Raw genomic sequence first — 57671 nt, 5'->3', positions numbered from 1 at the left:
TCATGGAAACGGCAGACTTAATGCGGTGAGCGTATGTATGAAAAAAATGCTGGGGATTGAGTATGTTCTCCATACATATACAGAGCATGCTATGGAGGAAAAAGCTACTTCAAAAGCTGTTTCGTATGTTGGAATAAAGGACAATAACGGTAAAAATTTCTGGGGTGTGGGAATAGCTACAGATATAATTGATTCTTCACTGAAAGCACTGGTTAGTGCTGTAAATAATATGATTGAAGATTGATTTTCGTCTATTTTTCACAATTAAAGGGTTGACATTGTTAAAAAATCATTGTATAATATGTAATATCAGTAAGGATTTATTTTTAAAAGGAGATATTAAAAATGAATATAAAGAAAAAATTGTTGGCAATTACTCTTGTTTGTGCAATTGCATCCTCTTTTGCAGCATGTTCTGATAAAACAAATCAAAATGGAAGCGGAAGTCAAGGAAAAGTAAAAGCTGATGTTCAGGCAACATTGTCATCTGAAGAAATTCAGTCATTAGAAAAACAGGATCTTACTATTACACCGTTTAATGAGTCTTCTGATAATCAGGAGGATCCTGTAGAGAATAGTAATTCGAATGACTCATCAGAGAACAATGTAAATAATAATTCACAGGCCGGAAATAACTCAAATAACGACGGTAATAACAATAGCAACAGTAATAACAACAATAACAATAATAATAATTCATCAGTAAATGATAATTCTACACCATCAATTGATGCGTCCAGCCTTTTGAATACAACTGATGTTGTAATAATGCCGGGTGATGATGATAGTAATAATGATAACGTTAGTGATGGTAATAACAGCAATGCTATTAAAGGTAAAAAGTCAGTAATGCAGGCATGGTGGCTTGATCTTTCAAGACAACAGAATTATGTCTTTGACGGTGAATTTATTACAGCTGATTTTAAAATAAAAGAAGGAACACCTAACGGTACATATCCAATTACAATTGAATGGCTGGACTTTTCATGTTGGGAAGGTAAAAGTGTTGCATTTAACGGTACTGACGGGGCAGTAGTAGTAGGTTCTGAAGCTGCGGCTAATTCTTTCAGAAACGACGGTTCTCCTGAAATTATGGCTGAAAATGTCAGTGGTAAACCTGGAGACACAGTAACTGTTAGATTCCAGATGAAAAACAATCCTGGTATTGTAGCGTGTGTATTCAGATTCGGGTTTGACAGTGATGCTCTGGAGTATGTAGGCGGCGGAGAAGGCGCTGATTTTGAAGGAACATTTAATTAATCAAATATTTAAAGCAGCAGTTCAATACTGCTGCTTTTATATTACAAATATAAAGAGCAGTATTAACTGCTCTTTATGTATAATTTTATTCTGATTGATTTGTGTCAGTAATGGCAGTTGATTCAGTTGTAACGCCATTTTGTGCTTTAAGTAAATCACGTATTTCAGTAAGCAATTCTTCTTCCTTTGTAGGCTTGGGCGCAGGTTTTTCAGCTTTTTTATAAAACAGATTGATAATTTTGACAATTGCAAATACGCATATTGCTGTAAGGAGAAAAGTAATTATTGCCTGAATAAAATTACCAATATTGATAAATGGTTCATTTCCCCATGGAATAGTAATACCAAAATCTTTGAAATTTATACCGGCAAGAATCATGCCAATAATAGGCATTAGCATGTCGTCAACCAATGAAGATACAATTGAAGTAAATGCACCTCCGACAATAACACCCACAGCAAGGTCAATTACATTTCCCTTGGAAATAAATTGTTTAAATTCATTTAGAATGGTTGAAATTCCGGATTTATTTTTTTTATCCACAACAAAAACCTCCTGAAAAATAATTAACAAATTTATTATAACATATTTTTTTGTCAATTTCAATAGAAATATTATAAAAAATATCAATTATTAAATATTTTTGCCGAAAGAAATGTGATGGATTGCTGAAAATAAAAGAAAAGGTATTTATTTTTGGGAGAAAATATGGTATAATGAAAAAAACATGATTATTATGAAAGGGCAGTTATATATGGGAACAACAAAACAGGAAGGAAAAAATATTTATATAATTAAGCGGCTCATAGATATTGGATTGGCTGTAATTTTAGCTTCTGCTGCAATATTTGGTATTAGAACTATTACAAAGGATTTTAAAGATATTGATACTAAAAACAAAAATGATGAATCTATTGTAAGTACTTCTGATAAAAATAAACCCTCTGATGCTTCCGGAATTTATGTTTCAGAAATAACTGATAATGAAAAGATTTATTCAGGTTCTTTGATTGTTGTCAATGATGAAACAGAATATAAGGGCAATGAGGATGATCTTGTAAGTATATATGATATAAGAGAAAAGGCTAATGCTGATTATTACACTGTATTGGATAAAGATGTAAAGGTAAGAAAAGAAGCGGCAGAAGCTCTTAATAATATGCTTAAAGCATTTAATGAGGAAACAGGTCATAAGGACATTCAGGTTGACAGCGGTTATCGTTCTGTAAAGTATCAACAGGAAATTTATGATAGTACTGAGGATAAAGACACTGTTGCAAAGCCTGGATTCAGTGATTATCATACCGGATATTCGGTAGATTTAAATGTTGTGGATGAAGAGGGTAATAGTCTTGATTTTGACGGTACTGGGGACTACAAGTGGTTTGCTGAGAATGGTTATAAATACGGTTATGTTGTAAGATTTCCTGAGGATAAAACCCAGCAGACAGGTCTTGATTATCGTCCATGGCATTTTAGGTATGTAGGTATTCCTCATGCTTATTATATGACACAGAATAATCTGTGCCTTGAAGAATATGTTGAAAAGCTAAAGACATATAATTATAATGATTCCCACCTTGAATTGGAAAATTTTGACGGCAAGAAATATGAAGTTTATTATTATCCAAAAGATACTAATGGTTCGGCTGATCCTGAGGTAACAGAACTTGATTTTACTATGCTTGCTGTTCCGTCAGAAAAGGAGTATACAATAACCGGAAATAATACCGATGGATTTATAGTAACCACTTTAATAGATAATTCTGAATCTGTATCAGAAAATTCAGATTCAAAGGAATCAAAAGCTGATTCTGAAAGTTCAGCATCAGAATAATAAGAGAAAAGTCCGTATCTATGGTAAGATACGGACCTTTTTTGTATAATACTTTATTAATTTGATTTTTTAATTAACCTTTTCTAAGTACCAGTAATCGTATGACGAGGATAATACTGATGTGGAATTTTTAAACGTTAAACCTCTTGTTAATGAGATCATTGGAATTAGCACTACTGAACCGTTATCCTGCATTACAACCTTCCATGTTTGTGCAGTATCGTATCCTGTGCGAGGGTATAGTTTAACCAGATTATCCTCTAAATCATAATTATTGTTGACGTCCCAATATAATGTAGAAGTAGAGCCGACAGGAGATATAAAATAATAATTATCTCCATAAGATGTAAAATTCCATGTTGCTCCTGTATTACCAAGGTTAAGCGTATTTCCGGAATATCCTAAATATTTATTGCTGCTGTTTTTTATTTTATACTTTCCTTCAAATAATTCCTTGCCGCCGTTTACTTTTTCAACTATCCATTTTTGATTGTTATTATCGTTAAGCGTTGTTAAAGAAAAGCCGTCATTATATGTTAGACCACGTGTAGTGCTGACTGAAGGAACAATATAGTAAGAACCGTCAGAATTATACCTTAGCTGCCATGTCTGGGCTGTAGGATAGCCTGTCCAGATATGAAGTCCTACCAGTCTGCCTTCCGTATTACTATTATTATTTACATCAAAATATAAAGACAGATTGGAAGATGGTGAAATTTTATAAAAACCATCTTTATAATATCTTAATTTCCATTTCTGATTATCAGAAGCAGCAAATCCTGATAAAGACATAGTATTGTCATTTGCCGTTAAATACTTATTTTCTGATACGTTTTTAATATAATATTCGCCTTCATATGCATTTACCTTTGTCAATACCCAACTATTATAGGAATTAACATTGCTGACACCCATTGATGATCCGTATAATCTTATGTAATATGAACTGTAACCCGGAATGATACACTGGAATTTATATGTACCGTCTGAGTTTAAAATAGGTTTAAAGGTTTGAGCAGTGTTATATCCTGTGCTGTACCATAGATTTAAGCATGTAGGAGAAACATAAAGGTTACCGATATCAAATCTTCTATAATCCGAATTTGATATAATAGCAACATTGCCATGTTTAAAGTCATAAACCAGATTCCATTGGAATTTTATATCATTTGTATAAGCTGTAGTATAAGAAAGTGAGCCGTTATTATTGATAAAGTACGTATTATTATTATTCAGCTTAAGAGTATATGTTCCTAAAAACATTTTTTCGGGATTGAGTTTCCATAGTTTCGGAAACATACCAACATTTCTTGAATCACTTATATCATAAACTTCTCCTCTTAGAACAGCTTTATAAAAGTTTGTTAATCTTACTTCTATACCTGTAGTCTGATAAACCGGCCATCTGTAATAATTATTTGAATAATTACTGCTGCTTGCATAAGCTGTAATATTATCTTCAGAATGTGTACTGATATCTTCAGATGAATGTCCGAATATATCTTCATAATCACAATAGTAACAATCGTGATCATCGTTTTCAGATAAAGCTGAATATGATGCGGCTGATGCTTCTGTATAATTTTCCATATAACCGTGAGTATTTGGGTATGAAATTCCTAAATCCCTGTATGATTCAAGTGTGTGCAGCCATTCGTGAATAGCTACGTTTGTAGTTGTTAAATAAGGATATGATGTATTGGTACCTTTGTTTACATTATTTTGGTCATTAGATGTACAGATTGTAACGTAAGTATAACCATATCCTGTTTCTCCGTTAAATTGTCCCTTACTTGTTACACCAAGTGTAAATTCGCTTACTGCTCCGCATACTAAAACAGCGTTATAATACCCATAAGGTGCAAGGTCGGCAAGATAATCTTTGATATCTTCATACATAACGTATGAACCGGTACAGTTAATAGTGTCAGTGATATACTTTTTATCAGCAATAATATTTACATTATATTTTGAAAATGATTCTACAGAATCCTCAAAATTTTTGACGGCTTCATTAAAAATTGTATCTTCAACGGATGTTGTATTATAAGTTTTTGTACTTGTTTTAATACTTTTACATTCAATAAATAAAACCTTGTAATCTGATGGAATGCTTGAGTTAGTATAACTGCCGGCTGAATATTCGCTTAATGCAGCGGATTTTAAGTTATCAATTTGTGTACATTCAGAAACAATATCATTTCCGCTGTCGGCAATATCTGCATTTACCGTAATAGAACCGGAAATCAGTGAAGAAGTTAATACACTTAGTGTCATAATGCTTAGAGTACGTTTAAATAATTTTTTCATAAATAAAACCCCTTTCGTTTAATTAATCACTTTAACATAAAACCAGTTTCCATAATTAACCGCTTGTGCAGTCAGTAACAATGATGGAATTGCGCTTTTGATTGAAACTAACGGTGTACTGAACATGACCACACCCGCTGCTAAAGCAGCAATAATTTTTTCTTGTTCATATTATGTCCTCCTTAAAATATATAATAAATAAAAAAAATATTAAATGTTAAATATAATTATACAGTATAACGAAAATATTTACAATAGTTTCCAGCTAATTATTGGAAATTATTTCATTTTTCTACTATTTGCAATAAAATTTATTAAGTTTTTTGTGCATATTTAAGTATGTTTTTTTATTTCATTTAAATTTAAAATATGATGCTGCTAATACATATATTTCTTTTTTAATCGACATTGTAATAATAAAGCACAGTCTATCAGTAAAATGAATAAGACTGTGCGTTTATTTTGTTATTTTAAATATTCTTCGGCAATATTCCACGGTATTGTTGACGTAATAGTTCCAAAAGCATAGCCGGTTAACTCACTATGAGCAAAAATAACGGTAAATCCATCGGGGGTTAAATACCACTCATTATTTTTTAGTTTTTTTGTTATATCATCTCTGCTTCTGCCAAAACTTTGATTAATAGACTCAAGGTCGTTTGAAATGTACTTTTCTGCAAAATTAACAAATTTATTATTGAATATATCGTCAATGGTCAATAGTTCGCCTGTTTCAAGAGAAAATGTATGGGCTGTATAAGCATGAATAGGGTGTGCAGCAGTAGCAGCCATATTTAAATTAAAATCATAAAAACTAATATATTTTTCATCATAGTACTTCAATTCAGAACAGCAATCAATACCATTCCATGTTATGCCATATTCATCATAATTATCAAATAATTTTTCAGTACTAAAAAAAGGTGTGTTACCCTGTAAAACTGAATCTTTAAAATCAATATAGGCATTATTGATTTTTTCGTTAACTTCTTTATTTTCAGTTGAAATCTGCGGATATTTTACAGTCACAGGAGCTAATAAGGCACCGTCGTCAGCATAAATTTCATTTTCGTCTTTGCAAAACTGAACAAAATCACATGTAATTTCTTCTGTACTAGGTCTGTGACCAGCGGCGGGATCAGTTTTCTTTGCAGTTGTTGCTGTTTTTTTTTCTGTGACTAATGAAACTGTCTCCTCTGTGGAAACAGTTTCATAAACTTTATTTTCAGAGGAGACAGTTATATTTGTATTTTCCGTACAGCCGCATAAAAACAGTACAGTAAAAAGAAGGCAGAAACATATTTTATTTTTCATTTGTCTCCTTTTTAACAACGTCAATTCCCAGTACGTCAAGACTTTCCTTATCAACAGGAGACGGGCATTCGGACATAAGTTCGCTTGCGTTTTGTACTTTCGGAAATGCGGTAACGTCTCTCAGACTTTCAGCATGGAGCATTACCATTGCAAGTCTGTCCAGACCAATACCAAGACCGCCGTGAGGAGGCGCACCGTACTTATAAGCTTCAACAAGGAAACCAAATTTAGCTTCGATTTCTTCATCTGTAAGACCTAAAGCCTGAAACATTTTCTGCTGAAGTTCATAGTCGGTGATACGTATTGAACCGGAGGAAAGCTCTGTACCGTTGAGTACTAAGTCGAATGCCTTTGCATAAACCTTTTCCGGAGCAGATTCAAGGTACTGAATACACTCGTCATTGGGCATTGTGAAAGGGTGGTGCATAGCGACATAGCTGTTGGTTTCTTCATCATATTCAAAGAATGGAAATTCTGTAATCCAAAGGAAATTGAATTTATCTTCCGGAATAATGTCAAGCTTTTTAGCCACATGAAGTCTCAGAGCGCCAAGTACAGGCAGAGTAACCTTGTTTTTATCGGCAATGATAAGAGCAGTATCGCCTTTTTCACAGCCGATTTTTGCAAGAATAGCATTCAGTTCTTCTTCACTGAAAAATTTAGCAAAGGAGCATGACGGTTTTTCGTCAACCCATCTTACGTAAGCAAGACCTTTGGCGCCGATTCCTCTTACCATTTCAGTGAGCTTGTCAATTTCCTTTCTTGTAAGGACGGACGCTGAATTTTTAGCGACAATGGCTCTGACGCTTCCTCCGTTTTTAACGGCGTCAGCAAACACGCCGAATCCGCAGTCAGAAACTAAATCAGAGAAGTCCTGAATTTCCATGTCAAAGCGTGTATCAGGCTTGTCCGAACCATAACGTTCCATTGCTTCATTATAGCTTAAGCGTGGCAGGGGAGTACAGATTTCCATATCAAGTACGCTTTTAAATAGGTATGATATAAATCCCTCAGTCATGGAAAGTATGTCTTCAACGTCTACAAATGACATTTCAAGGTCTATTTGGGTAAATTCCGGCTGACGGTCTGCTCTTAAGTCTTCATCACGGAAACATCTTGCAAGCTGAATGTATCTGTCCATACCTGCAACCATAAGGAGCTGTTTGTATATCTGAGGGGACTGAGGAAGCGCATAGAATTTACCGTTATGAACTCTTGAAGGTATAAGATAATCTCTTGCGCCTTCTGGAGTTGATTTCATCATCATAGGAGTTTCAATTTCGGTAAAGTCATTTGCATAGAAGTATTCTCTTGCTGCCTTGGCAATTTTATGACGCATTATCAGATTCTGCTGCAATGGCTGTCTTCTAAGGTCAAGGTAACGATATTTTAATCTTAATTCCTCATTTACTTTTGTTTCATTTGTGATTTCAAACGGAGGAGTCTGAGCCTTTGCCAGTATACGCAGGTCTGAAACGATAATTTCTATTTCTCCCGTTTTGATTTCTTTATTAACACTGGCACGCTTTGCAGTAACGCCTTTTGCCATAAGAACAAATTCGCTTCTGCATGAAGCGGCTTTTTCAAATATAGTTTTGTCCGTAGTATCGTTAAAAGCAAGCTGTACGATTCCGGTTTTGTCTCTTAAGTCAATAAAAATAAGATTTCCCAGATCGCGAATCTTCTGAACAAATCCGCCTACTGTAACGTCTATTCCCTCCTGTATTACTTCTCCGCAGTAGTGAGTACGCTTTAAGCCATTCATATTATCAGCCATAATGATCTCCATTCTGCTGTACACAACGCAACATAATAAGCTTTGATACAGCAAACTAATTTTTATTTATCTGATTCTTTACCGGAATTTTCAGTTATAAGTATTTTTATTCTATTAATAAATATGTAGACTATGAGAGCCATAGAAATTGTAAGAGGAACTGCAAATATTATTTTAGTAACAGCAGGGAAGTAACTTGATTTAAGTATTAAAACAGTATATATAGCTATTGCAGTAAATAGTAAAGCTGATAATCCGGCAAGCAGAATATTTTTTAGTAATTTATTCATTATATATTTTCAAGTACCTCTCCGAACATTTCTCCGATTGCGATATCGGAAAAATGTTCACCAAAAGAAGAGTCAAGCATAATTTCGGTTTCTTCACCGGTTTTCATATTTTTAAGCTTTGCTTTATTTTCATTGAGTTCATTTTCTCCAAGAACCATTGTAAATGCTGCGCCCAGCTTATCAGAATATTTCATTTGCGCTTTGAGGCCTCTTCCTACGGTATCGTATTCAACCCACAGACCTGAGCTTCTCAGCTCTGCTGCAAGCTTCATAGAATAAGGTACTGCGGATTCGTCCATAGGTGCAATGTAAAGACTGCATCCCATGTCCTCAGCAAAAGATATTCCCTGATTTTCCATAGTAAGGATCAGACGTTCCAGTCCCATAGCAAAACCTAAAGCGGGAGTTTTTTGCCCTCCCATCTGTTCAATAAGACCGTCATAGCGTCCGCCGCCGCAGATAGTTCCCTGTGCGCCGATGTCTGTTGTGACAAATTCAAATACGGTTTTTGTGTAGTAATCAAGACCTCTTACTATTTTCGGGTCAACCGTATATTTAATATCCAGATTATCAAGATAAAATTTTAATTTTTCAAAGTGATCGGAGCATTCTTCACAAAGATAATCAAGAATCAAAGGAGCGTCTTTGGCAATTTCGGAGCACACAGGACTCTTACAGTCCAGAATTCGCATAGGATTTTTTTCCAGTCTTGAAAGACATGTATCACAAAGCTTGTCTTTTTTATTTTCAAAATAAGCTTTAAGAGCTTTATGATATTCCGCTCTGCATTTAGGACAGCCGATAGAATTGATTCTTAGTTCAACATTTTTTATTTCAAGCATATTGATAATATCGTTTGCCATTGAAATAATGTCGGCGTCAGCGGACGGCAAAGAGCTTCCAGCCATTTCAACGCCGAACTGATGAAATTCTCTCAGACGTCCCGCTTGAGGACGTTCATGACGAAAACAGGAAAGTATGTAAAAAACCTTTTGTGGCATAGCCTCGTTTAAAAGACCGTTTTGCATCATAGCTCTGATTGTTCCGGCAGTGCCTTCCGGACGGAGAGTAAATTTTGTTTCCTTTGCAATAACTGTGTACATTTCTTTTTGAACTACATCAGTCGTTTCACCTACGGAACGCTGAAATAATTCAGTATTTTCAAAGGTAGGAATACGGATTTCCTTAAAGCCATACATAGAAGCAACGTCTTTTGCGATATTTTCTACAGTATGCCATTTATTTATATTTTTGGGGATCACATCTTCAGTACCGTTTGGTCTTTTTATATTTAACGCCATAAAAATCTCCAATCTGCCGCAAAAGTATTTTTAAAGAAATTACGTGCGGCTGACGTATATTTCAGGTTCATACTATTATTTGACATGACAGCATTATTTAAATCGTCCCCGAAGGAACGATTTAATTGTTTTTATATATTGGGACTGCCGATTTCACGCCAGTCAAGATCTCCTCGTTCAAGAGAAAGTATAAGAGCTTCAGCTGTTGCAATGTTAGTTGCTACCGGCACATTGTGAACATCGCACAATCTCAGAAGATTAATATCATTAGGTTCATTAGCCTTAGGATTGATCGGATCTCTGAAGAAAAGCAGTACGTCAATTTCATTGCATGAGATCCTTGCGCCGATTTGCTGACCTCCGCCTTGAGTTCCGCCGAGATAACGGACTATTTCCAGTCCGGTGGCTTCGCTTACTAGTTTACCGGTAGTTCCTGTTGCACATAAATTGTATTTTGACAGTATACCGCAGTAAGCGGTGCAAAATTGAACCATAAGTTCTTTTTTTGAATCGTGGGCTATTAAAGCTATTGTCATTTCAGGGTCCTTTCTATTACACATTAAGTAATACACAATAAAAATTTTGCGCAATTAAATTTACAGTACAGTTTACCGTAATATCATTAGTAAATAATTTCTGGAATCAGCAGATAAAAATGAAATAATTCAGCGTATACTGTGTTATAAAACTTGACATTTATATAAACTGTCTGATTTTTTGTTTACTAATTCATAATATATTATACCATAAAACGAGCAATTGTCAAAGAAAAATTTGTACCATTTATTAAAATCGTTTAAGTTGAATGATTTAAGATGTTAGCATTTGTGTATTTTGACGAAATATAAAAAAGCAGGAAATTTTTCCTGCTTTTAATTATTCTTCAATTTGTGTGGTTATTACAGTAGTCGTTGTTTCGGATGCAGTAACTGTATTTCCGTTTTCATCTGTAACGGAAGTAGAAGCAGTAGTTTTAGGAGTTAAGAAATTGATATTATCAGAACCGTTTGCGCTGCCGTTTTCAGGGAAGTTTTTATAGTATGCCTGAATAATGCTTCTTATCATATATTTGGAGTATTCGCCGCCTTCAACGATTCCTGCAAATGCGATTTGAGGATTATCTGCCGGTGCAAATCCAATGAAAGCGGTATCTGTCAGTTCCTCACCGTTTCGCCAGTTCTGAGGAGTACCTGTTTTTATTGCAACATCAAAGCCTAAGTTTGACAGAGAATATTCAGCCGGAAAGTTATTGCCCGAAGCCAGAATCATACCTTGAGTAATAAAATCATAGACGTAATCATAGTTAAGATTTATTTGTTCTGCAATTTCAGGTTCATGATCCTTGACCTTTTCAGTCATCGAGTAGTCATAAATACTGTCTACAAGATGAGGCGTATATCTGACGCCTTTATTTGCAATTGTTGATGCCTGAACTGCCATCTGGAGCGGCGTTACCTGCATTTCTGACTGTCCGATACCTGCCTGCAAAACTTGACCGACGGTCCAGTCGAGACCGATTTCATCAAATCTTTCAGGGGTAGCAAACGCTCCTGCGTAGTCGCCGGTTTCCAAACCTGTGTGCTGACCGAAGCCGTACATTGAAGCGTATTCAGAAAGCTTGTCAATGCCAAGTCGGCGGCTTAGCTCATAAAAATAAATATTACATGAAACTCTGAGAGCTTCAGAGACTGCAATATCGTTATGATATCCTGTACATCCGTATGTTTGATCGTAGAAAGTCATTCTTTGAGCACAGTTAAATGTGCTGTATCCGGTAACGATTCCTTCGTTAAGTCCGGCGGTAGCGGTTATAGTTTTGAATGTAGAACCTGGTCTGTAAAGACCGCAGGTTGCTCTGTTGAAAAGAGGATTATCTTCATCATCAGAAAGTTCATCGTATTTTGATTTATAATCATTGAGATCAAATGTAGGTGCAGTTGCCATGGCAAGCACTGCATTGTCTTTTACGTCAAGAACTACTATGGAGCCGCATTTTACGTCTTTATATTCGTTGCTTGAACTTCTCAGGTAAGCTGTAAAATTTTCGAGGATTTCCTGTACATCCCGTTGATAATCACTGTTTATCGTAAGCTTTACGGTATTGCCGCCTTTGGGTTCTTCGGTTATATTGGAAGAAACAACCGAACCGTTTGTTACAGTAATTGTTTTTGTGCCGTCTTTTCCCTTTAATGTATCTTCCATTGCCTTTTCGATACCGTCTTTACCGACTGAATCGTTCATGGCATATCCTTTTTCTTTAAGTTCATCGTATTCTTCAGCAAAAATAGGACCGACAGTACCAATTTCGTGAGGAATTACGTCTCCCTGTGAAATTATACGAACAGCGTCTTCAACAACGTCAATTCCTTTGAGCTTTACGCCGAGTTCTTTGAGTTGTGTTACTACGTCTACAGGAATGTCTTCACAGAGAGTAAATGTATTGCCAAGTGAAAAGTCTCTCAGTAGCATTTCGTAGCGTATGCCAGCTATTATACGCTGGTCTTGTTCAGTATAATCTTTATCTGATATTTCGTAGTCGTCAAGAAGCTTATCAATGCAGTTTTCAGCCGTAGCGTAAACATTTACGCCTACAAGACTTTTAAGTTTTTCAATATCGCTGTCCCGATCCTTTTTAAATTCGTAAGGTTTACTGTCCGAAATTGGAATAGTTTCATTCCATTCCAGTTTATTTTCTTTGAGTATTTCAACGGTCTGAATTATAATTTCATTTGCTTCTTTATTATCGGACGGAAACAGAGAAGCATCAATTATAACGTTGAATCCGACTTTATTTTCAATTATGGGATTGCCTTTGCTGTCAACAATTTGTCCTCTTGTGGCCTTTATTGTCTGAGTATACAGGGATGTGTATTCAGATTCCTGAAGATAGGCGTCTCCGTTGACGATCTGAATTGTCATAAGCTTTATGCAGCCGAGAGCTACAGCAATTACTACCAGAATTGCCAGAAAGGCAGTTCTGAGTCTATCAAGTATTTCTTTCATTGTTATCCTTTCCTTTACAATATTCCGTTATACTTTCATAGCTTCTTCGATTGTCTTTGCTTTTTTCGGATAAAATCTTCTGACAATTGGTTTTACAATAAGATAAACTATCGGAGAAATAATGATTGTGTATAAAATACACGGAATTGAGATTTTTGAAAAAACATACCCCGAACCTTCATAATCCCACATTGCATAGTAAAAGAAATAGTCAAGCAGCTGATAGACTGTTGTATAAACAGCTGTCAGTGTTATGACGTTAATTACATTCTGGAACAGCAGATGTCTGAACAGAATTGTTGTAGTAACACAAAAAATGATAAACGTTACACTGCTGTAACCAAAAAAACGTCCGCTTGCTTCATCAAAAAGAAGTCCGCAGATTCCTCCCAGAAAGGCGGCAGGATATTCCCCTTCATTCATACATATACATACGCACAGAGGAATGAAATATATAGGTTTGACACCTTTTCCTATATTTATCAATATTGCCGATACAAATATAAGAAATATGTATAAAGCCCAGCGGATAATGGCATAATATCTGATTTTCTGTATTCTTGTCATTGGTTTGATAGACATTACTCTTCACCGCTTTCAGTTGTTTCTTCTGTATTTTCAGTAGCGTTTGTATTATCAGTACTGTCCGGTTCGGTAGTATCGGTAGTGTTTTCAGTAGTTTCTTCTCCGATATTTCCTGTTGGAATCTGTTTTTCAGCTTCTGTTTTATCGAAATCTGTAATAACCATTACATTATTTATTTTATTAGGATTTACAGCAGGCTCGATTATTGCATAAGCAGTAAGTCCGCTTTCTTCAATACCGGTTTCAGTTACGTTTCCGATCACGTATCCCTGAGGGAACTGTCCGCTGTTGCCGGATGTAATAATAAGATCGCCTTTTTTTATTTTGTTATTTTTATCAAGATAAATCATTTTGCACTTGCCGCTGGAGGCGTAAGTAAGGCTGCCTTCTATAATACCTGTATCACGGCTTTCAACACAAAGTCCTCCAATGGAAAGATCAGGGTGGAGCAGTGTTCTGACCGTTGCGTATGAGTTGGCGACTTCTACGATTACCCCTACTAGTCCTTCAGAGGTAACGACCGGATCATAAAGTTTGATTCCGTCGTTTGAGCCTCGGTCAATGACAAAAGTTCCGTATGGATCATTTGTCATTCTGGAAATTACCGTACATGGCGGCGATAGAACAAAATCTTCATTTTCTTCTTTAATGCCAATAAATTTTCTTAAATCCTCATTTTCAGATTTTATATCTTCATAGTCAATAAGACGGTTGTTTAAATCGGCAATTTGTTCTCGTAGCTTACGGTTTTCTTCAACGTATTCTTCTGAATTTACAAACAGGTCAATAACCAGTGAAACCTTATCGGAAATGACATTGGAGAAACGTTTCACAGGATTAAGGACCGTACCGATCAGCTGAGAGCCTTCAGGGGTTTTGCCGTTCTTTGTTACCGAATACAGCCCAATTCCCAGGAAAAAAGCTGTTATACAGACTATTACCTTAAATTTGAAGCTTTTAAAAAACTGGTTCACTTTATGTTTTCTCCTTTCTGATCTTTCAGGGCGTATATGAAATCTGGTAAGATTATGAAGTTTTCAGATATGCTCTGCTTAAAGGCAGGTTATCCTGCCTTAATAGTAGTGAACGTCGTCAGTTAATGCGTCCTCAAATTTGTCAAGATCCTCAAGTATTTTACCTGTTCCTTCTGCTACGCAGTCGAGAGGATATTCTGCAATATATACGGGCATTCCCGTTTCACGGCTTATTAGCTTATCCAGTCCTCTGAGCAGCGCTCCGCCTCCGGCAAGAGTAATTCCCTGATCGATAATATCTGAGGACAGTTCCGGCGGAGTTTTTTCCAGAGTAGTTTTTATGGCTTCAATAACTCTTGCAAGAGGTTCTGTAAGAGCGTCTCTTATTTCGGTAGAAGTAACAGTTATATTTTCCGGGAGACCGTTTAATAAGTTTCTTCCTTTTATTTCCATTGTTCTTTCGTTTTCGCTTGGATATGCGGAACCTATTTCAATTTTTATATTTTCAGCAGTTCTTTCACCGATCAGTAAATTATATTTCTTTTTGATAAAATTTATTATAGAACGGTCAAATTCATCTCCTGCAACTCTTACTGAACGTGAGGTAACAATTCCACGGAGTGAAATAACGGCTACCTCGCTTGTTCCGCCGCCTATATCGACAATCATACTTCCGGTTGGTTCCGCAACTGGTAGACCTGCCCCTATAGCGGCCGCCATAGGTTCTTCAACAATGAATACTCTTTTAGCTCCGGCATTTTCCGCAGCTTCTTTAACAGCACGTTTTTCTACGGCTGTAACTCCCGACGGAATGCATATTATAACTCTTGCTTTTGTAAAAAATGTACCTCTCAGAGCCTTTCTAATAAATTCCTGGAGCAGGGTAGTGGTTATGTCAAAATCAGCAATAACTCCGTCCTTAAGGGGTCTGACGGCAATAATAGAACCCGGAGTTCTTCCGATTACTTCTTTTGCCTTTTTGCCTACATATTTAGCCTTATCAGTTCGGGTATCCACTGCAACAACAGAAGGCTCGCGTATGATAATGCCTTTGCCTCTCATAAAAACAAGAGTGTTAGCGGTACCCAGATCTATTCCAATGTCCTTTGTAAACATTTTTTGCATTTCTCCTTTATGTTCTTTTTATATAATTATCCGATTTTTACTGCGGTATTAAGCTATAAACTTATTATACCACCAAACAGTACCTTTAACAACAATACCGGCTAGAAAAATTGTGAATTATGTTTATATATTTTTTATATATTTTGCTGACGGTAAAAAAATTTACTTATCAGCCTATCATTTTTGAAAATTTCGGATAAAGAGCAATAGCCAGAATCATGAAAAGAATCTGTGATACACTCATTGAAAAATCAAATCCAAAGGTCAGCTTTATGATAACAAGATTAATTTCACTGGGAGAAATGCTTATGCTTTTGGAATATGCCAGCCAATGCAGTGCGTCTACATGCTCGGCTCCCGAACCGGCAATAGCCCCGACTATTGCTCCTGCAATCAGCAAGGCTATTAAAAGAATTTTATTTTTCATTTTATGTATCCTTTCCGTCTGTTAATTATTGTCCTGTAGAGCCGAAACCGCCTGAGCTTCTTTGTGTTTCGTCCAAACTATCGGCAGTTTCGATTCTCGGAATAATGACCGGAGTCATTATCATTTGTGCTATTCTCATTCCGTTTGTAACAGTAAAGCTTTCATGACTGTTATTTATTAAGGGTATTTTTATTTCGCCTCTGTAATCGCTGTCAACTACGCCTACGCAGTTGGCAAGTGAAATGCCGTGTTTTGATGCAAGTCCCGATCGGGGGTAAATCAAAAGAGCGCATTGATCGGTATCGGGAGCGGCGGCAAGTCCTGTTGGGATAAGCTTAATTTCTCCCGGTGCGATTATAACGTCATTATCCAGACATGCCGACAGATCCATACCGGCGCTGCCGGCGGTTGCCTGTGCAGGAACAACGGCATTTTCATTGAGTTTCTTTATTTTAAGAATATGATTCATAAAAATCTCCTTTATTAAATAACTCCTCTGTAATAGAGTCCTCTTGTGATATTGTCTTTGGATGAATAGCCGAAACGGTATTCATCAATTATTTTTTTTATTTCATCAGGACCTTCATCTGTAAAATAAAGGGTAATGAAACTGATGTTTTTTAAATCCTCCAATCTGTCAGCCAGGTAAAGCGGCTGTGCATTTAAAATTTCCGTATAATTTCCGTGACAAACGATTTTATTAGCACGTCCTGTACGGTCAAATATAATTTTTTTACACTTTTCACATCCGACTTCATTTTTTATGGGACAATTTTTGGTAAGCATAACTGGAAGATATCCATAAGCAATAATTCCAGTAGAAATAGCTTTTCTTAACGAAGATATCTGCTTAAGTTTCATTTCAAATGATAAAACAGTATCTTCAAAATTCATTTTTTTCAAAAAGTTCAGACTGTATGAATTGGCTGTATTGAGACCGAAATCCCCATGCAGCTTAAAGCCGAGTTCCTTTCCGATTTTTATGTAAGCGGGATTGCTGCACATTAAATGTTCTGCGCCTAAACTTTTGCATTTTTTCAGTACACCGAATATTTCCGCTTCATTATATATAAATCTTGGAGGTTCAATAATAATTTTTGAAATATTTTCATATCTGTTATTCAGGAAAACATTTGTTGGAATAATTATACGGTCGGCTTCAAAAACTGCATCAAGCTGATTTTGGTTTGAAATTCGCACACGGATTTCTTTCAGACTTTCAATTTTATTTTCCGGATCAATATCAAGAGGAACGCAGATATATTCAGGTGTGTTTCTTTTTATAGATTTAAGGTTAAGCGCTTCAACGGCATTTCTTCTCAAAGCATTGATAGTTTTTGCGCTGAGAGAAAGACCTTCATCTATATCGACACTAAGATTGCCGAACTTATAAATTGTTCCGCCGAGCTTTGAAAGCTGACGTTCCAGATATATAAAGTCAATAGGTTTTTTTATAGCAGTTTCAGGAATTTCTCCGTAAACTGTTACGGATTCAAAGCTGTCAGAAACAGTAAGCTTAACCGGACTGTCTTTTTTTATTTCAGCATAAAAATCAAGCTTTCCGGATTTCTTTTCGTGACTGTACTTTTTTCTTATATCCGGCAAAATATCTTTGGCAGCAATTACATCTTCTTTTTCACGGCTTCCGAACATATTTGAAAATTTACCGGTGAAATATCCGTCTGTGAATCCGCTTCTGGAGAATATGGATCTGAGAAGCGCCATATCCGGAGTTTGACCGTTCAAGGACTGTCTGCATGCGCATACTGCTGCTGCAACATATTCAGGACGTTTCATCCTTCCTTCGATTTTTAGCGAAAAAACTCCAATATCTGACAATTTTTGAAGATGATTGACCAATGACAGATCCTTCAGAGATAAACCATTGAATTGCGGATTTTTGTATACTGAATATGGAAGACGGCAAGGCTGAGCACAAAATCCCCGATTAGCGCTTCTCTGACCTATTAATGAGGACAAATAGCATTGCCCTGACATGCACATACACAATGCTCCATGAACGAATACTTCTGTTTCAATTTCCGTTGAACATATTTCTTGAATTTGTTTTTCAGTTAGCTCCCGTGAAATGACAACACGTTTGAATCCCAACTCTTTAAGAAGCTGAGCACCTTTGACTGAATGTATAGTCATTTGCGTAGAACCGTGGATATTTGCGTCAGGCACAATATTTCTGATAATTTCCGCCGCACCAAAATCCTGTACAATAAAAGCGTCAATTCCTGCATTTGCGGCATTTTTTATAAATTCGGCAAATTCATTTACCTGATTATCAAAAATAATCGTATTAACGGTAAGATAAATTTTTATGTTGTGAAGATGACATAAATCTGCTGCTTGTTTAAGCTCCGCATTGTCAAAATTTGCGGCATTTTGTCTGGCTGAGAATTGTTTGCCGCCGATGTAAACAGCGTCGGCGCCGCAGTTTACGGCGGCTTTCAGTGATTCAAGACTTCCGGCAGGAGCGAGTATTTCAGTACCTGACATTATATACTGTCTTTAAGCTTTTTAAGCTGCTGATTGCTTTCAAGCTGTTCAATTTTGGCTTTTAATACTTCAATTTCTTTTAAAGCAGCGTCCCGTTCAATGCGTGCTTTTCCTGCCTCGTCTACATATTCCTTTGCCTGCATTCTTATATTGTCAACATTTCCCTGAGCCTTGCTTAAGTCGTCAAGGGTTGAAAGAGCTACCATAACTGCGGCGGAATATGGTGAAATGGAACTGTTTCCCGAACACATATCGTTAAGTCTTTTTTCAAGCATTTTTGCCAGACCGTAAACGTAGCTGGGCGGTTCTTCAGTTTGAAGCATGTATTCTTTGCCGCATATCATAACTTTTAATCTGTTAAGCATTTAAATTTATCCTTTCAGGCGGAAAAATTCCGCAGTAAATTTTCTTCATCTTTTATTATAATATATTTTATCGAAATTGAAAATACCTAAATAAAATTTTTTTAAAATTTTCAGAAATATCTTATTAGTGCGGTAACTTTTCCGAGGATTTTTACATTATCTGAAATAATAGGATTCATATTGTCATTTTCCGGCTGAAGTCTGTAGTGGTTTTCTTCCTTAAAAAATGTTTTTACGGTTGCGCTTTCATCGTCTACGAGCGCAACTACCACTTCGCCGTTTTCAGCATAGTCTGTTTGCTCGACTATAACGATATCTTCATTGAAAATACCAATATTTATCATACTGTCTCCCTTTATTTTTAGTGCGAACAAGGAGTTACTGTAATTTTTATCAGTATTAAAATTAATATACTCGGTAATATTTTCAATTGCAAGTATAGGCTGACCTGCAGCGACGTCTCCCACAAGAGGAACCGATACATTATTCCCGCCTTTTAGCTTAATTGCACGGTTGTGGTTGTCCATTTTTTCCAGATAACCTTCTGAAACCAGTAGGTTTATATATTTATGAACGGTTGAAGTGGATTTTATATCCAAAGCGTTGCAGATTTCCCGGACGGTAGGAGGAAATCCGCTGTTAATTGAATCTTTTATAAATTCGTAAATAGCTTTAGCTTTTTCGTTAAGCATATTATTCCTGACCTTTCAATTTTTTATATATCATTTTTGCAACCTTGTATACGTCTCCGCAGCCCAGCGTAATAACCAGATCGCCGTCATTGGCGTTTTCACATATATAGTCGCAAACCTGACCGAAGTTTTCATATTTTCTTTCATCAGTGTATTCAGCGTTTTCGTCTTGAGGGAAATAAATACAGCAGTCTATTTTTTCAGCAAGATTTCTGGTATAGATATTATAAGTATTCTTTTCTCTGGAACCCATAATATCTGTCAGTACTGCATTATCGGGAATAGAAAGAGCCTTGGCAAAATCGTCAAGCAGTATTGCAGTTCTTGAAAAGGTAAATGGCTGAAACACTGCCCATACTTTGTTATAACCCATGTCCATTGCAGCTTTAAGTGTTACGGAAAGCTCGGTGGGATGATGAGCATAATCGTCAACAATTGTAATTCCTTTTTCTTTGCCGATAAGCTCAAAACGTCTGCCCGCACCTCTGAAGTCGGAGAGTCCTTTTTGTATACTTTCAAATGATACGTTAGCGTAAAAAGCGGCTGCTGCGGCAGCAAGAGAATTTAATATGTTGTGTACTCCGGCAACGTGAAGATTGATTTTTCCCAGAGCTTTACCCTTATACATGAGTGTATATTCAGTTTCCATACCGGAAATTTTTTTTATATCGGCTGCATAATAGTCATTTTTTGAATCCAGACCAAATGTTATAAATTCCTTTCCGGTAATGCCGTCAACAGCTTTAAGCGTATTGGCGTCATCACCGTTGATTATCAGCGCTTTTGTTGCCATTTCACTGAATTTGCGGAAAGACTTTATAATATTTTCAAGGTTTTTAAAGTAGTCAAGATGATCCTCATCAATATTCAGAATTACTGCAACGTCAGGATAAAGTTTTAAAAACGTATCAACAAATTCACATGCTTCGCATACCATTATATCACTTTTTCCCGCACGTCCGCTTCCTCCGATACATGGAAGCTTTCCGCCGATAAATGCGGACAAATCCACTCCGGCGGTAAAAAGAATTTGAGTGATCATAGAGGTTGTGGTAGTTTTTCCGTGAGTACCGGAAACGCATATGGCATTGTCGTACCATCCGGTCACTATGCCTAAAAGCTCGCTTCTTTCCAGTACAGGAGCATTTGATGCTTTAGCTGCAATCAGTTCCGGATTATCTGCCATTATAGCGGCAGTGTGAACTATTAGGTCGGCGCCTTCAATGTTTTCAGCACGTTGTCCCATAAAAACGGGAATCCCCATTTTTCTGACAGCTTCAAGAGTTTCTGTTTCATTGTTGTCAGAACCTGTAAGGTAATATCCCTGAGAATGAAGGATCTGCGCCAGCGGATACATTCCGGAACCTCCGATTCCGATGAAATGTATATGCTTTTTGTCCTTTAAAATATCTTTGTTCATATTATCAAATCCTATCTTTAGCAATTTTATTTCTATATTATATGCATATTTTTTCCGTCTGCGTTCAATAATATCCATATACTAAACCAATAAAAAGTTTTGAATTTAGTGTAAACATTTCAAGGAGGCATAATTTTATGGATATTTCGGATATTAAAATCAGGAAAACAATTACTGAGGGAAGGCTCAGGGCAATTGTTTCAATAACTATCGAGGATACTCTGGCAGTACACGACATTAAAATCGTTCAGGGTGATGAAAGACTTTTTGTGGCAATGCCAAGCCGGAAAGATGAAAGCGGAGTATTCCGAGATATTGTACATCCTATTTCACCGAGTGCAAGACAGTTGATTGAAGATCAGATTTTAGATGCCTATAAACGTCATTTAGCAATATCCGAAGCAGAAGCTCAGGCGGTTTAAATGCTTTTACCTGTCGTATTTACGGCAGGTTATTTTTTTGAAAGATACCATGCCTTTAGAACGCCGATTTGAGTTTTGGAATCGGTAATTTCCCCGTTCATTACCATTTCTACAGCTTTTTCCATAGGGATTTTTTCAACATCGAGAAATTCGTCCTCGTCCAGACGCTGTCTGGAAAATTCAAGTCCCTTAGCTATATAAAGGTGAATAACCTCGCTTACATAGGCGGGAGTAGGAAGTATCTCCCCCAGATATTCATATGATTTGCAGGTACAGCCTGTTTCTTCCAGAAGTTCTCTTTTTCCGCAGTCATAATGTTTTTCGCCGGGTTCGATTTTGCCGGCAGGTATTTCAAGAATAGCCTTGTGGTGCGGATATCGGTACTGTCTTACCATGAGGATCTCGTTATTATCTGTTATAGGAATAACGGTAACTCCTCCGGAATGGTGAACGACGTCTCTGAGTACTTCTTTTCCGTTTTCAAGCAGGGCTGTATCTTTGGTTACCTCAAAAATTCTTCCCTTATATATACTTTCACTATTTACTGTCTTTTCTTCAAGGTGCATTTTTATTCCTCCGTTTTGCAGTTTGCTGATTTTTTATTTAAATACTGTTCTTCCATACTGCATGAATAATCCTTACTGTAATCATAACAGTGTGAAAATCCTGATTCATTATTCTTTTTCTTTCTGAATACGACTATATATGCGCCAAGACATATCAGTCCGATTATTGAAATTACAATGCCGATTTTCAGTCCTGGGGTTTCATACCTGAATTCAATGGTATTTTCTCCGGCGTCTGCCTTTACCGCCATGAATCCATAGCTTACTTTTTCAATGTCGGCAGGTTTTCCGTTTACATAAGCAGTCCAGCCTTTGTCATAAGGTACGCTGAAAAATACCAGCTTCGATTTTTCAAGATTGATTTCAGCGTCAAAGCCGTCTGAATCATATGTGAATTCCGAACATACTTCTTTTCTGCGTTCTATGCAATCTTGAATGTAGGTTGAATCGTTAAGACCGAGAGTTTTTTCGGAAGGCAGTTTAGAAATAATGTCCGAATATTTTTCAGCCTGTTCGTCACTGAGTATTAAAGCACGCAGCAGCAGACGCTCTCTTGTCTGTTCTGAGTGATTGGCAGCAGATTCTTCCGTTATATAATTATCAAAAGTAAATCCCATAGGAAGGTAGTATTTATTTTCATATACGTAAAATCCGTTTTGGGTGTTTTTATATTCAAATCCGGGAAGATCGCAGATATAGGTATATGTTTCTTCTTTGTCTGAGTATACTTTATCAAAGAAATATTTAACAGAGAAAAGTCCTCTTATAGTATATTTTTCAAGAGGGGCTCTTGAAGCCACGTCTCTTGTTACACCGATTTGCGGGTAAAATTCCATTATGCTTCCCGGAACAATACTCTGGAATGCTCTCATTGAAGAATATCCCCAGAACATAGGATAGTTATCGTAATTTTCAGAAATATCGATTCTGAAGTACTGATTTTCTTCTTCATCAAGAGTGATATTTTCTTTTCCGTTAATACCATTGTTGATATAAGTTGACGGATACGATCCAAGAGTAACTCCGAAATATACTACCGACGATGTGCATACTATGCAGCAGACAACCGTTGAAACAAGAGCAGAGATTATATAGGTTCTGCCTTTCTTTTTAAGACGGTCAATAAAGTAAAGCAAGGCAAGTCCTGCAATGGAAATGAAAAGAATTAATGCAAAGTAAGCAGGATAATTTGCAAATTCAAACCATGATACCTCGTCGTCTGTCTTTTTGGGAAGAATGGAAATGACAGCGAGTCCTGCCATTACAATGCCGCAGACTTTTATTCCGCTTCTTAGATCTATTGATTTGTCGTCAAGAGCCTGAGCGGTCATCATTGCCATAATAAGAATAGGCATGTAGAACCATCTTGCATAGTAAGAACTGTTAAATGTATAGAAAGCGCTGTTTAAAATCGGAATAAATGCGCATATCATGCATATTATTACAAGTCTGACAGACCAGTGTTTTTTCTTTGATTTTGAAAAGGCTATTACGCCTGCCATAGAAAACATAGGCAGATAACCGCCGATCGACGCCCATTTTGCTCCGTCAGAGCTGAACAGATTAGGTCGTGCCGGAACGTCGGGAATCATAAAGAAGCTCTGTATGATTCTTAAAATACGTGTTTTGTCACTGTATGCAACCAGATCCAGACCGTAAAGTCTTTCATTTATTCTGTAATTTCCCAGAATTGCCAGAGCGGAAGGAAGAAGCATAAACATGGCTATCATAACGCCGATTACCGCTTCAATTACCAGTCCGAAAAATTTTTTCCATGTAATATTAAAATCAGGGGATTTAAGTCTGACAAGAATATAAAGTATTACGAAAACAGCCTGACCGGTAAAGAAGAAATAGTTTATTATTCCCATAAGCGCTACAGACGCTGCAAATACCCCTCTTCTGTTGTTATTGATCCTTTCTTCCAATGCAATAAGCATCAGAGGGAACAGCGCTGTTACGTCCTGAAAATGATTAAAAAAGATATTGAACAGCTGGAATCCTGAGAAAGCGTAAAGCAGACCGCCGATAAGTGCGGCATTTTTATTTCTTACAAATCTTCTTATAAATGCATATGCGGTAAGGGTAGCTACGCCGTGTTTAACGGCAAGTAAAACAGGCATTGCAAATACTACAAGATTATTCGGAAGGGGAACGGTCAGCCAAAAAAACGGACTTCCCAGAAGATAGAATGAATACGAACCTAAAAAGTTTGAACCAAGATCAGTACCCCAGTCCCAACCCAGACCTTCGTTTTTTATAAAATCCTGTGCATGAATGTAAAATGGTATTTGCTGGGAGTTATAATCTCCGTAATACAGGTAATATCCTCCGGTATATATCATTATCGGAAGTATTACAAGAAACAGCGATAAAAATCCGATTATAAATGCTCTGAAGTATTTTTCTTCCTTACGGGAATTAACAAGTATACTTGTATTCATATTATTTTGCTTGTCCTTTCTTTTATTGTCTGTAACATTTCTATATATTTTGAATATAATAAATCAGAGGTCAACGATATTAGTAACAATGCCGTTTTTTGCAATATCAATTATTCCGAAAGAAGGTCGATTTCCGTCTCTGGGACAGGAAACGCTTCCGGGATTCATTGTGTAAAGACCGTTATCATATTCGTTGAATCTTGCATGTGTATGCCCGTAGAGCAGTATATTCGCACCTTTTTCTCTGGCAATCTTTTTTAGGGGTTCAACAGAGGATTTTACGCCGTATTGATGACCGTGAACAGCAAAGATACAGTTTTGATCATCAGGAGTGAAAAGAAGTTCTTTTTCGCTCAGACTTGCAAAATCGCAGTTTCCTGCTATGTGAATAAATTTTTTATCAGGATATTGAGTGTAAATACGGTTAAGCTCTCTTTCACCGTCGCCTAAATGTATATATAAATCGGCATAAAAGTCCTGTACGATTTTGTTTAATGCAAAATAATTATTATGCGAATCAGACATAACTATAATTTTCATTGAATACTCCTTAAAATTTGTTTGCAGAGGTTATATATAAAAAAATTATAACATAAATATAGAATAATTACAATGGTTTTTAGGGCGTTTCACAAAAGAAAACATAATTTATTTTGGAAAGAGGTTTTACTTATGTCTAAAATTGATCCTAAAAATGCCGACGAACTTTTAAAGGTTGTGAGCAAAAAACTGAATGTTCCGGCAGATACGTTAAAAAAGCAGCTTGAAGAAGGAAAATTTGACGCTGCGCTTAATAATATGAGCAGCAGCGAGTCTGCAAAATTTAAACAGGTTATGAATAATCCGAAGCTTGTAGAAAAAATTATTTCTACTCCTCAGGCACAGGCGCTTTACAAAAAAATAACCGGAGAAAAATAAATTGGTTTAAGGAGGAGGGAACAATTTAAAATGGACGATTTAATGGGTAAAATTCAGGAGATGCTGTCAGACGAAGAAAGTATGAAGCAGATAAGTGAATTGGCGCAGATGTTCTCCTCCTCTGATAATACTGAAACAAAATCAAGTGAATCGCCGTCAAAGCCAGATAACAACGGAAACGGACTTCCGGGCGGTATTGCAGGTCTCGGTATGGGTGATTTTGATTTTACAAAAATTCTGAAAGTACAGGAAATTATGAACAAAGCCTCTAATGACAAAAATGCTGAGTTTCTTTTGGCGCTGAAACCTCTTTTAAGGGAAGAACGACAGTCCAAGGTCGATAAAGCAGTTAAAATGCTTAAGCTTTTTACAGTATGGACAGTACTTAAGGACAGCGGATTGTTAAACGATTTGTTCTGAAGAAAGGAGGAACTATATGGATTACAGTCAGTCAGATATTAATCATATGCGGCAGGACGCTTTACGGCGTACCCGTGAAATGCACAGCCGTTCCGGTTACAGCAAAAACAATGTACAAGCTAAGGAAAGCCCACCGATTTCCTCGGAACAGTTTAAAATTAATGAAAATGAACGGAAAGAAAATGCATCAGCTGTATATAAAAATAACAGCAATCCGCTGAACGGACTGCTGTCAGGTTTTTTTACAGACGGCAAGATCGATAATGATAAAATAATTATAATAGCTTTAATTTTTATTCTTGCAAAAGAAGGCGCAGACTTAAAACTGCTTATTGCGCTGGGATATATACTGATGTAAAATATAGGGAGAATTATTATGAATGATGTAATTTTTAAAGGAATATGGGTGTTGTTGGGAATTATTATGCTGAGGTATTATGCCAAAAGAAAACACACTGTAAAATCAGCTTTTTTCGGTATGCTGTCAGGCGGTACGGTACTTGTGCTTATGCACTATTTTGGAAGTCATATAGGATTTTCTCCGCCGCTGAATCTTTTTAATACTATGATTTCTCTTGTGCTTGGCGTACCGGGAGTAATACTTATTTCGGCAGTAAATTTGCTTTTATAATGTTTTTTTGTTACGCATTATAAGCGCAGTTCCGATTGCTGCTATCCCTGTTAGGAAAGCTGCTGTAATACCATTGTCTCCTGTTTTTGGAGAACCGGATTTTGTATTAGTTGTTGTAGCGGAAGTTTTAACAGTTGTTTCTGTAGATAATGTTGTATTGCTGATAGTTGTATTATCAATATTTGCTGAAGTAGTAGTTAAATTTTCTGACTCAGATACACTTTCAGTGGGGGTGGTATCGTCTGTATTTGCAGCTTCCATAGAATCAATCAGATACTGTTTCATTTCATCATAAGTCATATAATTTGAAGTTATATCTGTAAAAGAGTATTTATATTCTGATGAATCAAAAAGGTCTCTTTTATTTACATGTGTAAAAGAATATTCAGATATTTTGTTGTCATATGTTTCCTTATCGACTGGTTCACCGTTTACTTCATATATATCATTGACAATATCGTGAGAAAGTTCATCAATTACTGTTAGAGAAAAATCTTCCATTTTAATAAAGTTAATTCCAATTTTTGAACCGGCTTTTTCAATAAAATAGTCGTTTCTAAAAATTCCGTTCCTTTCGGAATATGCTGAAAAGAAATCCTTGAAACCAAAATCCTTAAGCTTGATTAAATCACCATTAGAATAACTATAAAGTCCTCCATACCAAAAAACCATTGGGTCGCCTATGTAAAGTTCAGGTATTTCATCTTCATTAAGATATAAAAGACGGCATTCACAGTATTCTGTCTGATTTTGTGAAAATTCATCCATTGCTTCAAGATATGCTTCCTGCCAGCTTTTTTCAGAAGCAGAAACATTAAATGCAGTAAAAGAAGCTATCGAAATTGCTGTGCAGAGCAAGCAGGTGAGAAATTTGTTAATTTTTTTCATGTATTTGTCCCCTTAAAATTGATTTTACATTATTTATACACAAAGTCACTTTTGATAAAAACTATCAAAAGTGACTTAATAAATTTTTTTATTAACTTCCGACTAATAAGACGAAGTTTTTTGAAATTCCTGTAACAAATTACTTGATTTCGATTGTAGCGCCAGCTTCTTCAAGCTTTGTCTTAAGTTCTTCAGCTTCTGCCTTAGAAACGCCTTCCTTGAGAGCCTTAGGAGCTGATTCAACAACTTCCTTAGCTTCCTTAAGACCAAGACCGAGAGCGTCCTTAACAGCCTTGATAACAGGCATCTTAGCGTCGCCGAATGAAGTCAGAACTACGTCGAATTCTGTCTTTTCTTCAGCAGCAGCAGCGCCGCCTGCAGCAGGAGCAGCAGCAACAGCAGCTGTTACACCAAATTCTTCCTGAATAGCGTCAACCAGTTCAGCCAGTTCCAGAACTGAAAGAGCTTTAATATCTTCAATAAACTTTAAAATCTTTTCTGAAGCCATGATTAATAATCTCCTTTTATAATAATGTAATTAATTGAGACAGATAAAACTGTCAGCGTAAAAATTAAGCAGCGTCTTCTGACTTGCTGTCTGCAACAGCCTTGAGAATAGCAGCCAGTCCCTGAATAGGACCCTGTAACGAACCAACAAGCTGTGCAAGAAGAACGTCCTTTGCTGGAATTTTTGAAAGAGCAACAACGCCCTTTTCATCATAAATTTCACCGTCAACCATACCGGCTTTCAGATTAAATTTACCGTCCATTTCTGAAGCGTACTTACCTAAAACTCTTGCAGGAGCTGTCTGATCCTCGTTTGAAACAGCAATAGCAGTTGTTCCTTCAAGAACGTCGTCAAGACCTTCGATTCCTGCATTTTTAAGAGCAAAACGCAGAAGTGAATTCTTTTCTACAGAATACTTAACGTTTTCAGCACGGAGATCACGTCTGAGCTTTGTATCCTCTTCAACTGTGATGCCCTTGTAGTCAACGATAACGAATGAAACTGCATTCTTGAGTGTTTCTGTAAGCTGTTCAACCTTAGCCTTCTTAGCTTCTAAAACCTTTTCGCTTGGCATTATAGTTTCACCTCCGATTATTTGTATAATCGTATCAAAAGAATAATGCAAAAAACCCTTTTCCAGAGGAAAAGGGCATAAATAAATCATATTTAATGCACATTCCTCGGCTGGACTTATGGCTTTCGCCACCAACTGTCTTAAGAATACGATTTGTTTTAACAACTTTAATATTATATCACGGTTTTAAATGTTTGTCAACAGTTTTTCTGATTTATTTTAAAATTTCCAGTGCTTTTTTTAACTGTGTATCTGTTTCAGGATCTGGATTGCTTATATCAGTATCTTCCGGAAGGTCAACTTCATAATCTGGTAAAAGACCTATTTTATGGTAGCATTCGGATTTTGCCGTTTTATATGTAGCAACAGTAATTTTCAAGCCGCCGCCGTTTTTCAGTTCAACTGTATTTTGCATGATTCCTTTGCCGAATGTTTTTTTCCCTACAAGCTTTGCCTTGTCGAAATCTCTTAGAGCAGAGGCAAAAAGCTCTGCCGCACTGGCAGTATTTTCATTTACCAGTACTGCCATTGGTAAGTCGAGTTCTTCAGCGTCAGATTCGCATATTACTTCAGTTTTTCCGTTTTTGAATTCAGCTGTGGCAACTACACCTTCCGGAAGAAGCGGATCAAGACATGATGAGCATGAAGTAAGCAGACCGCCTCCGTTGTCTCTGAGATCAAAAATTATACCCTTTGCATTATTTTTCAATGCATTGTCAAGGGCTTCTTCATATTGTTTAACAGTGGTTTCTTTAAAACCGGTAATTTTTATATATGCTATATTATTTTCAAGCATATCATAGGTAACGGTTATAGTGTCAATTTTCTTTCTGGTTATTGTGTATTCTAATTTTTCTCCGTTTCGGTCAAGAGTGATTGTAACGTCTGTTCCTTCCTTGCCTCTGACTAGACTAATTAAGTTATCATATTCAACATTTTCTGCATCAATACCGTCGACAGCTGTCAGAATATCACCTTCTTTAATATCGTATTCAGAAGCCGGGGAGTTTTCTGTAACGCTTACAATTTCAATCTTTTTTGCATCGTTTTGAATTACGGTTATGCCGATTCCGGTAAGTGAACCCTGAGAGTTTATTACTGACTGTTTATATTCGTCAGGCGTCATATATGCCGCATAGTCGTCGTCAAGTCCGTCTACAAGTCCTTTTAATGCACTTGTAACTAACGTTTCATCGTCAGCATCTTCATAAAAGAATTCGTCAATATAATCTTTTACTTCAAAAATTTCCTGAATAATATTTTCCTTTTCTTTTAAATCAGAAAAATGTTTATTGCATAGACCAAAAACTACAGCGCCTGTTATTGCAGATGATATCAAGGCGGCAAGAAAGGTTTTGGCTTTGCTTAATTTATTATTCATTTTATCGCCTTCTTTTGTTTAAAAAAACAGGGACAAGAAGTATAAACTTGCCCCATATTAATTTATTTTAGTATAAGTATCCGGTTGGGTCAACTGTTGAACCGTTAACTCTGACTTCAAAATGACAATGATTTCCTGTAGACCATCCGGTTGAACCTACTGAAGCAATTGTTTCTCCGGCGGATACTGACTGTCCTACTGAAACATAAACGGCTGAGCAGTGAGCGTAAAGGGTGGATATACCGTTTCCATGGTCAACCATTACATAATTACCGTAACCGCCGTTACAGCCGCAGCTGCTGTCTTTGCCGTAGTCATGAGAACAGCCTGATTTTACAAGTGTAACTGTACCGCTTCCGGCAGATACTATTGAAGCTCCGTGAATTCCGCCGCCGGCAATATCAATACCTGCATGAAGCGAACCCCATCTGTAGCCATATCCGCTGGAAATACTATAAAATCCGGGGACAGGCCATGTTAAAGCGCCGCTGTAGCTTCCGGTTCCGCTTGAACCTCCGATTTCTCCATCGCCGGAGTTATCCCCGCCGCCTGCAGCTGAATCGTCCGAACTGTCATTTTCACTATCATCTTCGCTATAGGAATTATTGCTGTTTTCTTCATTGCTGCTTTGCTGCGACGTAGCGGCGGCAGCGGCAGCAGCTTCAGCCTGTTGTCTTGCTATTTCATTAATTTCGGCAATTTCAGCGTCCATAGCGTTATTATCAGCTTCGTATTGGTCAATATCAGCCTGTCTTGACGCTATTTCTGCTTGTTGTCGGTCAATATAATCCTGTGATTCCTGATAATCGTTGTTAAGTTCAATGATTGCAGCATTAAGTTCTTTTTTGCATTCTTCTTGTTCAGCCAGATTAGCATTAAGTTCTGTTTTTTCAATATCAAGTTGAGTCTGGGCTTCTTCAAATTGTTCAAGCTGAGTCATCAGAGAATTTACCAATTCATTGTCATGCTTTGAAACTTGAGAAATAATCTCTATTTTTGAAAGCATATCATAAAAGTCGGTAGCTCCTACTAATGCAGACGCTAAACTGTCATTTCCTGAAATATACATTGCTCTCAGACGACTTTTAAATTCTTCAAGACCGATGTCTATATCTTTTTGTTTATTTTCGATATCAATTTCAAGCTGATTTATTTTTTCTTCTTTTTCAGCTATTTTATTGTTGATGTCATTGATTTTGGTATTTACAATTTCAATATTTTCATTTTGGAGATTAATTTTTTCCTGAAGAAGTTCCTGATCTTTTTCAGCCTGAGAAATATCGCTGTCAATACTGTCCATTTCTTCCTGAAGACGTTTGATTTCAGCTTCATTAGCCGCTTTTTCATCTTCAAGATCAGAAATTGTTTTCGCTTGTACTGCAACGTGATCATGATTATTAACATATGTAAGACTGCCTGCGGCAACAAATGCGCATATAAGCACCGCCGCAATTTTTAATTTTCTTATTTTTAATTTCATGTTTAAAGCCGGATAATCCGGCATTTACACCACCAATCTTTTTTATACATTCAGATGTTTACGTGTGCTGAGGACGCTTCCCAGAGCGCCGATACAGCCTCCTGCCAGAATATAAATTCCTGCAACCTTGAATATAATATCATTGAAAGGTATAATACTTCCCATACCTATGATATTTAATATATTAACCTCTTTAGTAAGCAGTTCAACAACGGCGTCATAACCGAACCATGTTATAACTGTAGCTACCAAACCGGCAGCGATTCCTGTTACCATTCCTTCTACAAAAAAAGGAACTCGTATGAACGCATTAGTAGCTCCTACATATTTCATAATACTTATTTCATTTCGTCTTGCAAACACGCTTGCCTTAGTAGTATTTGATATGATAACCATTGATACTATAGCAAGAGCAATAATTATAGCGGAAGCTACCCATGTGACAATTTTTCTCATTTCTGTAAGTATATTAACAAAATCATAAGGGGCTCTTATTGAGTAAACATGATCAAGCTCTTCAATTAAAGTAACTGTTTCCGATGTTAATGAAATATCCTTGATTTTAATTCTGTATGAATCAAGCAATGGATTGTCATCTCCCAGGGAATCGAATACTTTTTCATATTCAGCCATGCTTTTTTTCATAGATTCAAAGGCATCGTCTTTTGAATAAAAGGAAATATCATCAATGTTTTCAATTTGTTCCAGTCTTGCCTTGACATCTTTCATCTGATTTTCAGTGATATTTTCGTCAAGGAAAACGATTACTTCATTTTTATTTTCAATTCCTCCGATAATTGAATTCAGATTTATGTAGAAAAGAATTGAAATACCGACCAGAAGAAGTGAAACAAGCAGAACGCAAAATGATGCAAATGCCATCATTCTGTTTTTCCAGATGTTATCAAGTCCCTGACGTCCTAAATATCTGATACCGCTAAGCTTCATTATTGCCTCCAATCACTTCGTCAAAGACAATTTCTCCGGAGTTAATGTTAATGATTCGTCCTCCGAAGTGCCGGACAAGATCATGTTCATGAGTGACCATGAGAATAGTTGTACCGCATTCGTTTATACCTTTTAGAAGTTCAACAATTTCATAAGAAAGCTCAGGATCGATATTTCCCGTAGGTTCGTCCGCAATAATAAGTTGGGGATCGTTTACCAGCGCTCTGGCAATGGCAACACGCTGCTGCTCGCCGCCGGAAAGCTGATTGGGATAGGAATTTGCCTTATCCTGAAGTCCCACAAGGCTTATAACATAAGGAACTCTTTTTCGTATATACTTTCTTGGTGCATCAATAACACGGAGTACGAAAGCAACGTTTTCGTATACGGTCATTGACGGAATCAGCCTGAAATCCTGAAATACAAAACCAATGGTTCTTCGGAATTCAGGGATTTTTTTCTTTTGCAGCTTACTTAAGTTATAGTCGTTGACCATAACAATACCGCTGGTAGCGTCAATTTCTTTGAGTATCAGCTTAATAAGCGTACTTTTACCTGCGCCTGACGAACCTACGACAAAAGCAAAATCGCCGTCGTTAATTCTCAGGCTGATGTTATTCAGCGCATCTACGCCGGTTGAATAGGTAACTGAGACATTTTTCAGTTCTACCAAAGGGACACCTTCTTTCCACCGTATAAAACGGTGATAAAATCAGTTGACCACGTGTAAACCTAATCAGAATTTAATCGGATTAGCTGATAAATATTTCTTTACCATTAAAGCAATTTTAAATATTATTGCGTGGTCAAATTCTCTAAGATCAAGACCAGTAAGCTTTTTGATTTTTTCAAGACGGTAAACCAGGGTATTTCTGTGAACGAAAAGTTTTCTTGATGTTTCAGAAACATTCAGGTTATTTTCAAAAAACTTCTGGATAGTAAATAAAGTTTCATGATCCAGAGAATCTATACTTCCTCTTTTGAACACTTCATGAAGAAATGTTTCACATAGAGTTGTAGGCAGATGATAAATAAGTCTTGCAATACCCAGATTATCATAGCTTACGATGTTTTTATCGGTATCAAAAACCTTGCCGACTTCAAGAGCCATTTGAGCTTCTTTGAATGAACGTGCCAGATCCTTTACACCAATAACCGCAGTACCTATACCAACATTAACTCTAGTATAGAATTCGCTGCTTAAGGTATCTGCAATGGAACGTGCAAGCTTTTCAAGGTCGTTTGAATCAACAGTATTTTTAATTTCCTTAACAAGAACGATATCGCTTTCTGCAATATTGAAAACAAAATCCTTGTTTTTGTCAGGGAAAAGATTCTGTATAACGTCATATGCCGAAATATCGTTTGCAGAAACGATTCTTATAAGGAAGACAACTCTGCTGATTTCAGCATTGAAATGAAGTTCTCTTGCTTTTATAACGATATCTCCGGGGAGAACATTATCCAGAACAACGTTTTTAATAAAGTTGTTTCTGTCATATTTTTCGTCATAATACTGTTTAATGTTAGATAAGCTTATTGCCATAATACTCGCATATTTAGCGGCATTATCGTCAACGCCTTCCACAAATACGGCATATTCCGGTTTAACCCTTGAGCCGAAAGGCTTGTAGGTATATCCGTCTCTTATAAAAATATCATGAGAATCGCTAAGATCAAGAGAAACGAATTCATTTGTAGTTCCTACTTTTGTAAGGTCACTGCAGGCGATAATTGTTGCCGTTTCATCAACAACTCCTATTACAGCATTAACAGCATCTCTCATCTGATGTACTAGACCTTGAAATAATCTGTTGGACATGTCAGCATTCCTTTCTGTTTTGTGTTTTTAATTCAATGCTTCTATAATGCCTTAATATATTACAAATTGTAACACATTTTAAAGCCGAATTTGTTAACAAATTGTTAACAATTAATATTTGGAAGAAATTTTCAACAAAGAAGCAGTGTTGAAAATTGTATAAAATAAACAAATGGTTAATTTTTTTGTAATAAAAATGTAACGCAAATGCAAATTACATTTTTTCCGGACACTCAATTTTCATAATTGTCAGAGAATTTCTGAGCGCCTGAAGAACTGCTTTGCACAGTACAAGACGAGCTTTTTTCAATTCTTCGCTTTCAGCGTTTTTTACGCTGCATACGTCGTAGAACTTATGGAAAAGAGTTGCAAGTTCTACTGAATATTTAGTGATTTTTGCCGGATCATAAGTTTTGGCCGCATTGTCAATTTCGTTCGGCAGAGCGGCAAGCTGCCTTATAAGTTCGATTTCCTGCGGCTTGTCCAGTACGCTGAGATTTTCAATACTGTAATCTTCCGCTTCAAATCCTTCTGCTTTGAGGTTGGTTATCAGACTGCAAATTCTAGCATGTGCATACTGAACGTAATAAACAGGATTCTGCGATGATTTTTCTACTGCAAGATCCAGATCGAAATCGAAATGTGAATTAGGTTCACGAAGATTAAAGAAAAATCTTGCGGCGTCTATAGGAATTTCTTCAAGCAGAGTTGACAGGGTAATAGCTTTGCCGGAGCGTTTAGATAGCTTGTACTTTTCTCCGTTTCTTACAAGATTTACCATCTGCATTATAACAATATCGAGTTTATTTGCATCCACTCCCAGTGCGGTAAGAGCAGCTTTCATACGTGGTATATATCCATGGTGGTCAGCGCCGAAAATATCAATTGCCTTGTCATATCCTCTTGTTACCAGCTTGTTGTAATGGTAGGCAATATCCGGAACAAAGTAAGTAACAACGCCGTTTGCACGAACCAATACTCTGTCTTTTTCATCTCCTAGCTGAGATGATTTGAACCATAAAGCGCCGTCTTGTTCATATGTATATCCGCTTGCCTTGAGTTTTTGGATAATTTCATTGACTGAACCGTCATTGTGAAGAGTACTTTCCTTAAACCAGTTATCATATGTAATGCGGTATTTTGCAAGGTCACGTTCCAGTCCGGCAATATTTTTAGGAAGGGCAAAATCTGTAAGTGTTTTTTTGCGGATATCTTCGTTTTCACTGGAAAGTGATGAACCGTTTTCTTTGAAGTAGTTGTATGCATGTTCAATGATGTCCATTCCGAGATAAACATCTTCAGGCATTGGGAAATTTTCAGTATCGTTATAGATAGTTTCGCATATATCTTGAATATTTCCGCCGCATTTTTCAATTACGGCTTGTCCTTTACCATTGCATATCTGCATGAATCTGAGATTCAGAGACTTTCCGAATTTTTCAATCTGATTTCCTGCATCGTTTACATAGAATTCACGCTGAACATCGTATCCTGCCCATTTCATAATTTCAGCAAGGCAGTCGCCTATAGCGCCTCCTCTGGCATTACCGATATGCATAGGACCTGTGGGATTGGCAGATACAAATTCAACCAGTACCTTTTTACCGGATCCGGTTTCAGTTTTACCGTATTCACTGCCTTCCTTTATAACGGTGTCAACAATTTCAGAGAACCATCTTCTGCCGAGGAAAAAGTTAATAAATCCCGGACCTGCAATTTCTGTTCTTTCAAAATAAGTTCCGTCAAGAACAAGTTCGTCGCATATCATTTCAGCAATTTTTCTTGGAGGGAGCTTAAAAGCTTTTGCGCATACCATAGCAGTATTTACCGCAAAATCTCCGTGGCTTTTGTCTGCCGGAATTTCTACTCTGAAATCGGGAAGAGGTTCAGAAGGAGCTTTTCCGGTAGTCACCAGTCTGCCCAGAGAAGCTAAAACAATTTCTCTTATTTGTGATGATGCAAGTCTAGTCAAGTTTGCCATGAATTAAATCATACCTTTCTACTTATGCTTTTTTTATATTCATTATAATTTCATTATCAGACATATAACTTGCGTTAATATCTATAGTATATTTTAAATATAGATCTCCGCCGTCGTCCATAAGATTATTTTTTATGGAGTGAGTGTAAATACCGATATCCATTGAACCGTATGGAGTTTCATAGTGGCAGTGATGCTTTTTGCCTGGTTCAATAATCAGATCCGAGCTTGTGCTGCCTGTTCTGATTATTGAAGCAAATTTGTTTTCTGTAACTAAAATTTCTGTTACAGAGCCTTTGAAGCCTGTCGCTTCGGAATCTTCATATGAAATATGGTAGGAATTATTTTTTTTACTGAATTTTCCCTGAGTAATCAATTCCGTTTCGGTTTTTTCATCGTATATGGATTGAATACTTTTCATTTGTATCATTACATTATCTGTCAATTTTAATCTCCTAAACTGCAGCTGAAAACTTCTCCCTGAACGGCGTGTTCAAGAAAATGTTTTGCATTTTCTTCAAAGAGTTCCGTACTGTCACTTACATAGTAAGTATTTTTGCCTGATTCTGTTCTGCTGCTGAGCATATCCTTTTCCATAAGACTGCTCTGTGCATATTTTGCCGCTTCTGCTCCGGGAGAAATAAGCGTAATGTCATTTCCCATAATATCGGAAATAATATCCTTAATAACGGGGTAGTGAGTACAGCCGAGAATCAATGTGTCCACGCCCTCTGCCTTAATAGGAGCAAGGTATTCTTCAGCTACGAGCCGTGTTATTTTGTTGTTTCTGTCCGTATATCCGTTTTCGACCAGATGAACAAATAAAGGACACGGATTTCCTACCACAAATATATGCGAGTTTATACTTTTTACAGCTTTTCCGAAGCTTCCGCTTTTAATTGTTGCGGGAGTGCCTATAACGCCGATTCTTCCGTTTTTGGTTGCGCTGCATGCCGCCTGTACTGCCGGAAGAATTACTCCTGTAAACGGCATGTCGTCAACAAGCGGTTTTGTACCGATGACCGAGCTTACCGTACCGCATGCGGCAATTATCATTTTTATTTTATGTTTTCTTAAAAATTCAACGTCCTGTCTGGCATATTTCATAACGGTCTCACGGCTTCTGCTGCCGTAGGGAACACGGGCAGTGTCGCCGAAATATATTATATTTTCGTTTGGCAGGAGCTTGTTCAGCTCCTTGACTGCTGTAAGACCGCCTATGCCTGAATCAAATACTCCGATAGCGTCATTGTTCATAGTGCTCCTCCGGTAAATAAGAATATGAGAGTTTTAATAATTTCTGTCAGCATTGTCGATAGCCTGTTCAATAAGCTTGTCGATAAGATAGCCGTAAGTCATACCTAAGTTTTCCATAAGCTTAGGGTACATGCTGATAGGAGTAAATCCCGGCATGGTATTTATCTCGTTAAGAATTATTTCATTTTGTTCTGTAAGAAAGAAATCAACTCTTGAAAGTCCCTTGCAGCCCATGGCTTTATAAGCGTCAACTGCGATTTGTCTTATTTCTTTAGCGCTTTCGTCCGGGATATTTGCGGGGATAATAAGATTTACTGAATTATTTATATATTTTGATTCATAGTCATAAAAGTCATTGTTCTTGCCGATCTCGCCGATAAATGACGCAAAAGGAGAGTCGTATCCGAATACGGCTACTTCAAGTTCCTGACCTTTTATGAATTCTTCAATAATAACTTTATTGTCGTGGGAAAATGCGATTTTTACCGCTTCCTTAAGGGAATCAAAATCCTCGGCTTTGTTGATGCCTATAGAAGAACCGCAGTTTGCAGGCTTTACGAAGAGCGGAAATCCCAGATCATCGGCAATATCTTCGCATTCTTTATCAAGATGATTTAGATTTCTGTGAGTAAGCATTCTCCATTTTGCAGTTCTTATATTATTGTAGTCAAGTATGGAGTGAGTATGAGCTTTATCCATACAGGAAGCGGACGCCAGCAGTCCGCAGCCCACATATGGGATACGGGACATGTCTAGAAGTCCCTGAATAGTACCGTCCTCACCGTTTTTTCCGTGAAGAACAGGAAAGACAACATCTACTTTTTTTATTGAAGCTTCACCGTTTTCAATAGTGATAATACCTTTGTGAAGAGGATCGGGAGAAATAACGGCTGAAGAACAGTCCGGATCCTTTTCCCATTCTCCTGAAGCAATATTGCTGACGTCTCCGGGATAGTAAAGCCAGCGGCCTTTTTTGGTAATTCCGATGCAGATAACCTCATATTTGTCTTTTGGCATGTTTTCAATAACGTTAGTTGCGGAAACTAATGAAATATCATGTTCGCTTGAAGCGCCTCCGAAAATAACTACCACTTTGGTTTTTGACATGTTTACATCTCCTTTAATGTCCGTTGATTATCAAAAAATCAAATTATGTATCAATATATTTTAACATATTTCACAATAAACTGCAAGTGTTTTTTGGCTTTAGTCCATAAAAATTATATACATAATTAATTTTTACAAGCTTATACTATTATATTGCAGTATTCCAAAAAAGATTCCGGAAATTTATTCATAAAACGCTTGACTTTTACATTTTTGCATGATATAATAGTAATACCTCTTTTAGGGGTCTATTTTTTTGTTTATAAAATATTTCCCTAACCTGAGGGAGGCAAACTATTCAATATTCCGTATGTTTTACGGAAGAATTTCGTCAGGAGGTGCCGATATGAGAGTAAAGGTGACTTTAGCTTGCACAGAATGCAAGCAGCGCAATTATTGTACGAAGAAGAATAAGAAGAATGATCCTGACAGACTTGAAATGAACAAGCATTGCAAGTTCTGTAAGAAACACACTCTTCACAGAGAAACAAAGTAACGGAGGTCTTGAATATGTCAAAAGAATCAAAGACTAAAGAAAAAAAGACCTCGGACAAGTCCAAAAAGAAAAAACCAAACAGAATTGTTAAGTGGTTTAAGGACTTGAAAAGCGAATTTAAAAAGGTAGTATGGCCAAGCAGAAAAAAAGTTTTTAATAATACGTTCGTCGTTCTGGTTGTATTGGTGATCGCAAGCGTATTTGTAGGAGGACTTGATTTCGGTCTGCTCAAGCTTTTCAGCTTTGTGCTTAATCTAGGATGATGCTTAAACCGGTACTTATAAGGAGGATTATAAATGTCAGAAGCAGCTAAATGGTACGTTATTCACACATATTCCGGCTATGAAAATAAAGTTGCGGAGAATATTGAAAGAGTTGTGGAAAACAGAAAGCTTCACGATCTTATCCTTGAAGTAAAGGTTCCTACAGAAAAGGTAACTGAAATTACCGACGGCAAAACTAAAGAGGTGGAAAGAAAAACCTATCCCGGATATGTTTTGCTGAAAATGGTTTATACCGATGATTCATGGTATGTTGTAAGAAATACCAGGGGCGTTACCGGCTTTGTCGGACCTGCGTCGGAACCTACTCCTCTTTCGGAAGAGGAAGTCAAAGCTCTGGGAGTTGAAATCAATTCCGTTCAGGTGAACTTTGAAGTTGGAGATCAGGTTCAGGTAAACGGAACTGCTATGGACGGATTTATCGGAATAGTCCAGAAAATTAATATTGAAGACGGAACAGTTGATGTTTTGGTATCAATGTTCGGTCGTGACACTCAGGCTACTCTGGCTCTTAATCAGGTCAGAAGGCTTGATGATTAAAATAAAAAAACTATGCAATTGCTTAAAGTGGGAGAGATAAAAATTTTTCATTATCTCGGTGTTACCACAATTATGGAGGTGCGAAAAGCATGGCACAGAAAGTAGTCGGCTATATAAAGCTTCAGATTCCAGCAGGTAAGGCAACACCTGCTCCGCCGGTTGGTCCTGCATTAGGTCAGCACGGTGTTAATATTATGGCATTCACAAAAGAATTTAACGAAAGAACAAAGAACGATATCGGTATGATCATTCCTGTAGTTATTACAGTTTATGCAGATCGTTCATTCTCATTCATTACAAAGACACCGCCGGCAGCCGTTCTTATCAAAAAGGCTTGCGGTATTGAAACAGCGTCCGGTGTTCCAAATAAGAACAAGGTTGCAAATATTACAAAAGAACAGGTTCAGAAAATTGCTGAACAGAAAATGCCTGATTTAAATGCTGGTTCCTTGGAAGCTGCTATGAGCATGATCGCAGGAACAGCTCGTTCAATGGGTATTGTTGTAGTTGATTAATACTTGACGGATGACGAAAAGTTGTTAAACTTTACCGTCTTCTAAAATGGTGGGAGGAAAATTCCGCTAACCGGATAAGCGTTCAAGCTATTTGGTATTACCACTTTAAATGGAGGATTTATAATGAAACACGGTAAGAAATATATGGACAGTGCTAAAGCTGTTGACAGCACAAAGCAGTATGATGCTGCTGAAGCTCTTGATTTGGTTTGCAAGAATGCAAAGGCTAAATTTGATGAAACAATTGAAGCGCATATCCGTCTTGGCGTTGACTCAAGACATGCTGACCAGCAGGTAAGAGGTGCAGTTGTTCTTCCTAATGGTACAGGTAAGAACGTAAGAGTATGCGTATTCTGTAAAGAAGATAAGTATGATGCTGCTAAGGAAGCCGGTGCTGAATTTGTAGGCGGTATGGATTTAGTAGACAAGATCATGAAAGAAAATTGGATGGATTTTGACGTAGTTGTTGCTTCTCCTGATATGATGGGTCTTGTTGGTCGTCTTGGTAAGGTGCTTGGTCCTAGAGGACTTATGCCTAACCCTAAGGCTGGTACTGTAACTCCTGATGTAGCTAAGGCTGTAACAGAAGCTAAGGCAGGTAAGATCGAATATCGTCTTGATAAGACAAATATCATTCACTGCCCAATCGGTAAGGCTTCATTCGGTGCTGCTAAGCTTGATGAAAACTTTTCTACACTTATGGAAGCTGTTGTTAAGGCTAAGCCGGCTGCTGCTAAGGGTACTTATATTAAGTCCTGTACAGTTACATCTACTATGGGCGTAGGTGTTCCGGTTTCAACTGCTAAGTTTGGTGCTTGATCTTATTATTGATATTTTAAAGCGGACAATTTTTTTGTCCGCTTTTTTATACCATTCTCAAAAAGACAAACGCAAGAGTAAATACCAAATCAAAGCTTATTACAATAACGGTATTTACCTTGCGAACAATAAAGATACATTCGTGTACGAGAATAAAACCGTACACGATATTTTTATTTTAGGCGTTTTGGTATTAAATATTCGGACACTGCCAAGACATCATACAAGATTACAGAGCTTACAAAATCCAAAACAACTGCATGAGATGCCATTTCTCAGGATTTGATATCAGCAGTATATTTATTTTAATATGGCTTGCATCGCTGAAAAATCCGACTGATAAATTGTTAGGGAGAATCAAACAATCAGGTACTGGAAGTTCAGGACAGTTCTACAGCTTATAAGGCTAAGCTGTTCGGTAAGGCAGGAGGAAGATAAAAATATTCGTCTTTATTTTCTTTACCATTGCACATTTTTTCTAAAAGTATGGTATAATAGTTCAAGTGAATAAACTATAGAACGGAGAAATATCATGGATAGGTGTTCAGAAGAACGAAAAACGCTTGCCAATGAATTTTTAGAATGCAGAAAAGTCATCATTGCATTGGGTGATGAAACAAGGCAGGGTATAATAATGACTTTACTGACCAGTGATAAAGTCGGACTTCGTGTAGGTGAGATAACCGAGAAAACACACTTGTCTCGTCCTGCGGTTTCACATCATATTCAAATCTTAAAGGATGCTGGAATCATAGCTATGCGGCGTAAGGGAACAAAGAACTTTTATTATATGAGTTCAGATGAAATTGAATGGTCAAAATTAAAAAGATTGGTAAATCATATTGACGAAATAATTCATCATGCGGCTGATGAAAACTATCCTGATAACCATTTAGGAATTGGTGAAGAATGAAAACTATGCTTATGACATTAAGGAGGAAATATGCTATTTGAATTTTTAATTTGCTTTATTGCCGGAATAGGTGCAGGATTGGGAACAGGATTTGCGGGAATGAGTGCTGCGGCAGTAATAAGTCCTATGCTTATAACTTTTCTTGATGTTCCTGCTTATCAGGCGGTAGGAATTGCATTGGCAAGTGATGTTCTTGCAAGCGGAGTATCAGCTTATACCTATCATAAGAATAAAAATCTGGATATTAAAAACGGTCTTGTAATGATGTTTACAGTGCTGATTTTCACTTTTGTCGGAAGCATGCTGGCAAGTTTGCTGCCGTCGGCAACTATGGGAACATTTTCAATGGTAATGACTTTGCTGCTAGGCATAAAGTTTATTGTGAAGCCGGTTATGACAACCAAAGAAAAAATGCAGGAAGTATCAGCCAAAAAGAGAATTGCACAATCTATTATATGCGGAATTATAATAGGACTTATTTGCGGCTTTGTAGGTGCAGGAGGAGGAATGATGATGCTTCTCATTCTTACAACTGTATTGGGTTATGAGCTGAAAACCGCAGTCGGCACAAGTGTGTTTATTATGGCGTTTACTGCACTTACGGGGGCTGTATCTCATTTTGTAATAGGCGGAATACCTGATATTTCAATTCTTGTTTTTTGTGTTCTGTCTACGTTACTATGGGCAAGAATCGCAGCTAAATTTGCTAATAAAGCAGAGCCTAAAACTTTAAATCGTGCTACAGGAGCAGTTTTGACTATACTTGGAATTATAATGATTATAGTTAATAAAATATAAATACAATAAGGAGTAATTAACATGGACATTAATGAAGCAATCAGAAATCGTCACTCGGTCAGAAGCTATTTGGATAAACCCATACCGAATGACACTATTAATGAAATTAAATCGGAAATTTCGGAATGCAATAAAGAAAGCGGATTGCATATTCAGCTTGTTACAGAAGAACCGGAAGCATTCAGCGGTTTCATGGCTCATTACGGGAAATTCAGCGGTGTAAAAAATTATATTGCACTGATTGGAAAAAAATCTCCAGATCTTGATGAAAAGCTTGGTTACTATGGGGAACGAATTGCAATAAAGGCACAGCAGCTTGGACTTAACACTTGTTGGGTTGCTATGACATTCAGCAAGAGAAAAAGCAAATGCGTTGTTGATAAGGGAGAAAAGCTTGTGTGTGTACTGTCTCTGGGATACGGCCAAACGCAGGGAACCGCACATAAGAGCAAATCGATTGAACAGCTTTGCGATGTAAAAGGTGAGATGCCCGAATGGTTTAAAAAAGGAATTGAGTGTGCAATGCTTGCTCCTACCGCCATGAATCAGCAGAAGTTTTTGTTTTCGCTAAACGATAATAAGCTTTCGGCAAAGTCAACAGGCGGCTTTTATTCAAAGGTTGATCTCGGTATTGTTATGTATCATTTTGAAGTTGGATCGGGAAGAAAAATATTCAATGCTTAATATCAATTATATCTATTAAATTAAAATAGAATATTTATATAAGAACTGACTGTTGAAAAACGGTCAGTTTTTTGTAGGAGAGAAAAGCTATGAGCATAACAGTTGGGCAATTCAGGCTCACGAAAACGGTTGGAGATATGTATGTGGTACATATGGAAACGGTATTAAAATTATCCGTGATATTGCAGGAAAGTATAACGGTCACTGCGATTTTTATGAAGAAGAAAATATGTTTTGCTGCCTTGTTGTTTTAATTCCCAATGAAAAATAAATATGTATAATGCAAAAATTCGAGCCATTCGCAATGAACAGCTCGATTTTTCATTTACCTGAAAAACTTTTTTTTATTATGTTCAGTAAGAAACAAACATGGTTTTGGGCATTAGCAGGCAGAGAATATAGGAAATTTGCAATTTCCCCATATGTAAAATTGTCGGTGCAATTATCAGCTAAACGATGATACTCTATTTTACTGCCGCATATACCAAGAATATAATCAACAGGAACTTCAAAATATTTTGAAAGTTTAATAATAACATCAAGCGGTGGAGAGTTTATGCCTTGTTCATAGTGAGCAACAGTACTTTTACTTACAATCTGCTTTCATATTGATGATAAAAAGCAGAGCCAATTGTTTCTTGCAATCGACTCCGAATTCTGTATTTTTTTCTTCTGCAAATTTTTTCCTCCCATAAAAAAGAGCCGCCGAAGCGACTCAATTCAATAATAATATACCGATATTAAGATACGAAGCAAATACTATCCACAGTAAATAAGGAATATTCAGGTAAGCGGCTGCCGGACGAATTCTGCGGAAAATAATAATCATTGCAATAATCAACGCCAGCAAAGTCAGAATCACCGCAACGGAAAGTCCGAACATTCTGAATCTGAAAAACACAATGCTCCACATAAAATTCACAAAGAGCTGCGTTCCATAAATAACAAGAGCCTTACATCTTTCTTTGGCATCCGAGGTATAAATCATAAATGCAGATATCCCCATTAATGCGTACAAAATTGCCCACATCACGGGAAACAACCAGCCCGGAGGCGATAGCGGCGGTTTTATCAGTTCCTTATACAATGAAAATGAATTTCCTGCCAGAAGTCCGGATAAGGCGCCGACCAATTCTGTTGCTACAATAAAAATCAGCAGTTCAGTTATTTTTTGTTTTTTCATGATTTGCCTCGTTTCTTTTCATTTATGGTATATTTTATGCAGTATTTTTCAGTTTATGATTTACTGTACTTTATCTTCCACCCGCCTTTCCAAATAATTTTTCCTTATTGTCGCAATGGTATTTTCAACGCCGATTTTATGTAAGTTCCTGATACTCATGTTCTGCGTCAAGTATTATCGACACCATTGAAATTATACTGATGAAGCTGTATGTGCGATTTGACATCGACGATCTGACCGATTTTGACAAGCTGAAACTTTCCGAATTCACGCAGATTCGTCAGCAGAAGCTTCATAAGATAGCTTTTGCCCTGACCGCCGTTCTTATCATTCTTTTGATGAATTCCTCCATAAATATATTTAAGCGTTTTTTTAAATTCACCTCCAGAAATACAAAAAAGCCGCTTTGTTTAATATCACTTAAAATATTAAACAAAACGGCTTTTAAAACTTTGTATACTAATCTACATATGAAAAAAGGCATATTTGAGATTATTTTTCTCAAATATGCCTCTGAATTCTGAAATATTAAAAAATCGCGGGTTCGAATCCTTCTTATTGGGTTCATTCATCCATGGTTTTTAAGCTTGATTTTTCACCGTCAGAGTAGCAAAAAAACCCGTAGCTACGGACTTTGCGGACTATTCATCTTTTTTATAGTCACAATATGTCTTGTGACTATGAAATAGATGAATAGGAAAAGTAGTAGTTTATTTCTTTAAATACACTAATTGATCATTACAATTGTCTGTCACTGTATCTAAGTATAAGACATACTTAGATAATATAGTTCAGATTGAATAACTCGTATCATCTATAAATATTATCAAAAGTATTTATATTTTTATCTTCTATAACATCCATTAAAAAATTATTAAGTAAAAATAATGCTGTGTTTTCCTCTTTTAAATCTAAATCATTTATCGCATAAGCGCCTTCGTTACGAGACAAATAATTTTTGCCATATTTATTTATAATTATTTTATATTGTGTAGGTGAAAGTAACCACTTTTTTTTCTTAAGCAGCTTTTCTACAAATTCAATTTTTTGATTTTCTGAAGAGATATCTATACATATATCAGCGTATTCATCTATCAATTTACAAAAGGTATCATATAACTTAATGTTTATTTTTACATCAAGCTTAAAATAGTCATCGTCAACTTTGAATACATAATTTCGCTTAAATGGATGTGTACTATAACTATAATATGAATGTGCTGTTGCTGTCAAAAAAATTTCATTAATATTATTTTTATAATTAAATAAAGGGGTAGTTTGAAAAAAACTTGAACTCATATTAGTTAATCTACAGTTCCAATTTTCAATATGCATATTATTGGCTAAATTATAATTAAGCTTATTTTCAATCAAAAAATCTATAATAAAATCATTATTAGACTGCTTATTAATAAAATTATAAAATGAAACTATATCACCCATAAAATATTTTTCGTTGTTTTGCTGATAAGCGTAAACACTTGGCGAATTTTGACAAAACATTTTTGGGATAGTCGAATCATTTAACTCTTCTATAAATAAATCCTTAATAAATATTATTTTGTTCGATAAATCAGTTTGAACTTCATAAAATTTATTGATGAAAATTGATTTGCCATCCTGAAAGTAAAATTTGTTATGTGCTGAAAAAACTGGATACACAAAATCCGGAATAATATTATATAAATTTATAAACCCAACTAACTTATAACAGGAAACTATATTATTCATATTAGATTCTCCTTTGTTATATAGTCATATGCCTTTTGAAATACTGCTTCATTTAATAAAACTGGGCAAAGTGGATAATGTGTTTTGTATACAATTACTTCAACATGCGGATTTTTCTTTTTAAAATCCTGGAAATATTTATTATTAATATGATTATTAGGAATAATTATCGCCTTAATTATTTTATTTAATTTTATGTCTTTTTTGCATATGATTTCTACCGTTTTTGCACGATCATCAAAATTAAAATTCCCTCTAGATTTGAGCAAATTTATTAGTGATTCAATTGAACATTCACAAGCTAAACTATCATTAAAACAACAAATTCCAGATAAGTAATTTTCATTGTTACCATAAAAATTTTTAATAAAAATTTTTATGGCATTTATATTATTATTCAAAGAAAAATTTTCCACTAATTTTTCTTTACTTATAAAATCATCAGGGAAAATATTATCATACCTTTTTGATATGTATGCACCAGAATCAAAAGGTATAATTAATTCTATTGGAAGCTTTTTTGTATCCACGATAAAACAAACAGGTGATAATAAATTATCACTGCGACTTTGAGTTTCGTTTTGTGCAACTTTATATACTGGTTTCCCATAAAAAAAATATACTAATTTTTTCTTAAATTTATCACATAATTGAACTTTTATCTTATTTTGTTTGTAAATTTCTTCAGCATTAAAGCATGAAGTTGAATGCATTGATGGCAAAAGACATGGTAAAACGGCGTTATTGTCATGTTTTAAATTCTTTTGTAATGTACTTATCATTAATATTATCTCCTAAAAATTAATATATTATATCTTAAATTGAACCACAATGCTTGATAAAATACAATTATCAATCGTTAGCGTATATAATCTGATATAATTATACAATAAAGCCAATAAATTTACAATAGTTTCCAGTTAATTTTTGTCAAGTATATTTAACTTTCTACTAATTAATATAAAATTTATTAAGTATTTTGTGCATATTTTCATATTGAAGTTCGGCAATACTTGTCCCAGCGAAAAGCTTTGTAAATTGATCTCTATTATTAATAATATTTACTTCTGTCGAAAGATATACTTCTTTGTATTATTTTAGCATAAAATACCGGATAAAAAACAAAGATGTCAAAAATAACGCTCTAAATGACAAAATCGGTATATAATAAGAATTTTTTACGGCTTATTTAACCATAAAAAATGAGAGACAGTTTGTTTATTACTGTCTCCCATTCTGTAATAGCTATCAAAAACATCTGTTAAAAGGCATTCTGAATATTGTGGAAGCGTTGATCTGCGGAGGGATACTCATAGTCATTATCCCGTTGTAAACAATTCCAACCCTGTCGTTAACACGAAATTTACATACGCATGGTTTGTGTACAATAACCTCCTGAGACGTGGCATTGTCACGGACCAGCAAGCTGTTCTCGTTCACTTTCAGAACAGCAGCACACATTATCATAATTATCACCCAATATATCTTATGTCTCTAATAGCATCATGGTGAATTATTATTCTTATCATATTCCTCCAACAATTTCAAATACTCCTTTTCCTCACTCTCAATTACATCCATTGCAAACTGCTCCGCATCCTGCACAGAATTGTTCAAAATTTCAAGCCCAACTGCTGCTGTGAATGCATCCAACGGAATTTTCTCCGAACTGTCGGAAAAAATTTCAATCTGAAAACCGCCACAAAGAGCGATACTGCCGTCTTTTTTCTCCCTCTGAATATTTTCCAGAGGAGTAAATTTCACATAAAATCCGTGATATAACATACTTTCGTGTCCTTTCAAATCATATTGACCTATCCTGATTCGTATGATATAATGTCAATAAATCATATCGAATCCAATCTGCATTTCCTCATTCATTTCAAGGTTTTCCGACTGAATCGCCTCCGCCAGAGCCGTTTCCAGATAGCTTGTATTCAGACCATTTTCTCTGTATCCTTGCTCTATTATGTCGTAATACTGTGCCGTCGGAGATTCCAGCGGTCTGTCGCCGTTCATGATGTAAACCATCGCTTCAACAGACTCGCCATTCAGTTCGAGGGTAATGCTTTCCTTGCGGTAATACTTCGGCCAGCCCTCATATTTATCTAAAAATCGTTCATCCTGCGAATCCAGTTCCCACAGTAAAACTGGAACTTCTGCATCAGCATTCTGTTCAACGGTTGCATGATGCCGGAACTGCAGTTCATATCCTTTCAGCATCGCTGTTCCGGCAACTGTGGAATTCGGACAGCGGTATGCCATCTGCTCCAGATTGATGTTGCTGCCGTATGCAGCGTATAAAATCTTTTTACTCATAAAAACTCCTTTACATCGACATGGAAAATCCCATGTTTTCTTCTTCCTCGTATTCCTCTTCAAAATCGCTTGTAACGGCTTCTTCCGGTTCATCGGGTATGTTTTCGCATTGCTCCGAAACCTCGCTTAAATGCTGCTCACGGGTGGCGATACGCTCCTGTTTCAGCCGTTCCCGCTGCGCGATTGCATCTTCCGGATGCCGCCACGAAATGCAGCCGTCCAGATGTGAAATCAGATGCTTGCGGCAGTTTTTGAATTCGTCGCCGTTCAGCCCCAAATTGATCAGCCAGACTCTTGCGCTGTAGCGAAGATTATCGCTTTCCGAAATGTGTGGAGAACAAAATTTTTTCGTCAGCGCAGCATTAGAAATTGCAAGCGCCAGCGTCACGTAAGATCGGATAACTCCGGCGTGCAAAGAACTGTTGCAGGCTCTCATTTCCCAATGGCCGTTTGCGAAAAAACTATGTAAATTGCAAGCTCTATAGCGAGTTGATGAATAGTGATGATGAACCTCGTTCATATCGTCTCTGTACCACAATTTCTGGATTTCTTCAATGGTTTTGGGCTTTCGCCTGTTTAGCCTTTCAAGAAAATCTCTGTCTACCTTCTGGCAGTAGGTTTCACGCATGGGCGAAACCTGAAGCATATCAAACAGGAAATTTTCCTTGCTTGCAAAAATGTTCACCAAATTCCGCAGATTTTGGGCCGTGTAAGGCGCTCCATCAATGTGAATATGGATTCCGCAATTGTAATCCGCTCCGGTTACACCACCAGCTTTTCTCACTGCACGGACAACCTCCTGAAGTAGCGGTATATCGGAATATTCCAGCACCGGAGTGACGATTTCCACCGCATAATTTCTCGACGCAGAATTACCGCTTTTGTCCATGCATCTGATGCTGGAATCGTAAACCACAGACCACTTTCTTCCTTTATCATCGCTGATGTAATATTTGTCGTAACTACCGCCGAAGTGCTCCGGAGTTTTGCCTAAAACCTTTCCAATTGCCCTTGCAGCAGCAGCTCTGGCCAGACCTGTACACTCGATTTCCACGCCGAATTTTTGTGTTTTTATTCCTTCAAAATTTCCTGACAAATTATCATCTCCCACAAAAAACGACCTGCAAGCAGGCCGTTTTCCTCGATATTTCGTTATTCTTCCATTTCAGCTTTCACTCCAATGCCGCCCTTGAAAATAATCAGCAGCTCAGTTTTACTGAGAATTTTTATGCACTCGATCAGCTTGCGGATTATGATGTTATCAAACACATCAAGTTCAAATTTTTCATGCTCCAGTGCCTCCATTGCAGAGTCAATTTTGCTCTGCGTATCAGCTGAAATCTCTGCATTTTTTCGGAGTTCCGAAAGCTTTTCATTGACCGATTGTTCCTCTGCATGAATTTTCGCAAATTCTGCATCAAGCGTATCCTCGTCACATCCGCCCTCTGAAATCAGCAATATCAGGTCGTTTCGGGCTTTATCTAAATCCTTCAGCCTCTGCTCAAGATTCAGAATTTCCTGCTGATTTTTGCATTCCAGAACCGAGCCGATATTTGCTTTCAGGATTTTTGCGATCTCATTCCGACAGCCAAGATATTCATTTACCGCCTGCAAAATCGCCTTATGAAGCTTGTCCTCATGAATGGTGGGAGAATCTGTACAGTACCTTTTGCCGTGGTCAAGACGGCTTATGCACCGCCAGACGGCATAACGATTACCGTTTGATTTCCACATCTGCCGCCTGTAAGGAGTACCGCAATGTCCGCAGATAAGGAGTTCAGACAGTGCATATTTACCGGAGTATTTGCCTTGCTCGGTAGTTGTTTTATCAGAAATCTTTCGTTTACTGGAACGCCTTGCAAGCTCCTGCTGAACACGATTAAACGTGTCCCTGTCGATGATCGGCGCATGATGATTTGTCACCAGATACATGGGGCGTTCGCCATTGTTTTTCACAACTTTTTTGGTGATGCAGTCAGATGTGAAGGTCTTTTGCAGGAGAGCGTCGCCTACATATTTTTCGTTTTTCAAAATGCTCTGAATCAGCGACTGATTCCAGATTTTCCTGCCCGTTGCAGTCGGCAGATCTTTGATTTCAAGAGCATTTTTAATGCTTGTGAGACTATATCCGTCGAGGAATAACTCAAATATAAGCCTCACTGTTTCCGCTTCATCTGGTACGATTTCCGGCTTTCCGTCAGCGCCCTTTTGGTAGCCCAGCAGCTTGGAATACTGGAACGCAACCTTGCCCTCTGCGTAGGCTTTCTGCTTACCCCAGCTGACGTTTTTGGAAATCGATTCACTCTCCGCCTGAGCAAATGAGCCGTGCATTGCAATCATAAATTCCGAGGTCATGGTCAGAGTGTTGATGTTCTCTTTCTCGAAAATCACGCCTATTCCTAAGTCTTTGAGCTGTCTGACATATTCCAGGCAATCCACGGTATTTCTGGCAAAACGTGAGATTGATTTTGTGATGACAAGATCGATTTTCTGCTTCTTACACAGCCGGATCATTTTCAGAAATTCAGGTCTTTTCTTCGCTTGGGTGCCGGAAATCCCTTCGTCGGCAAATATGCCAGCGAGAGTCCATTCCTTTTTCCGGTTGATTAAATCGGTGTAATATGCGATCTGAACTTGATAGGAATTCTGCTGCTCCTCCTGTTCTGTCGATACACGGCAGTATGCCGCCACTCTGAGCTGATGGTATTTATCCCTGTTTTCCGCAGTCTGCGGCTTCGCAGGAATTATCCTGACATTGGGCGCTGTGGTCATTTTCATCTATCCTCTCTGTAATATTTTTAATGGTGACGCCGTTGATGAATTCGATTTCAACGGTACAAAAATGGCTTACCAGAATCCGTGAAACACAGGATTTCAGCAAGCCGATGTCAATCGTATTCAATTGTTCGCAGCTTTCCAGAATATCCTTTAACTGCGTTGTTTTCTGAGGTTTGTCGCTGTAGGTGCAGCAGTCATATTTCAGTTCCGCAAGCCTGAAAATTTCTTCTTTCGCAATTTCAAAATCAACATTGGGAGTATCCATCAAGCGGCTGATTTCGTTCTGCTGACGGGTTACTTCAATACTCGGCGTATAACCGCTGATTTCTGAATTTATGTCAATCAAATCGTGGTTTGCAATCACCGTATTAAGCGTATTTAAAATTGCGCCGATAAGCATCTGATCGGTAATTCTGTGGCTGAATCGTGAGCATTCCGGATTGCGGCAGTCCCATTTTTCAGAGCGAGTATTGCCTCCGATTCTGGAAATTCGATGACCGCATTCTGTGCAATATGTAAGACTGCGAATTACTTTAAGTTCCTCTGAAATCTCGGCGACTGTAGTCGATTTAATTTTCTTCCGCATATTCGCTCTGCGGAACGTATCTTCATCGACTATTGCAGGATAGCCGTTTCTGCCGAGATACTTCTCATTTTCAAGAATCCGCTTTACCATGTTTTTATTCCATGCGGAGCTAACGCCGTTGTATGACACGCCTTGGCTGCTCATCAGATTTGCAATTGCAAGCAGGGAACTGCCGTTTAAGTAAGCTTTAAATATCTCCTGAACTGCTTTGCTTTCGGTTGGCTCTGTCTGAATTTCTCCGTTTTGCATCATATAGCCAAATGGGATTATTCTGTTTTTCATATATTTTACACCAGCCTTTCTGTAAATTTCAGACCGCCGTATAAATAAAATTCCAGCGTAATTTGGTCTTTCACAATGATTTTCTCAACCAGACTTTCAAATAGAACTTCGTCAAATTCGGTCATCAAATTGATTCCGTTTTCAATTATTGAAGCGATATCCTTGATTTGCTCTATCATATCGTCCTCATCGTCGGAGCGCACAATTTTACGCTGTTCACGGCTGAGTTTGTTAATCTTGGAATTGATTTCCGCAGTTTGCTCAAGGTACTTTGCCTCGTCCAGAAATCCTTTTGTTTTCAGTCGGGCAAGGACGTGAGTCTGCTCCTTGAGTTTGGCGATTTCCTTTGCAATCTCCATGTACTGCTGATTGCCGCTGAATTTGCGGTTTTTCAGCTCCTGGAGCTGTGAAAGCAGGGAAGGGAAGATACTTTTAAAATTGCATTTCAGTTTATTATATAGGCAGATAAAAGCTTGATATATCGCTATTTCAGGGATTCGTTTCTGATTACAGATACTGGCATGTTTATCATGATTATTGCATGTCCAGTAAACAATTCCACGACATAATTTTCTGCGAAAATGTAATCCGCATGTTCCGCATTTTAACTTTTGTGACAGTGGATATGAGCCAATCGACATTTTAGAGGTACGCCGACTGTTCAATAAGTTCTGTACTGCATAAAATTTATTTTTCGAAATAATTGACTTGTGTGTATTTTCAATATAATATTTATCAGCCGCATTTTTATTTTCCTGATGTTTTGCACCAATTTCATCAGGGGTATAATATTTTTGCAGCATCGAATCGCCTATATATTTTTCATTTGTTAATAAGTATCTCATGCTTGATAATGACCATTTTTTAATGTGTGCATACACTTCGTTAAAATATTCAGTTGTACTTTGTATGCCATGTCCATTTAGAAAATAGTCGAATATTTCAGATACTATTTTTGCTTCACTTTCATTTATATACAGCTTACCGTCAATTAAATTGTATCCGAATGGCGCACAGGAAGTTATGTATTGACCTGATTTCATTCTTTTTTGATAGCTCCATTTTAAATTTTTTGAAATCGAAGTCGATTCCTCCTGAGCCAGACCTCCCATAACAGTTATCATCATTTCGTCGGACATGTTTGCCGTATCTATGTTTTCCTTTTCAAAAAGCACCGTAATTCCGAGAAATTTCAGTTCCCGTAATACGGTCAGGCATTCCTTTGTGTTTCGGGCAAAACGGGATATTGACTTCGATATTATACGGTCGATTTTGCCTCTGCGGCAGTCTTTGAGCATACGCCGGAAATCCTCACGCTTGTCCATTCGTGTTCCGGTCACGCCCTCATCTGCATAGACGGAAACCAGTGTTTTGTTTTACTGTCGGCAAGGAAATTTTCGTAATACCGCATCTGTGCCATGAACGAATTCAGCTGGTCGGCGGAGTCGGAACTGACTCTGCAATATGCCGCTACTCGGATTTTCTGCTCTTGTCCTGCTGCAATTGTCGGCTGAATTACAGTCACATTTGGATTCATATCAGCGCCTCCAATCTATTTTTTCACTACATACAATACCACTTTCTTGAGAAAATTGGTATCACCAAACTCAACGAAATTACGCCGCCAGAGCTGTGCAGAACCGACTAAAGCAGTCCTCTTTGTTTAGTGCATTCAGCTGTTTCAATTGTTCTTCTGTCAGGATTCCTTCGGCAAGCAGTTTCTCTGAAATCTGCTGAAGAACCCCATAGGCATATTCGGCTTGTCCATACTTATTCATCGACCTCTCTCCTTTACGCATTTGTACCTGGAACACAAAATTTTTCCGGATCTTGTATCTGCCCAGACGCATTTTCGGCAATCACTGCCGTAATGTTCCTTTTTACTTGATTTTATATTTAAAATCAGATTTCTGATTTCATTCCAGCTTAATTTTTCTTTCAACTTATCACGCTCCATTTTTTATATATAACGCAAATGCAGTAAAGTTTGTTCCCGCACTTGCGTTATATCCGCACTGCATAAATTTGTTCTGTAAAAACAGCAAAAGCAGTGCGGTATAACTTTACGTTTTGCCTTCGTCCGATTTCTCAGACGATTCCGTGATATTTGTTCAAAACAACCGTCACGGCGGAGCGTCGGGAACGATGAACAGCGTATTCATCTCATGGAAATCTCATCCCTCCGAGGTTCTCCCGGAGCCGCCCTCATTGCTTGTTTCTATGACTGGACGGAAGTATCATTGTCCTCCTGCGTTTCATTGCCCCTGAAAAGCTGTTTCAGTCTTGAAGCTGCATATTTCTCGCTCTCTCTTTCGAGGTCATGGCGTATGGCTTCTGTGGCTGACGATTTTTTGACCGTCCGCAGGATTAACGTTTTCCCGATGCTGTATATTCAATTTTCAAGTTTCCTGAAAGGGATTACTTTTCCTTTCGCTTGTATACGGTAAGAAAACAGCGTTTTGACAACCATATTTTTATTCCTTTTCTAAAAGTTTGTTAAGCTTGCATAAAATTTTCCTTTTCTTTTTGTGCACATTTTGCTGAGATGTACATAAAATTTCTGCGCATTCACGCTCCGTTTTATTTTCAAAATACAGCATTTCTATCAGTTCACGCTCTGATTCGGGCAAAAAAATAAGGCAGTCATAAAGCTTTTCAACAAGCATTTTATGAGCTGCCTTTTTCTCGACATCATCATATTCAGTTATGAATTCTCTGAAATTTTCAAATGCACCATCCTTACCGCCAATTAACGCTGAAAACTGTATTTCATGGTTATAGAACGAACTATTATTATTTTCAATAGCCCATTTTGTTCTGTTATATTGAATTCGAACTTCTTCGCTTACCTCAACTTCTGCACATTTGCCCGAAATCGTGTCATAAACACAAACTGTGTTTTTCTTCATATCCTCACCTCCGTTTAATCTGAAATCAAAGGTCGGCTATGGATATTTGGCTGTTATGCACAGCCATTTGTATTTAAAGATCATTTTATTATCCTTTATTCGTGTTCAGAAAAGAGGACATAAAAAAGCCCGCATACTATGTACGCAGGCTAAAATCATTTTAATCAGAATATACAAAACAAGAATGTAAAATACTTCGCTTTGTAATTTCTGCAAAACGATTATATTTATATCCTCATTTTTTCTGATTACTTATTAAATTTTGTATAGGTATAAAAAATCTCCGTTCCACTTATTGCAGAACGGAGAAAATAAATAGAAAAACAGTTTAAAAATGTTTCTGTTTTATTCAAGCACAGAATATTTGCTATTTTGTCAAGAAGCCCAGTGCTTGGGTAAGTGCGAATTCCTTTCTCAAGCTGAGATAGATATGCGTTTAAGATTCCAATCACCTTAGCGAGTTCCTGACTTTCCATAGATAACTTATGCCTTTGCTCGGATATGAACTGACCGAAATTAGGTTTTTCGTTCATGTTTTTCCTTAATGGACAAAAATTGATTTGAAAGCTTGTTTTACTCAGTTTTATTATATTAAATCAGATTATGTTATTGCAGAATATAATCATAACTTAAGTACTATTTTATTCTATATAGTCCAAAAGTCAAAAAAATCTTTTGTATTAGAATATGCTTCCTTTTCATCTATTCTAATGACCTCCCAATTAGACTTATTCTTTTTTATCTTAAGCTTTACAGGTATGTTTTTACTGGAAGTCATTATATTTCCGGTTTTATCTAATACTACTACAGAATATTTTATCCATAAATAACCAGATTTAAAGTCATGAATTGTATATACTCTTTTAACTTCTAAGTTAATTGTATAATTACTATTGTTATATTCATGCAGCTCGTTAAAATGTGATTTTATATTATTATTAAACTTATCATCATCTACAAAAATAATATTATAGTCATCAATATCTTGATTATTATAATATTTACTTAAACTTGCAGGCACATAACAATCTGTAGAATAAAATGCATCATATATTTCTTGAATTACAGAATTTGTATTTATTTGCATCAAGATAAAGCCAACCAATATAGTGGTTAAAGCAATTATGATTATTTTTGTTTTATATTTCTTGAAAGTAAATTTAACTTGCATCATTTTTCATCCTAATTATACAAACATAATCTTCGTCTGGAATTGATAACTCCTTATTAGTTCTGATTTTTGAATGAGCAGAATATTTAATTTTATTGCTATTAGGATCCTTAGTATCATATAAAACATCTGTAATCATGGTTGAATGATATATACCATCTTCATTTCCAAAAAACATCAAATCTCCTTTTTGAATATTATAGAACCTTAAGAAAGGTTTTATAGTATTATATTCATCACCATTCATTTTTAATACACTTCCATTAATGTAGCCATTATTTTTATCAGAAAAGTATTCATATTGCTTGCATGCCACTGTCCAGGTATTTGTAAAATTATAATCTTTTGGCCTATGAGTTACTCCACTTTTATTACTAAAAAATATATTTGGTTGAATAGGTTGAAGCATATATGAAGGATAATCAATTTTTAAGCTTTGATTATATTCCGATTCATAATACCAATCTTCATTCATAGAAATATCACCAGCATGTAATGCTTGAGAAGTAAAATTAGCACAATCAGACCCTGCTCTCTTACCATAAAGCATAAAATATTCGATATACCCTTTAACAGCGCTTAAATTTAAATCAGAACCTAAATCAATATATTCAGGATTTGGGTCATCTGAATAATCTAATGCATATTGTGCAGCAGCTTCTCGATTATAAAAACCAGACGGATCTACATTAATAATAGGATTATTACAGCAATAAGTATATCTATTCAAAGAAAGCGGATCTTCATTTTTACCGGCAAAACTATCCCTTGAAATAAATCTACCCGTAGATGGGTTATAATATCTCGCTCTCAGATAAATGGTTGCAGTTTCCTTGTCATAGTATTCACCACAGTAACGGAAAGCATTCGTATCTGAATTTACAATATCTTTCTCAACACCGAAAGCGTCATACTTGTAACTCTTAACAACAGCACCCGTTGAATCAGTAAGATTTACAACATCACCATGAGCGTTCTGTGTATAATAGGTGTACTCTGACTTGTTTCCGTTGCAGTAATTATACTTCGCAACAAGATTTGTTCCGCGAATGTAGCAGTCAGCCTCATAGAACTGGTTATCAATTACGTCTGCAACAATCTGCTTGCTGCCGTCCCAGACATGGTTAATA

67 protein-coding genes and 1 other annotated feature (1 of these 68 running past the window's edge) are annotated in these 57671 nt (G+C 36.8%); of the genes, 17 read left to right on the top strand and 50 right to left on the bottom strand.

From position 1 onward, the window contains the following. Together OCV67_RS03375 and OCV67_RS03370 are read left to right on the top strand one after the other, a co-directional pair. On the top strand, positions 1–244 hold the 3' end of the coding sequence (locus tag OCV67_RS03375; RefSeq protein ID WP_147642455.1) for a 2-isopropylmalate synthase. It extends 1418 nt beyond the left edge of the window; only the last 244 of its 1662 coding nucleotides appear in the window; its start codon lies off the left edge, out of view; it ends in the stop codon at positions 242–244. Between the two features lie 101 nt (positions 245–345). Then, complete coding sequence (locus tag OCV67_RS03370) at positions 346–1260, top strand: cohesin domain-containing protein (RefSeq protein WP_147642454.1); 915 nt, start codon at positions 346–348, stop codon at positions 1258–1260. 85 nt (positions 1261–1345) lie between these two features. Here OCV67_RS03370 and mscL read toward each other — a convergent pair whose 3' ends face one another. Continuing rightward, positions 1346–1804: a large-conductance mechanosensitive channel protein MscL gene (gene mscL, locus OCV67_RS03365; protein WP_317235026.1), complete on the bottom strand. Its 459-nt coding sequence runs from the start codon at positions 1802–1804 to the stop codon at positions 1346–1348. A gap of 211 nt (positions 1805–2015) precedes the next feature. On the opposite strand from mscL, the gene OCV67_RS03360 reads away from it, so the two are divergent. Beyond that, a complete protein-coding gene (locus tag OCV67_RS03360; protein WP_178084978.1) occupies positions 2016–3098 on the top strand; it encodes a M15 family metallopeptidase in 1083 nt (360 codons plus the stop codon). 69 nt (positions 3099–3167) lie between these two features. Here the strand turns inward: OCV67_RS03360 and OCV67_RS03355 are convergent, their stop codons facing one another. The 16 genes from OCV67_RS03355 to murC form a co-directional block, all read right to left on the bottom strand. After that, entirely contained in the window at positions 3168–5408 is a 2241-nt protein-coding gene (locus OCV67_RS03355) for an RICIN domain-containing protein (protein WP_147642452.1), read from the bottom strand. Between the two features lie 465 nt (positions 5409–5873). Then, positions 5874–6722, bottom strand: coding sequence for an RsiV family protein (locus tag OCV67_RS03350; protein ID WP_147642451.1), 849 nt, complete (start codon positions 6720–6722; stop codon positions 5874–5876). Then, positions 6712–8499, bottom strand: coding sequence for an aspartate--tRNA ligase (aspS, locus tag OCV67_RS03345; RefSeq protein WP_147642450.1), 1788 nt, complete (start codon positions 8497–8499; stop codon positions 6712–6714). The genes OCV67_RS03350 and aspS overlap by 11 nt, the downstream gene beginning before the upstream one ends. A 62-nt stretch (positions 8500–8561) precedes the next feature. Then, complete coding sequence (locus OCV67_RS03340; protein ID WP_147642449.1) at positions 8562–8789, bottom strand: hypothetical protein; 228 nt, start codon at positions 8787–8789, stop codon at positions 8562–8564. Then, a complete protein-coding gene (gene hisS, locus OCV67_RS03335) occupies positions 8789–10090 on the bottom strand; it encodes a histidine--tRNA ligase (RefSeq protein ID WP_147642448.1) in 1302 nt (433 codons plus the stop codon). The genes OCV67_RS03340 and hisS overlap by 1 nt, the downstream gene beginning before the upstream one ends. 131 nt (positions 10091–10221) lie before the next feature. Then, complete coding sequence (gene mgsA, locus OCV67_RS03330) at positions 10222–10626, bottom strand: methylglyoxal synthase (RefSeq protein ID WP_147642447.1); 405 nt, start codon at positions 10624–10626, stop codon at positions 10222–10224. Between the two features lie 340 nt (positions 10627–10966). Beyond that, entirely contained in the window at positions 10967–13093 is a 2127-nt protein-coding gene (locus tag OCV67_RS03325; RefSeq protein ID WP_147642446.1) for a penicillin-binding transpeptidase domain-containing protein, read from the bottom strand. Positions 13094–13120: 27 nt separating this feature from the next. After that, positions 13121–13675 carry a hypothetical protein gene (locus OCV67_RS03320; protein ID WP_147642445.1) on the bottom strand — a complete coding sequence of 185 codons (555 nt, stop codon included), beginning with the start codon at positions 13673–13675 and terminating at the stop codon, positions 13121–13123. Next, a complete protein-coding gene (gene mreC / locus OCV67_RS03315) occupies positions 13675–14652 on the bottom strand; it encodes a rod shape-determining protein MreC (RefSeq protein ID WP_178084977.1) in 978 nt (325 codons plus the stop codon). The genes OCV67_RS03320 and mreC overlap by 1 nt, the downstream gene beginning before the upstream one ends. A gap of 99 nt (positions 14653–14751) precedes the next feature. After that, positions 14752–15768: a rod shape-determining protein gene (locus OCV67_RS03310; protein WP_147642443.1), complete on the bottom strand. Its 1017-nt coding sequence runs from the start codon at positions 15766–15768 to the stop codon at positions 14752–14754. 178 nt (positions 15769–15946) lie between these two features. After that, the gene (locus OCV67_RS03305; protein ID WP_147642442.1) at positions 15947–16204 is read right to left on the bottom strand and encodes a DUF4321 domain-containing protein; all 258 of its coding nucleotides are present in this window, start codon (positions 16202–16204) and stop codon (positions 15947–15949) included. A gap of 25 nt (positions 16205–16229) precedes the next feature. Beyond that, complete coding sequence (gene dut / locus OCV67_RS03300; protein ID WP_147642441.1) at positions 16230–16673, bottom strand: dUTP diphosphatase; 444 nt, start codon at positions 16671–16673, stop codon at positions 16230–16232. Positions 16674–16687: 14 nt separating this feature from the next. Next, positions 16688–18712, bottom strand: a complete 2025-nt coding sequence (locus OCV67_RS03295) for a U32 family peptidase (RefSeq protein ID WP_147642440.1) — start codon at positions 18710–18712, stop codon at positions 16688–16690. Further along, positions 18712–19077 (bottom strand): cell division protein ZapA, encoded by a 366-nt coding sequence (zapA, locus tag OCV67_RS03290; protein ID WP_147642439.1) that lies wholly within the window; start codon positions 19075–19077, stop codon positions 18712–18714. Before zapA ends, OCV67_RS03295 begins: the two co-directional genes overlap by 1 nt. A 110-nt stretch (positions 19078–19187) precedes the next feature. Next, the gene (lexA, locus tag OCV67_RS03285; protein WP_147642438.1) at positions 19188–19769 is read right to left on the bottom strand and encodes a transcriptional repressor LexA; all 582 of its coding nucleotides are present in this window, start codon (positions 19767–19769) and stop codon (positions 19188–19190) included. Position 19770: 1 nt separating this feature from the next. Further along, complete coding sequence (gene murC / locus OCV67_RS03280; protein WP_147642437.1) at positions 19771–21189, bottom strand: UDP-N-acetylmuramate--L-alanine ligase; 1419 nt, start codon at positions 21187–21189, stop codon at positions 19771–19773. A 137-nt stretch (positions 21190–21326) separates the two neighbouring features. Here murC and spoVG point away from each other — a divergent pair, with 137 nt between their 5' ends. Continuing rightward, on the top strand, positions 21327–21611 hold the full coding sequence (spoVG, locus tag OCV67_RS03275) for a septation regulator SpoVG (protein WP_147642436.1): 285 nt from the start codon (positions 21327–21329) through the stop codon (positions 21609–21611). 29 nt (positions 21612–21640) lie between these two features. Here spoVG and OCV67_RS03270 read toward each other — a convergent pair whose 3' ends face one another. The 3 genes from OCV67_RS03270 to OCV67_RS03260 all read right to left on the bottom strand — a co-directional run bounded on the left by OCV67_RS03270 (position 21641) and on the right by OCV67_RS03260 (position 25161). Further along, positions 21641–22177, bottom strand: a complete 537-nt coding sequence (locus OCV67_RS03270; RefSeq protein WP_147642435.1) for an NUDIX domain-containing protein — start codon at positions 22175–22177, stop codon at positions 21641–21643. A 2-nt stretch (positions 22178–22179) separates the two neighbouring features. Continuing rightward, positions 22180–24621: a YfhO family protein gene (locus OCV67_RS03265; RefSeq protein ID WP_147642434.1), complete on the bottom strand. Its 2442-nt coding sequence runs from the start codon at positions 24619–24621 to the stop codon at positions 22180–22182. Between the two features lie 63 nt (positions 24622–24684). Next, positions 24685–25161 carry a metallophosphoesterase family protein gene (locus tag OCV67_RS03260; RefSeq protein WP_147642433.1) on the bottom strand — a complete coding sequence of 159 codons (477 nt, stop codon included), beginning with the start codon at positions 25159–25161 and terminating at the stop codon, positions 24685–24687. 132 nt (positions 25162–25293) lie between these two features. Here OCV67_RS03260 and OCV67_RS03255 point away from each other — a divergent pair, with 132 nt between their 5' ends. The 4 genes from OCV67_RS03255 to OCV67_RS03240 are packed head-to-tail and all read left to right on the top strand — an operon-like array spanning position 25294 to position 26590. Then, positions 25294–25539: a hypothetical protein gene (locus OCV67_RS03255; protein WP_147642432.1), complete on the top strand. Its 246-nt coding sequence runs from the start codon at positions 25294–25296 to the stop codon at positions 25537–25539. A gap of 30 nt (positions 25540–25569) precedes the next feature. Continuing rightward, positions 25570–25959 carry a hypothetical protein gene (locus OCV67_RS03250; protein ID WP_147642431.1) on the top strand — a complete coding sequence of 130 codons (390 nt, stop codon included), beginning with the start codon at positions 25570–25572 and terminating at the stop codon, positions 25957–25959. A gap of 16 nt (positions 25960–25975) precedes the next feature. Continuing rightward, on the top strand, positions 25976–26317 hold the full coding sequence (locus OCV67_RS03245; protein ID WP_147642430.1) for a hypothetical protein: 342 nt from the start codon (positions 25976–25978) through the stop codon (positions 26315–26317). Between the two features lie 18 nt (positions 26318–26335). Continuing rightward, on the top strand, positions 26336–26590 hold the full coding sequence (locus OCV67_RS03240; RefSeq protein ID WP_147642429.1) for a pro-sigmaK processing inhibitor BofA family protein: 255 nt from the start codon (positions 26336–26338) through the stop codon (positions 26588–26590). Here the strand turns inward: OCV67_RS03240 and OCV67_RS03235 are convergent. The 12 genes from OCV67_RS03235 to OCV67_RS03180 all read right to left on the bottom strand — a co-directional run bounded on the left by OCV67_RS03235 (position 26585) and on the right by OCV67_RS03180 (position 38536). Next, positions 26585–27478, bottom strand: a complete 894-nt coding sequence (locus OCV67_RS03235) for an LPXTG cell wall anchor domain-containing protein (RefSeq protein ID WP_147642428.1) — start codon at positions 27476–27478, stop codon at positions 26585–26587. The genes OCV67_RS03240 and OCV67_RS03235 overlap by 6 nt on opposite strands. A gap of 139 nt (positions 27479–27617) precedes the next feature. Next, the gene (rplL, locus tag OCV67_RS03230; RefSeq protein WP_147642427.1) at positions 27618–27986 is read right to left on the bottom strand and encodes a 50S ribosomal protein L7/L12; all 369 of its coding nucleotides are present in this window, start codon (positions 27984–27986) and stop codon (positions 27618–27620) included. A 64-nt stretch (positions 27987–28050) separates the two neighbouring features. Further along, positions 28051–28560: a 50S ribosomal protein L10 gene (gene rplJ / locus OCV67_RS03225; RefSeq protein WP_147642426.1), complete on the bottom strand. Its 510-nt coding sequence runs from the start codon at positions 28558–28560 to the stop codon at positions 28051–28053. A 39-nt stretch (positions 28561–28599) separates the two neighbouring features. Next, positions 28600–28723 (bottom strand) — a sequence feature (ribosomal protein L10 leader region). A 51-nt stretch (positions 28724–28774) separates the two neighbouring features. Next, positions 28775–29941 (bottom strand): S41 family peptidase, encoded by a 1167-nt coding sequence (locus OCV67_RS03220; protein WP_147642425.1) that lies wholly within the window; start codon positions 29939–29941, stop codon positions 28775–28777. A gap of 67 nt (positions 29942–30008) precedes the next feature. Further along, a complete protein-coding gene (locus OCV67_RS03215) occupies positions 30009–31445 on the bottom strand; it encodes a murein hydrolase activator EnvC family protein (protein ID WP_147642424.1) in 1437 nt (478 codons plus the stop codon). Between the two features lie 18 nt (positions 31446–31463). Further along, complete coding sequence (gene ftsX / locus OCV67_RS03210; protein WP_147642423.1) at positions 31464–32369, bottom strand: permease-like cell division protein FtsX; 906 nt, start codon at positions 32367–32369, stop codon at positions 31464–31466. Continuing rightward, positions 32359–33042, bottom strand: coding sequence for a cell division ATP-binding protein FtsE (gene ftsE / locus OCV67_RS03205; RefSeq protein ID WP_147642422.1), 684 nt, complete (start codon positions 33040–33042; stop codon positions 32359–32361). The genes ftsX and ftsE overlap by 11 nt, the downstream gene beginning before the upstream one ends. A 63-nt stretch (positions 33043–33105) precedes the next feature. Next, positions 33106–34191, bottom strand: a complete 1086-nt coding sequence (locus OCV67_RS03200; RefSeq protein WP_147642421.1) for a PucR family transcriptional regulator — start codon at positions 34189–34191, stop codon at positions 33106–33108. A 214-nt stretch (positions 34192–34405) separates the two neighbouring features. Next, positions 34406–36172: an arginine--tRNA ligase gene (gene argS / locus OCV67_RS03195; protein ID WP_147642420.1), complete on the bottom strand. Its 1767-nt coding sequence runs from the start codon at positions 36170–36172 to the stop codon at positions 34406–34408. Between the two features lie 22 nt (positions 36173–36194). Next, positions 36195–36617: a DUF1934 domain-containing protein gene (locus OCV67_RS03190; protein WP_147642419.1), complete on the bottom strand. Its 423-nt coding sequence runs from the start codon at positions 36615–36617 to the stop codon at positions 36195–36197. Between the two features lie 2 nt (positions 36618–36619). Next, the gene (gene murI, locus OCV67_RS03185) at positions 36620–37429 is read right to left on the bottom strand and encodes a glutamate racemase (RefSeq protein WP_147642418.1); all 810 of its coding nucleotides are present in this window, start codon (positions 37427–37429) and stop codon (positions 36620–36622) included. A gap of 33 nt (positions 37430–37462) precedes the next feature. After that, a complete protein-coding gene (locus OCV67_RS03180; protein ID WP_147642417.1) occupies positions 37463–38536 on the bottom strand; it encodes a D-alanine--D-alanine ligase family protein in 1074 nt (357 codons plus the stop codon). 346 nt (positions 38537–38882) lie between these two features. Here OCV67_RS03180 and rpmG point away from each other — a divergent pair, with 346 nt between their 5' ends. The 9 genes from rpmG (at position 38883) to OCV67_RS03135 (ending at position 43853) form a co-directional block, all read left to right on the top strand. Continuing rightward, a complete protein-coding gene (gene rpmG, locus OCV67_RS03175) occupies positions 38883–39032 on the top strand; it encodes a 50S ribosomal protein L33 (protein ID WP_147642416.1) in 150 nt (49 codons plus the stop codon). Positions 39033–39046: 14 nt separating this feature from the next. Continuing rightward, on the top strand, positions 39047–39295 hold the full coding sequence (gene secE, locus OCV67_RS03170) for a preprotein translocase subunit SecE (RefSeq protein WP_147642415.1): 249 nt from the start codon (positions 39047–39049) through the stop codon (positions 39293–39295). 33 nt (positions 39296–39328) lie between these two features. Further along, on the top strand, positions 39329–39853 hold the full coding sequence (gene nusG / locus OCV67_RS03165; protein ID WP_147642414.1) for a transcription termination/antitermination protein NusG: 525 nt from the start codon (positions 39329–39331) through the stop codon (positions 39851–39853). A gap of 89 nt (positions 39854–39942) precedes the next feature. Continuing rightward, positions 39943–40368: a 50S ribosomal protein L11 gene (gene rplK / locus OCV67_RS03160; RefSeq protein ID WP_147642413.1), complete on the top strand. Its 426-nt coding sequence runs from the start codon at positions 39943–39945 to the stop codon at positions 40366–40368. 123 nt (positions 40369–40491) lie between these two features. Next, the gene (gene rplA / locus OCV67_RS03155) at positions 40492–41187 is read left to right on the top strand and encodes a 50S ribosomal protein L1 (protein ID WP_147642412.1); all 696 of its coding nucleotides are present in this window, start codon (positions 40492–40494) and stop codon (positions 41185–41187) included. 532 nt (positions 41188–41719) lie between these two features. Beyond that, the gene (locus OCV67_RS03150) at positions 41720–42100 is read left to right on the top strand and encodes an ArsR/SmtB family transcription factor (protein ID WP_147642411.1); all 381 of its coding nucleotides are present in this window, start codon (positions 41720–41722) and stop codon (positions 42098–42100) included. A gap of 30 nt (positions 42101–42130) precedes the next feature. Further along, entirely contained in the window at positions 42131–42898 is a 768-nt protein-coding gene (locus OCV67_RS03145) for a sulfite exporter TauE/SafE family protein (protein ID WP_147642410.1), read from the top strand. A gap of 21 nt (positions 42899–42919) precedes the next feature. Next, positions 42920–43582: a nitroreductase family protein gene (locus OCV67_RS03140; protein ID WP_147642409.1), complete on the top strand. Its 663-nt coding sequence runs from the start codon at positions 42920–42922 to the stop codon at positions 43580–43582. Positions 43583–43634: 52 nt separating this feature from the next. Continuing rightward, positions 43635–43853 carry a hypothetical protein gene (locus OCV67_RS03135; protein WP_262644233.1) on the top strand — a complete coding sequence of 73 codons (219 nt, stop codon included), beginning with the start codon at positions 43635–43637 and terminating at the stop codon, positions 43851–43853. A 50-nt stretch (positions 43854–43903) separates the two neighbouring features. Here OCV67_RS03135 and OCV67_RS13695 read toward each other — a convergent pair whose 3' ends face one another. The 18 genes from OCV67_RS13695 to OCV67_RS03050 form a co-directional block, all read right to left on the bottom strand. Further along, complete coding sequence (locus tag OCV67_RS13695) at positions 43904–44179, bottom strand: helix-turn-helix domain-containing protein (protein ID WP_147642608.1); 276 nt, start codon at positions 44177–44179, stop codon at positions 43904–43906. A gap of 118 nt (positions 44180–44297) precedes the next feature. Then, entirely contained in the window at positions 44298–44765 is a 468-nt protein-coding gene (locus OCV67_RS03130; protein WP_147642407.1) for a TspO/MBR family protein, read from the bottom strand. 167 nt (positions 44766–44932) lie between these two features. Further along, complete coding sequence (locus OCV67_RS03125) at positions 44933–45061, bottom strand: hypothetical protein (protein ID WP_262644231.1); 129 nt, start codon at positions 45059–45061, stop codon at positions 44933–44935. A 514-nt stretch (positions 45062–45575) separates the two neighbouring features. Further along, on the bottom strand, positions 45576–46496 hold the full coding sequence (locus tag OCV67_RS03120; protein WP_147642406.1) for a hypothetical protein: 921 nt from the start codon (positions 46494–46496) through the stop codon (positions 45576–45578). Further along, complete coding sequence (locus OCV67_RS03115; protein WP_147642405.1) at positions 46493–47278, bottom strand: hypothetical protein; 786 nt, start codon at positions 47276–47278, stop codon at positions 46493–46495. The genes OCV67_RS03120 and OCV67_RS03115 overlap by 4 nt, the downstream gene beginning before the upstream one ends. A gap of 466 nt (positions 47279–47744) precedes the next feature. Next, positions 47745–47963, bottom strand: coding sequence for a hypothetical protein (locus OCV67_RS03110; RefSeq protein WP_147642404.1), 219 nt, complete (start codon positions 47961–47963; stop codon positions 47745–47747). 36 nt (positions 47964–47999) lie between these two features. Then, complete coding sequence (locus OCV67_RS03105; protein ID WP_147642403.1) at positions 48000–48281, bottom strand: hypothetical protein; 282 nt, start codon at positions 48279–48281, stop codon at positions 48000–48002. A gap of 54 nt (positions 48282–48335) precedes the next feature. Beyond that, a complete protein-coding gene (locus OCV67_RS03100) occupies positions 48336–48815 on the bottom strand; it encodes a gamma-glutamylcyclotransferase family protein (protein ID WP_147642402.1) in 480 nt (159 codons plus the stop codon). 10 nt (positions 48816–48825) lie between these two features. Further along, complete coding sequence (locus OCV67_RS03095; RefSeq protein WP_178084976.1) at positions 48826–49911, bottom strand: amidoligase family protein; 1086 nt, start codon at positions 49909–49911, stop codon at positions 48826–48828. A gap of 56 nt (positions 49912–49967) precedes the next feature. After that, positions 49968–51593, bottom strand: a complete 1626-nt coding sequence (locus OCV67_RS03090) for a recombinase family protein (RefSeq protein WP_147642400.1) — start codon at positions 51591–51593, stop codon at positions 49968–49970. Then, entirely contained in the window at positions 51523–52461 is a 939-nt protein-coding gene (locus OCV67_RS03085; protein ID WP_147642399.1) for a recombinase family protein, read from the bottom strand. The genes OCV67_RS03090 and OCV67_RS03085 overlap by 71 nt, the downstream gene beginning before the upstream one ends. A 5-nt stretch (positions 52462–52466) precedes the next feature. Continuing rightward, positions 52467–53801, bottom strand: coding sequence for a recombinase family protein (locus tag OCV67_RS03080; RefSeq protein WP_147642398.1), 1335 nt, complete (start codon positions 53799–53801; stop codon positions 52467–52469). Further along, a complete protein-coding gene (locus OCV67_RS03075; RefSeq protein ID WP_147642397.1) occupies positions 53798–53998 on the bottom strand; it encodes a hypothetical protein in 201 nt (66 codons plus the stop codon). Before OCV67_RS03075 ends, OCV67_RS03080 begins: the two co-directional genes overlap by 4 nt. 79 nt (positions 53999–54077) lie before the next feature. Next, positions 54078–54239 carry an SHOCT domain-containing protein gene (locus OCV67_RS03070; protein WP_178084975.1) on the bottom strand — a complete coding sequence of 54 codons (162 nt, stop codon included), beginning with the start codon at positions 54237–54239 and terminating at the stop codon, positions 54078–54080. Between the two features lie 696 nt (positions 54240–54935). Further along, the gene (locus OCV67_RS03065) at positions 54936–55370 is read right to left on the bottom strand and encodes an RNA polymerase sigma factor (protein WP_147642396.1); all 435 of its coding nucleotides are present in this window, start codon (positions 55368–55370) and stop codon (positions 54936–54938) included. A 248-nt stretch (positions 55371–55618) separates the two neighbouring features. Then, a complete protein-coding gene (locus OCV67_RS03060) occupies positions 55619–55846 on the bottom strand; it encodes a helix-turn-helix domain-containing protein (protein ID WP_178084974.1) in 228 nt (75 codons plus the stop codon). Positions 55847–56016: 170 nt separating this feature from the next. Further along, entirely contained in the window at positions 56017–56544 is a 528-nt protein-coding gene (locus OCV67_RS03055) for a hypothetical protein (protein WP_147642394.1), read from the bottom strand. Continuing rightward, the coding region (locus OCV67_RS03050) for an RHS repeat-associated core domain-containing protein (protein WP_178084973.1) at positions 56531–57671 on the bottom strand (1141 nt) is incomplete at its 5' end. The genes OCV67_RS03055 and OCV67_RS03050, both read right to left, overlap by 14 nt.

The organism is Porcipelethomonas ammoniilytica (genome assembly GCF_025567485.1).
Classification (GTDB): domain Bacteria; phylum Bacillota; class Clostridia; order Oscillospirales; family Ruminococcaceae; genus Porcipelethomonas; species Porcipelethomonas ammoniilytica.
This window is presented reverse-complemented; position numbering and strand designations above follow the sequence as displayed.

What these genes read in the sequence shown, in the direction of transcription:
- OCV67_RS03120 (WP_147642406.1), bottom strand. Translation starts at nt 46,496, where the DNA reads ATGAATAATATAGTTTCCTGTTATAAGTTAGTTGGGTTTATAAATTTA.
- OCV67_RS03220 (WP_147642425.1), bottom strand. Translation starts at nt 29,941, where the DNA reads ATGAATAATAAATTAAGCAAAGCCAAAACCTTTCTTGCCGCCTTGATA.
- OCV67_RS03250 (WP_147642431.1), top strand. Translation starts at nt 25,570, where the DNA reads ATGGACGATTTAATGGGTAAAATTCAGGAGATGCTGTCAGACGAAGAA.
- zapA (WP_147642439.1), bottom strand. Translation starts at nt 19,077, where the DNA reads ATGCTTAACAGATTAAAAGTTATGATATGCGGCAAAGAATACATGCTT.
- OCV67_RS03215 (WP_147642424.1), bottom strand. Translation starts at nt 31,445, where the DNA reads ATGCCGGATTATCCGGCTTTAAACATGAAATTAAAAATAAGAAAATTA.
- OCV67_RS03320 (WP_147642445.1), bottom strand. Translation starts at nt 13,675, where the DNA reads ATGTCTATCAAACCAATGACAAGAATACAGAAAATCAGATATTATGCC.
- OCV67_RS03340 (WP_147642449.1), bottom strand. Translation starts at nt 8,789, where the DNA reads ATGAATAAATTACTAAAAAATATTCTGCTTGCCGGATTATCAGCTTTA.
- OCV67_RS03245 (WP_147642430.1), top strand. Translation starts at nt 25,976, where the DNA reads ATGGATTACAGTCAGTCAGATATTAATCATATGCGGCAGGACGCTTTA.
- ftsX (WP_147642423.1), bottom strand. Translation starts at nt 32,369, where the DNA reads ATGAAGCTTAGCGGTATCAGATATTTAGGACGTCAGGGACTTGATAAC.
- OCV67_RS03200 (WP_147642421.1), bottom strand. Translation starts at nt 34,191, where the DNA reads ATGTCCAACAGATTATTTCAAGGTCTAGTACATCAGATGAGAGATGCT.
- OCV67_RS03060 (WP_178084974.1), bottom strand. Translation starts at nt 55,846, where the DNA reads ATGGAAAGTCAGGAACTCGCTAAGGTGATTGGAATCTTAAACGCATAT.
- OCV67_RS03125 (WP_262644231.1), bottom strand. Translation starts at nt 45,061, where the DNA reads ATGAAGCTTCTGCTGACGAATCTGCGTGAATTCGGAAAGTTTCAGCTT.
- argS (WP_147642420.1), bottom strand. Translation starts at nt 36,172, where the DNA reads ATGGCAAACTTGACTAGACTTGCATCATCACAAATAAGAGAAATTGTT.
- murI (WP_147642418.1), bottom strand. Translation starts at nt 37,429, where the DNA reads ATGAACAATGACGCTATCGGAGTATTTGATTCAGGCATAGGCGGTCTT.
- OCV67_RS03295 (WP_147642440.1), bottom strand. Translation starts at nt 18,712, where the DNA reads ATGTCAGGTACTGAAATACTCGCTCCTGCCGGAAGTCTTGAATCACTG.
- OCV67_RS03355 (WP_147642452.1), bottom strand. Translation starts at nt 5,408, where the DNA reads ATGAAAAAATTATTTAAACGTACTCTAAGCATTATGACACTAAGTGTA.
- OCV67_RS03100 (WP_147642402.1), bottom strand. Translation starts at nt 48,815, where the DNA reads ATGAGTAAAAAGATTTTATACGCTGCATACGGCAGCAACATCAATCTG.
- dut (WP_147642441.1), bottom strand. Translation starts at nt 16,673, where the DNA reads ATGAATCATATTCTTAAAATAAAGAAACTCAATGAAAATGCCGTTGTT.
- OCV67_RS03255 (WP_147642432.1), top strand. Translation starts at nt 25,294, where the DNA reads ATGTCTAAAATTGATCCTAAAAATGCCGACGAACTTTTAAAGGTTGTG.
- OCV67_RS03360 (WP_178084978.1), top strand. Translation starts at nt 2,016, where the DNA reads ATGGGAACAACAAAACAGGAAGGAAAAAATATTTATATAATTAAGCGG.
- OCV67_RS03270 (WP_147642435.1), bottom strand. Translation starts at nt 22,177, where the DNA reads ATGCACCTTGAAGAAAAGACAGTAAATAGTGAAAGTATATATAAGGGA.
- OCV67_RS03055 (WP_147642394.1), bottom strand. Translation starts at nt 56,544, where the DNA reads ATGATGCAAGTTAAATTTACTTTCAAGAAATATAAAACAAAAATAATC.
- aspS (WP_147642450.1), bottom strand. Translation starts at nt 8,499, where the DNA reads ATGGCTGATAATATGAATGGCTTAAAGCGTACTCACTACTGCGGAGAA.
- spoVG (WP_147642436.1), top strand. Translation starts at nt 21,327, where the DNA reads ATGGATATTTCGGATATTAAAATCAGGAAAACAATTACTGAGGGAAGG.
- hisS (WP_147642448.1), bottom strand. Translation starts at nt 10,090, where the DNA reads ATGGCGTTAAATATAAAAAGACCAAACGGTACTGAAGATGTGATCCCC.
- OCV67_RS03150 (WP_147642411.1), top strand. Translation starts at nt 41,720, where the DNA reads ATGGATAGGTGTTCAGAAGAACGAAAAACGCTTGCCAATGAATTTTTA.
- OCV67_RS03130 (WP_147642407.1), bottom strand. Translation starts at nt 44,765, where the DNA reads ATGAAAAAACAAAAAATAACTGAACTGCTGATTTTTATTGTAGCAACA.
- murC (WP_147642437.1), bottom strand. Translation starts at nt 21,189, where the DNA reads ATGAACAAAGATATTTTAAAGGACAAAAAGCATATACATTTCATCGGA.
- OCV67_RS03065 (WP_147642396.1), bottom strand. Translation starts at nt 55,370, where the DNA reads ATGAAGAAAAACACAGTTTGTGTTTATGACACGATTTCGGGCAAATGT.
- OCV67_RS03240 (WP_147642429.1), top strand. Translation starts at nt 26,336, where the DNA reads ATGAATGATGTAATTTTTAAAGGAATATGGGTGTTGTTGGGAATTATT.
- rplA (WP_147642412.1), top strand. Translation starts at nt 40,492, where the DNA reads ATGAAACACGGTAAGAAATATATGGACAGTGCTAAAGCTGTTGACAGC.
- OCV67_RS03070 (WP_178084975.1), bottom strand. Translation starts at nt 54,239, where the DNA reads ATGAATAAGTATGGACAAGCCGAATATGCCTATGGGGTTCTTCAGCAG.
- OCV67_RS03090 (WP_147642400.1), bottom strand. Translation starts at nt 51,593, where the DNA reads ATGAAAATGACCACAGCGCCCAATGTCAGGATAATTCCTGCGAAGCCG.
- rpmG (WP_147642416.1), top strand. Translation starts at nt 38,883, where the DNA reads ATGAGAGTAAAGGTGACTTTAGCTTGCACAGAATGCAAGCAGCGCAAT.
- OCV67_RS03085 (WP_147642399.1), bottom strand. Translation starts at nt 52,461, where the DNA reads ATGAAAAACAGAATAATCCCATTTGGCTATATGATGCAAAACGGAGAA.
- secE (WP_147642415.1), top strand. Translation starts at nt 39,047, where the DNA reads ATGTCAAAAGAATCAAAGACTAAAGAAAAAAAGACCTCGGACAAGTCC.
- OCV67_RS03305 (WP_147642442.1), bottom strand. Translation starts at nt 16,204, where the DNA reads ATGAAAAATAAAATTCTTTTAATAGCCTTGCTGATTGCAGGAGCAATA.
- OCV67_RS03140 (WP_147642409.1), top strand. Translation starts at nt 42,920, where the DNA reads ATGGACATTAATGAAGCAATCAGAAATCGTCACTCGGTCAGAAGCTAT.
- OCV67_RS03260 (WP_147642433.1), bottom strand. Translation starts at nt 25,161, where the DNA reads ATGAAAATTATAGTTATGTCTGATTCGCATAATAATTATTTTGCATTA.
- OCV67_RS03235 (WP_147642428.1), bottom strand. Translation starts at nt 27,478, where the DNA reads ATGAAAAAAATTAACAAATTTCTCACCTGCTTGCTCTGCACAGCAATT.
- OCV67_RS03325 (WP_147642446.1), bottom strand. Translation starts at nt 13,093, where the DNA reads ATGAAAGAAATACTTGATAGACTCAGAACTGCCTTTCTGGCAATTCTG.
- rplJ (WP_147642426.1), bottom strand. Translation starts at nt 28,560, where the DNA reads ATGCCAAGCGAAAAGGTTTTAGAAGCTAAGAAGGCTAAGGTTGAACAG.
- OCV67_RS03105 (WP_147642403.1), bottom strand. Translation starts at nt 48,281, where the DNA reads ATGTTATATCACGGATTTTATGTGAAATTTACTCCTCTGGAAAATATT.
- nusG (WP_147642414.1), top strand. Translation starts at nt 39,329, where the DNA reads ATGTCAGAAGCAGCTAAATGGTACGTTATTCACACATATTCCGGCTAT.
- OCV67_RS03310 (WP_147642443.1), bottom strand. Translation starts at nt 15,768, where the DNA reads ATGTTTACAAAGGACATTGGAATAGATCTGGGTACCGCTAACACTCTT.
- rplK (WP_147642413.1), top strand. Translation starts at nt 39,943, where the DNA reads ATGGCACAGAAAGTAGTCGGCTATATAAAGCTTCAGATTCCAGCAGGT.
- OCV67_RS03110 (WP_147642404.1), bottom strand. Translation starts at nt 47,963, where the DNA reads ATGATAATGTGTGCTGCTGTTCTGAAAGTGAACGAGAACAGCTTGCTG.
- OCV67_RS03075 (WP_147642397.1), bottom strand. Translation starts at nt 53,998, where the DNA reads ATGAATCCAAATGTGACTGTAATTCAGCCGACAATTGCAGCAGGACAA.
- OCV67_RS03265 (WP_147642434.1), bottom strand. Translation starts at nt 24,621, where the DNA reads ATGAATACAAGTATACTTGTTAATTCCCGTAAGGAAGAAAAATACTTC.
- lexA (WP_147642438.1), bottom strand. Translation starts at nt 19,769, where the DNA reads ATGCTTAACGAAAAAGCTAAAGCTATTTACGAATTTATAAAAGATTCA.
- rplL (WP_147642427.1), bottom strand. Translation starts at nt 27,986, where the DNA reads ATGGCTTCAGAAAAGATTTTAAAGTTTATTGAAGATATTAAAGCTCTT.
- OCV67_RS03350 (WP_147642451.1), bottom strand. Translation starts at nt 6,722, where the DNA reads ATGAAAAATAAAATATGTTTCTGCCTTCTTTTTACTGTACTGTTTTTA.
- OCV67_RS03180 (WP_147642417.1), bottom strand. Translation starts at nt 38,536, where the DNA reads ATGTCAAAAACCAAAGTGGTAGTTATTTTCGGAGGCGCTTCAAGCGAA.
- mgsA (WP_147642447.1), bottom strand. Translation starts at nt 10,626, where the DNA reads ATGACAATAGCTTTAATAGCCCACGATTCAAAAAAAGAACTTATGGTT.
- OCV67_RS03115 (WP_147642405.1), bottom strand. Translation starts at nt 47,278, where the DNA reads ATGATAAGTACATTACAAAAGAATTTAAAACATGACAATAACGCCGTT.
- OCV67_RS03370 (WP_147642454.1), top strand. Translation starts at nt 346, where the DNA reads ATGAATATAAAGAAAAAATTGTTGGCAATTACTCTTGTTTGTGCAATT.
- OCV67_RS03145 (WP_147642410.1), top strand. Translation starts at nt 42,131, where the DNA reads ATGCTATTTGAATTTTTAATTTGCTTTATTGCCGGAATAGGTGCAGGA.